This window comes from Gordonia sp. Z-3 (genome assembly GCF_036233855.1).
Classification (GTDB): Bacteria; Actinomycetota; Actinomycetes; order Mycobacteriales; family Mycobacteriaceae; genus Gordonia; species Gordonia tangerina.
Map to the genome: position 1 here is coordinate 1 of NZ_JAZARS010000020.1, position 57,671 is coordinate 57,671.

Below are 57,671 nucleotides of genomic sequence, written 5' to 3' on the forward strand. Positions count from 1 at the left end.
TACTTGTCACGACCTCAGCATGCTTGGCTACCACATTTTCAACGGCTTTTCCGGCTTCAGGAGAGACCGTATAAGCCTTTATAACTAAGTTGACTTGGCTTTTTTGTCGGCTCATCTCGGTCCACCGCTCCAACAAGCGACCGATTTGAACGATCGCCGCTGTTGTCCCTATGAGTATGGCGGCTATTGTGATCGGCTCGCTTGCATAGTGATCCGGGCGGTCGAGTTCACGGCCGACTTCAACTTCATCGAGGACGTCGTCCTCGAGTTCCCCTGTGACGTACGAAATCAGGTCTTCGGTTAGAGATCCAGCGTTGATCTCGATGATGTTGCGATCGCCTGTCATTTCTTCCGTACCTCCAGCTAGTCTTGGTTTCGCATGCGCTCTATCGCGGCTTTCATTCTCTCCGGGAACTTGCATTCGGACCATTGTTGCGGAATACTAACGAAGTTATTGCAGTAGTTGTCAACGTATTCGGGACACTCGGCGTGACAACAAAGCCGGCTGTCGGTGACGAGCGCAGATTCACCTGCCGCCCGACGGACTGCACCCTGGATCATTAGCAGTTCGGACACCAGGAGTGAAGCTCCTCCTCTTCTGCCCACTGGGATCACCCTGTCTCGGTCCTGCCCTGCATGCAGTCTCATGATCGTAATGGGAGAGAAAACCCGCAGGGCTTCCTGAATTTGGTCATCTGACAACCATCCCGGTTGATCGAGAAGCCAGCCGTAGAAGGGCTTCGCTGCCGAGATGTCGCTCCACGCGCGTGCTTCTGACGTGATTATCGGATGAATCCCATCAACTGTTCCTGGCCGGGATAATCGCGCGTTGACCCAGTTGTCAAGGTCCACCCTGTAATAGCTGGTGTCGAATAAGTCGCCCACTTCACCACCGGCGTCGTACTCGAAGGCGTCGAGCATCGACCGAAACAGCGGTCCCCATTGGCATGGTTCGTCCTGAGCAACAAAATCGTCGATCTTCCCGGCGTCCTGCAGGTGAGTCAGATAGCGGCCGAGAGAGCAGAACGTGCGAACGGGATCGGTTGTTTCGAAGCTAGCGTTGATCATGGGAAGCGTGCACCGCAGAGCCAGTTGTCGGTCACCTAAGACTCTCGAGACGTAGTCGTACGCTCCGCGGTAGGTCGGATGTCGCTTGGCCCATCGTCCGAATTTTATTGGGTCGACGCGGGAATCACCGGTACCAAGCACTTGGAACTCAGCCAGCGAAGCAGCGGTCTCCACAAGGTCTAAGGCCGATAGTGTGCAATTCGGGGGACTATCTGGTCCTACGGCCGTTGCCAGTTCCGACAAGATGACATCATCGCCGTCGAACCAGATGTGTTTTTGGCCACCCAATGTCGGCAGCGACGAATCGATGTAACCGGCCCAGCGATGCCAATCAGAGTCGGTGCGGGCAAGCTGAACAAAACACCGCGTCATTTCCATGAACATCAACACGGCGTGTCGATGAAGGTACGGCAGCCGAAGGCCCTGCCAGTAGTGGTAGCCCTCGTGAAACGTGACCGGCAGCTGGTGATTGAGCTGCCTCATGTACATCTCTAGCAACTGCTCCGGTGAAGCGTCGTCGGCTAACAGAACTTGCGACACCGCGTCGTCGATATCATGCTGCTCGACATGCAGGAAGCGCACAAACGCGCTGAGATCCACATACGACCTTATCGCCATCTGACAACTGTAGATTGGCAGCAGGCTGATGCGCGCGACGGCGCGAGAATGTTCCAGCTAGCTGTGAAGCGTTCGCCCCAGAGATTGGATCGCCTCAGGCGGCCCTCCAGGGGGTCTTGGTCTTGCCGTGCTTCACGACGATGGCACAGGCGCAGTTGTAGCCCGCACGTGTGGCGTGTTCCCCGTGATCCGGTCCGGTCTGTTTTAGCTAAGTGTACTTAGTCATGGTTAAACGTAGCTATACGTCTGTTGGTCGCGTCTTGGGCACGTTGCGCGGAGACCATCACGACAACTCCGCACCGCCGCGCCGACCGACTACCGTCGTGAGCAGCCACCGAACCAAGGAGCAGCCATGACCTCCCCGCAGGCCGACGCCGTCGTCTCGACCTTCCTGTCCGCCCTGTCCACCGGCGACCTCGAGGTCATCGACCTGACCACCCCGCTCAGCGCCGAGACTCCCGCGCTGCGGCTGCCGGAGCCGTTCGTCAACCTCATCGACTTCAGCCTCGAGGAGGTCAGTGCCTACAACGAGCCCGGTCCGTTCTGGCGGCACAACAACATCCACACCGGCGAGCACATCGGTACCCACCTCGACGCGCCGGTCCATTGGATCACCGGCCGCGACGGCGACGACGTCTCCCAGATCCCCGCCCAGCGACTCATCGGGCCGGCCGCCGTCATCGACCTCACCGCCAAGGTCGCCGACAACCCCGACTACCTGCTCACCATCGCCGACGTCGAGGAGTGGGAGACCACCTACGGTCAGCTCACCGCCGGCGCATGGCTGCTGCTGCGCACCGGGTGGGAGACGCGCGGCGGATCGCAGGAAGAGTTCCTCAACGCCGACGACACCGGCTCACACACCCCCGGTGTCGCCGTGGACTGCGCCGAATGGCTGGCCACCCAGCGAAACATCACCGGCCTCGGCGTGGAAACCGTCGGCGTGGACGCCGGTATGGCCGGCGGCTTCGACCCCGTCTTCCCGGTGCACTACTACTTCCTCGGCAACGACAAGTACGGGCTGACCTCGCTGCGCAACCTCGGTGCGCTGCCGGCCACCGGCGCGATGCTGGTGGTGAGTCCGCTGCCCATCGTCGGCGGCACCGGCAGCCCGTCGCGGGTGCTGGCCGTGGTGGACAAGGCGGGTGCGTGAACACCTACGGACCCACCGTCGCCGACGTCGTCGGCCGCGTGCTGGCCGACCTCGGCGCCGGCCACTGCTTCGGGGTGGTGGGCAGCGGCAACTTCGTGATGACCAACGCCCTGCGCGCCGGTGGGGTGCGGTTCACCGCGGCCCGCCACGAGGGCGGCGCGGCGACGATGGCCGACGCCTACTCCCGCATGTCGTCGCGCGTGGGAATCGTGTCCCTGCACCAGGGATGCGGGCTCACCAACGCGATGACCGGCATCACCGAGGCCGCCAAGAGCCGCACCCCGATGATCGTGCTCACCGCCGACAGCCCCGCCGCCGCCCTGCGCTCCAACTTCCGCATCGACCAGGAAACGTTGGTACGCAGCGTCGGCGCGGTCAGCGAGCGGGTGTACTCCGCGGACACCGCAGCCGCCGATGTGGTGCGCGCGTACCGGACTGCGGTCACGCAACGGCGAACGGTGGTGCTGAATGTGGCCATCGACATCGCGACGTTGCCCGTGTCGGTGGACGGGCCGGTCTCGCCGAGGTTCGAGCAGCCGCGGGTGCGGCCGAATGTCGGCGTGGTGCGTGACCTGGTGGAACTGATCGCGGCGTCGCAGCGGCCGGTGTTCGTGGCCGGTCGGGGTGGTCGCAACGCGGGTCCGGTGATCGCGGCGCTGGCTGCGACCACCGGTGCGTTGGTGGCGACGTCGGCGGTGGCCAACGGACTGTTCGCGGGTGACCCGTTCGATCTCGGTATCTCCGGCGGCTTTTCGTCGCCGACGACCGCCGAGTTGATCTCCGACGCCGACCTCATCGTTGGCTGGGGATGCGTACTGAATCAGTGGACGATGCGCCACGGCAAGCTGATCGGCGCCGACGCCAGGGTGGTGCAGGTCGACGACGATGTGGACGCGATCGGCGCGCACCGCCCGGTCGCGCTCGGTGTGGTCGGCGACTGCGGGCTGACCGCGGCCGACGTGCTCGACGAGATCCGACGTGTCGGCGCGGGCCCGGCGTCGCGCTACCGCACCGGTGACGTCCGCTCCCGCATCACCGAATCGTCACGCTGGCAGGATGTTCCGGTCGACGACATCTCCACCGGCGACCGCATTGATCCGCGCGCGTTGACCATTGAGCTCGACGAGATCCTGCCGGCCGATCGGGTGCTGTCGATCGACTCCGGCAACTTCATGGGCTACCCGTCCACCCATCTGTCGGTGCCGGATGAGAACGGGTTCTGCTTCACCCAGGCCTACCAATCCATCGGTCTCGGCCTGTACACCGCGATCGGAGCCGCACTCGCCCAACCGAATCGGCTGCCCGTGCTCGGTACCGGTGACGGCGGTTTCCTGATGAGCATCTCCGAACTCGACACCGCTGTCCGCCTCGGCCTGCCGCTGGTGGTCATCGTCTACAACGACTCCGCGTACGGCGCCGAGGTGCACCACTTCACCGACGGCGACCACGACACGGTCACCTTCCCGGACACCGACATCGCCTCGATCGCGCGCGGTTTCGGAGCGGAGGGGGTGACGGTGCGGAGCGTCGACGATCTGGACGCGGTGCGCGCGTGGGTTGACGGCTATCGGGAAGCGGGTACGGCCCGGCCGCTCGTCATCGATGCCAAGATCGCCGATGACGGTGGGTCGTGGTGGTTGGCGGAGGCGTTTGCGGGGCACTGAGCCTCCTGACAGGGCGTCGCGCTTCGTCCCTTGGGTACCCGATAATCAGCCCTCTTGTACCGAGTCACCTTCTTGTGATGGGTTGACGGCTATCGGGAAGCGGGTACGGCCCGGCCGCTCGTCATCGATGCCAAGATCGCCGATGACGGTGGGTCGTGGTGGTTGGCGGAGGCGTTTGCGGGGCACTGAGCCTCCTGACAGGGCGTCGCGCTTCGTCCCTTGGGTACCCGATAATCAGCCCTCTTGTACCGAGTCACCTTCTTGTGACTGGTTCGAGAGCGCTCTGACGGCTGAAGCGAATTCACCTAGTGTCAGCCGTTTGTGACCGCCCTGAAGCGCTTGAGGCGAGACCCCAAGCTGACTAGTGGTGAGAACGACGAGCTCCTTTGGCACCAACCGCGGTCGAGTCTTGTTGACCCACGGCCAACGTTTCCCGATCCAGTCCTCGCCACCGCTGTTCTTGGTCACAAACCCGGGGTCTAGAACGGCTGATTCGGTGATCTCGACAATCGCGTAGCACCCATGTGCTTCTTTTGCATAGATCAGTACAAGGTCACCTGGTTTGAAGCTGGGCCGGCCTTTGTCCGGGCTCGAGAACCAGTAGGGTTCCCGCCACTGATCGGGATGCGCAGTACCGTACTGAGCCTTGATCCAGAGCCCGCGGTTCGGGTCGCGTGCTTCGGCCAGCAGGTGCTCTGTCTGAAGTGTGAGCGCGTCCGGAACCGTCGGGTCGATCTGCACGGGCGTCGCAATCGGTAGCGCCGCTGCAGTTGCTTCAGCGTTTGAGATTGCAGCCTCGTCGACTGCATCGGACGAGTCCCACCAGCGTGCCAGTTCGGATCGTGCTGTCGCCACTTGGCTCTTATCTAAGACGATAGACAGTTCAGCGTTGGAGTTCGTTCCCAGCCCGAGCCCTGCGAACGTAAGGTTTGCGGAGCCGACGAGGCCGAATCGAAGATCGACGAGGTATGACTTTGCGTGAAGGCGGGGCACGCTCCGGACGGTGACCCCCGTGTGCAGCAGTTCGCGTAGGCCGCTGGTGGACAGAAACCCCCCAGCGATTGCGACAGGATTCAGGCAGGTCAGTAGCCGCCATTGGGCGGACGACGTTTTCGCGCAGCTCGCCAACTCGCTAGCGACGTCTTTAGTCAGGTAGGGGCTAGACAAAAAGACATCAAAGGTCGCGCTCCGTAGCGCTTCAAATAGATGTTTACCGGCCAACGCGGTGACAGACTCCGATGACTCACCCATAGCTTGAACGCTATTCCGGCTATGGCAGCGAGGATGAGGAGTTTGCCGGATGTAATCCGTCCGTGATCGATCGCGGGTATCACGTGGGAGCCTGGCGAAACCTCGAATTCGCATCTGTCGACACCCGCTCACGGTGGGTGGCGGATAGATCGCCGACTCGGTGGTCTCCGATGCCGACGACAACAGATCCGCACGCAGACCATTTGGACACTAGACAACGAGCAGATCGATTAGCGGCAGCATCAGATTGACGCAGGTGGGCTGACGACCTCGAGCGGTTCGAACGGATGTCGTACTGGCAGAATCACAGGCAACCGACGAAGGAGGCAGGCGATGGCAGAGCACCGGATCTTCACCACGAGCTTCGCCAGCATCTACCCGCACTATGTGGCCAAGGCCGAACGCAAGGACCACACGAAGGCGGAGGTCGACCAGGTGATCACCTGGCTCACCGGCTACGACGACGCCGGCTTGGAGAAGGTGATCGCCGACGAAACCGACCTGAAGACCTTCTTCGCCGAAGCACCTGACTTCAACCCGAACGCCGAACTCATCACCGGCGTCATCTGCGGGCATCGCGTCGAGGAGATCGATGACCCGCTGATGCAGAAGATCCGGTACATGGACAAACTCGTCGACGAGGTCGCGAAGGGGAAGAAGATGACGTCGATTCTGCGGGGGAGTTGATAGTTCCCGCCCCGCGCATTCACGCGGAGAACTGACATCCACGCTGGTTGCAACCGTTGTGGATGTCAGTTCTCCATGTGTCTTGGGCTGTCATTGAACTGGCTTGACGGCATCGGCGAGGGCGATGAGGTCACGTGCGGCATGCGCATGGCCGTTGTCGTGCGGCCAACCATGCACCGCCTCTCGCCATTCATCGGGCACGGCACCCGCACCCCACCTCGCCCCGAGCAACCCACCCGCGATCGCGGCCACGGTATCGGTGTCGTTGCCGATCCGGATCGCGGCGTACAGCGCGTGTTCGAGGTGCGTCGCGTCGTCGGCCGGGGTCTGGGTGATCGCCGCTGTGGCCGCCTGCAGAGCGGTGACCGTGAACCCGTTGGGTGCGAACACCTTCGGATCGCAGACCAGGGCGTCGTCGAGCCATCGCTGCCACTGCGCCCCGCTGTCCGCGGGCAAAAGGTCGAGACCGGCGAAGACGTCGATGCGTCCGTCGAGCACCGCCACACGGATCGCCTCACACCACAGCACACACGAGTCGCCGGCGAGCGGATCGGCATGGGTTAGCGACGCGACCAGACGCGCAGCATCTGCGAGCCGATCGCGGTCGTCGAGATGCGCCAACGCGACGGGTGCGGTGCGCATCAGGGCGCCGTTGCCCGCGGAGTGCGGGTGGGTGTCGGCGTAGCGCCGGGACTCCTCGCGCATGATGCGGCTGACGCCCCGCTCGCCGGAGTCGAGGCGGCGGCGGGCAGCACTGAGCACCGCGCGGGTCTGCGTGCCGACATCGGGTGGACCGCCGTCGAACCAGCGCAGGAAGTTCTCGCCGACGGCGTCGAGGGCGTCGTCGGAGGTGAGGTCGACGCCCGTCGCGGCGACGAGGGCGATCGCCAGAGCCATCGAGGTGTCGTCGCTCCACTCGCCGGGCGCGAAGTCACCGAGGCCGCCGCCGAGCATCTGCGGGGTCTCGTCCGCGTGCAGGATGCGGGACTCGAATTCGTACGGGACACCGAGGGCGTCGCCGACGGCGGTGCCGAGGAGAACGCCTGTGGCGCAGTCGAGTTGGGTGGGGGAGAGGGGCAAGGAGGGTCTCCTGTTGGGGGATTGCGTGTGAGTACTGGTCTCGATACGCTCGCTCGCCTAGCGGCTCGCGGGCTACTCCTTGGATCGAGTAGCGGCGAACGGAGTGAGTCGAGTATCGAGATCGACCAGCAGTTGGGGTGCTGGTCTCGATACGCTCGCTCGCCCAGGGGCTCGCGGGCTACTCCTTGGATCGAGTAGCGGCGAACGAAGTGAGTCGCGTATCGAGATCGACCAGCAGTTTGGGTGCGGCGGCAGCTGCTGGTCGCGTATCGAGATCAGTCCCGCCGACGGCCGCGCTTGCGGTTGCCGAGGTGGTAGGAGTCGCGGGTGGCTTTGGAGGCATAGATGGCTCCGGTAATGGTCGCCTCGGCGCTGAGCTCTTCGATCATGGTGAGTTCGGCGTCGATTGCCGCGCGATCCTCGGGCATCGCCAACGCGGAGGCGGCCTGCAGGCGGTCGCGGGAGGCGCGCATCGACGCCAATCCGGCGTCGAGGTCGCCGGCCTCGTAGGCCTGCGACGCCTCCAGCTTTGCCGCCTGCCCTTCCTGATACAGCCGCTCGGACTGCACCTTCGGGTCGGGCACGCGGTCACCGAGCTCGTCGCCGGGCACCACGTTGACCGAGATCGGTAGCGACACCGTGTGTTCGGTGAGAGTGGCCGTCTCCACATACCGCAATTCCAGCGATGCGATCTGCGCGAGTCCGAGTGCAGCCAGACCGTCGACCTTCATCCGCAGCAACAGCTTGCGCTCCTCGAGCGCGTAGAGGTCACCGAGTTCGATCATCACCTCGCCGTCGGCGGTCTGGTGCGCGGGTAGGTCGTTGTACACCGAGAGCTCCTGAACCTGCGGCACGAACCGCACGGTCAGCGTCACCGCCTGCGCCGACTTCGCCAGCAGCACCTCGACCTCGCCGGCGATGGCGCCGCCGGCGGCGTCCGGGTCGTCGGCGAACACGTGATTGCCGTTGCCGGAGCGGGCAATCGCCGACAACAGTGTCTCGTCGTAGCCGCGGCCGTACCCCAACGTGGAGGTGACGATGCCTTCGGCGGCCGCTTTCGCGGTGATGCTCGCGAACTCGTCGAGATCCTGAATACCGCGGTTGACGTGTCCGTCGCTGATCACCAGCACCGTGCCGCCGCGAATGCCGGCCGCGGCAGTGGCGCGACGCAGTTCCTGAAGACCACGCAGGTAGCCCGACGACAGGTCGGTGCACCCGCCGGGCGTGATCGCGGTGATCGCGTCGGTGGCGCGTTGCTTGTCGGCCAGTGTTGCGGCGGGGGCCACGACCTGGGCGGAGTCGTCGAAGGTGACCACACCGAACACATCGGACGGATCGAGCTGCGCGACCACCCCGGCCAACGCTGCGCGGGCACCCTCGAGAGGCGGCCCGGACATCGACCCGCTGCGGTCTAGCACCACCTGCAATGCAGTGGGGGCACGGTCGGTGCCCGGCGCGGCAGGTGCCTGCAATTCCAGCAGTACGGTGACCTCGTCGGCGGCCTCGTGAGCCACGACCTCGACGTCGAGAGCGGCGGAGAGTTTCATCGTCATTCCTTCCTCCCACCTGGCATCCGACCGAGGCGGTGACTTTGCGCGATTTTGAGAATACTACTTTGCGCAGACATTCGCATAGGGTTGGGTCGTGAGTGCACGTTCGACTTCTCGCCTCAGCGACTATCCGCGGCCCAATGTCGCCGTCGACATCGCCGTTCTCACGGTGCTCGACGGTTCGTTGTGCGTGGTGATCCAACGAAATCCGGACTCCGCAGGTGCGGCGTTGCCGGGCCGGTTCGTCCGTGAACGGCGGACCGTCGACGAGACGGTGCGTGAGGTTCTCGAACTCAAACTGGGGCTCTCGCCCGACCACGTCCGACCGCATCTGTTGGCGGTCTTCAGTGATCCTGACCGAGATCCTCGCGGGTGGACGATCTCGATCGCGCATGCCGTGGCATTGCCTGCCGCGGACTTGTCCGAGGTCGACGGTGAGCTCGCACCGCTCACCTCGCACGGTCGGTTGGCCTCAGGTGAGCGGTTGCTGTTCGACCACGACGCGATCATTGCAGCCGCCACCGACAACCTTCGTGATCGCTACGAGGACCAGCCCGATCCGGACAACCTGCTGCACCCGCCTTACACGCTTTCGGAGCTGCGTGAGCTGCACGAAGCCATCCTCGGGCGGCGGTTGATGCGTGATTCGTTCAACCGTCGGGTGCAGCCGCTGCTGGCCGCAGAGATCACCCCGGAGGGCACACCGGCGACGCGGGTCGGTGGGGGCCGGCCGGCGCGGCTCTACAGCAAGGATGCACCGCCGACGGCGACGTTCGGGTGGCGGCTGCCGACGGCGGAGAGTGAGGAGTGATCGACCGGCCGCGCGTGAGTTGGCTCGCCGAAACCGCCCCAGGGGCCGCCCACTCCCATCGGCCCACTCACCACTGATCGAAGCCGACGTTCACATTCGGGTAGCGGCTGCTGATGGTGTGGCTCATCCAGTAGTTCTGGGCGTGCGGGCCCCAGATGCCGCTCATCGAGGTGTTGACGTTGCCCTTCATGTTCTCGATCTCGTAGTTCGCGGTCGGTCCGACGTGGCCGATCTTGTACTGCGCGTTGGCCGTCAGATAGTTGCTGAACGGGGCCACGGCAGTGATGGTTTCGCTGGCACCCGGGTACAGCACACGCTGCGGCGCATTCACCCACTGACCGGACTGTCCGGCGGTGGCCCCGATGAGGTACTCGGGCTTGTCGGTGTGGTTCGTGATGGTCATCGCGACGGTGGGTTCGCCGGGACGCGTGACGGGCAGGGTGCCGGCGTTGGCGGCTCCGGCGACGGCGAATCCGATGCCCGCGGTGGCGGCGACAACGGCTGCTCCGGCGGCGATGCGGCGAGTGGTGGTGTTCATGATCGTTCTCCTGGGTTCGGGCCGGGGCGGTGGTCGTTCCGGCGACACCCATGACTCTGCTCCGGTCGGCACCGATGCGGATTCCGCCGACCGGGTGATGTGCCGGTGGACTGCGGGGTCCACCGATTGGGGGACAGTCGTTGCTCAGTCGGCAGTCGGTCCGCCGGTCTGATCCGAGAGTGACTGTGCCAGCAGTGTGTTCGTCGTCTGAGTGAGTGTGGCGCGGGTGGCCGCATCGGCCAGCGCCCGTAGTTGGATCAGGGTGAGGGTCACTTCGGTGAGATGTTGATCCGAGGTGCCGCCGGCCGGTGTGGTAAGCGCGTCGGCGGCTTCGACCAGCGTCTGATGTAGCGCCTCAAAGGCCGGGTAGACGCGCTCGACGACGTCAATCACCGTTGCGGCCGAACGGGTTTCGGTGATCAGCGGCAAGATCGCATTCAGCACGTCCGGCTCGTCGACCGTCACCTCATCGTCGGCGATGATCGTGATGATGTTCAGCTTCGCCAATCGGGTGGCCGCATCGTCGTCGATGCCGGCCTCGGACAACTCGGCCAGCGTGGTGCTCCGCACACCACCGGACTCCTGGATCTCGGTCAGATCGTGTTCGAGGCCCAGGACGTCGGCGATCTGACCGCCGTTCTGCCAGGCGGTCAGCAACTCGTCGATGTGGGCGAGGGCGTAGCCGCGCGACAGCATCGAACTGATCAACGCCAGGCGCGAGACATGCGCGTCGGAGTACAGCGTCACGCGTCCGACGCGGCGCGGTGCGGGTAGCAACCCCCGCTCGCGATACACCCGGATGTTGCGAGTGGTGACCCCGGAGACCCGCGCCAGATCGTCAATCCGGTAGCGCGCCACCTCGGGTTGGCGTGACGCCTGATGGGTGGCGCCGGCGAGGAATCGGGCGACCGCAGTTTCGAGATCACGTGACTGTTTTCCGACGTATCGGGGTGTGGCCGACAGTTGCTCGATCAGCGTCGTCAGCTGAGCCAAGCGCGTCGACGGCACTCGCGCCATCTCCCTGGTACCTCCCGACCTCCGTGGTGCGCCCCACCTTACAAGGCAGGTCCGGCGGGGCCCGGCAGCCAGGCATTACTGATTGTGCCATTGACAGATGGCGCAGTCAGTGTTGCGATCTGGGTGTGACGGAAACCTCATCGGCCTCTCGCCTCGCGAACTGGGTGACCCGGCGGACGCTCCGACCGTTCGCCGAGATACTGCCGGGTGGCGCCCTGCAGATCCGGACCTCGCGCATGATCGTGGCCGCCGGCATGCTGATCGGCTGCCCGCCGCCGCACCACGTTCGCGTTGAGCGTCTGGCCACCGGCACCTTTCGTGGCGAATGGGTGTATCCACCCGACGTGATGCAGTCGCGCCAGATCATCCTCTATGTTCACGGCAGTGGGTATGCCGTGTGCTCGGCGCGCACCCATCGCGGTCTCGTCGCCCGCCTGACGCATCTCACTGGAATGCCGGCGTTCACCGTCGACTACCGCCTCGCCCCGGAGCATCCGTTCCCGGCGGCCGCCGACGACGTAGAAGCCGCCTACGCCTGGCTGCAGGACATCGGCTACCGGCCGGAGAACATCACCGTCGCCGGTGACTCGGCGGGCGGCCACCTCATCCTGGATCTGTTGGCCGAGAACGTTCGTCACGGGCGGCCGCAACCCCGTTCGGTGGTGTTGATGTCGCCGCTGGTCGACCTCACCCTGACTCTCGCCGCACTGCGCGAACGCGAGCACGGCCCCGATCCGCTGATCTCCGCGCGGGCGGCACGCAGACTAGTGCGGCACTACACCCGAGGCCAACCCGACGACCTGCCACGGCTCAAGCTCACCCTCGAACGCGCCGACGATCTGCCACGCAGCCTCATCCATGTCGGCGGCGCCGAGATGCTGGGGACCGACGCCCGGCAGGCGCAGCGGATGCTCATCGACGCCGGCAGCGACTGCGAACTCCGGGAATGGCCGGGCCAAACCCATGTGTTCCAAGCACTTCCGGCGCTCATTCCGGAAGCCACCCCTGCCCTGCGGCAGATCGCCGCGTTCATCCGGCAGCCCTTCGGTCCATCCGCAGACGTCGATGTGACCGTCGCCCAGCAGAAGGATCACGCCACGACATGACCAGTAAACGATCACACCAGGCCCGCGCCGTCGTCACCGGTGCAGGCAGCGGTATCGGACGAGCCTTCGCGCTGGAACTCGCCGCCCGCGGCGGTCGCGTACTGTGCGCCGACATCGACGTCGACCGCGCCCTCGACACCGTCCGGCTCATCGGCGATTCCGGGAGCGGCCAGGCCGAGGCGCTGTTCTGCGACGTCGCCGACCCCGACGACATGCGCACCCTGGCCGCGCGGGCACCCGAACTCCTCGGCGGACCCACCTCGCTGATGATCAACAACGCCGGCGTCGGCATCGGCGGGCGCGCCGTCGGCGACATCGGCATCGACGACTGGGACTGGGCGCTGGGAATCAACCTGCGCGGCATGGTCTTCGGCTCGGAACTCTTCCTGCCGCAACTGCGCGAATCCGGCCGAGGCGGACTGATCAACGTGGCGTCGGCCGCCGCCTTCGCCGCAGGCCCCGGCATGGCGCCCTACAACGTCGGCAAGGCCGGGGTGCTGGCGCTGTCGGAGACCATCTCCGCCGAACTGTCCGGCACCGACCTCGCCGTCACCGTGCTGTGCCCGACCTTCGTCAAGACCAATGTTGCCGCCGACGGCCGGATCACCGGGGAGGCACAGAAACTCGCCGAGACCCTGATGCGCGTCAGCGGCCGGTCACCCGAGCAGGTGGCGCGGCAGACGCTCGACGCCAACGACCGCGGCCACCTGTATGTGGTGCCCCAACTCGAAGCCAAAGCGATCTGGCTGACCAAACGACTGCTGCCGCGCACCTACACCTTCGGCGCCGGCATTCTGCACCGACTCGCACCCACCACCACCCAACCTGCCGATCGCATCACGGAAGGAGCCTGACATGCCCATCGTGCTCGAGGACATGCTGCAGACCATCAAAGACCGTCAATGGGCGCTCGCCGACATCGACTGGGACGCCCCGGGTGCCGAGCTGATCACCGACGAACAGAAACCGAAACTCAAGGCATTCATGGCGGATCTGGTGTGGATCGAGAACGTCGGCGCCCGCGGCTTCGCGGCCCTGGCCAAGAAGGCCCCCGACGACACCCTCGCCGAGATCTACCGATACTTCCACGCCGAAGAACAGAAACACGCCAACGCCGAACTGGCCCTGATGCGGCGGTGGGGCATGCTCGAAGACGACGAGGTGCCCGAACCCAACGTCAACATCCGGCTGGCCATCGAATGGCTCGACACCTTCGCCGACCGGATGTCGTCGCCGGTGCTGGGCACGGTGATCCCCATGCTCGAGGTCGCGCTCGACGGTGCGCTGCTGAAGTTCCTGCTCGAAGAGGTGCACGACCCGGTGTGCCATGAGGCGTTCCGCAAGATCAACGCCGACGAATCACGCCACCTGGCCGTCGACTTCCACGCGCTGGACATGATCGGCAACGCCCGCGCTCGCAAACTCGTCATCGAAGCCGTCGGTACCGTCGCGTCGCCGGGCGTCCTCATCGGCGCCCTGATGTATGTTCCGCTGCTGAACAAGATGCGCGACAACATCGTCGACATGGGCCTCAAGGAAGAACGACTCTACGAAGCGATGAAGCGCTTCAAGAAGAACGGCGAGCGCGGCAACGGCACCCGGCTCATCACCTATCAGGTCCTCAAGTATCACGCCGGCTGGGTCATCAACCGCGACAGCCCCTATCACTACTTCGCCGACACCATGGTGAAGCTGACCGACCACTATCCACGCTTCCTGCTGCGACCTCAACCCAGTTGGTCGAAGGAACTGACCTACGAGCCGGTCGCATGAACGGGGGCACCACGGTGGTCGCCGACACCACCACAGTCATCATCGGCGCCGGATTCGCCGGCATCGGTACCGCCATCCGGTTGTTGCAATCCGGCCACGACGATTTCGTGATTCTGGAACGCGATGTGCGGCCTGGCGGTACCTGGCGCGACAACGACTATCCGGGAGCGGCTTGTGACATCCCGTCGCGGCTCTACTCGTATTCGTTTGCGCCCAATCCGGACTGGTCGCACACCTATTCGGGTAGCCGCGAGATCCTCGCCTACATCGACACGATGATCGCCGACCACGGTCTCGACCGACACATCCGCTACTCCCATCTCGTCACCGGCCTCGAGTTCGACGAGACCGCCGGCACCTGGCGTGTCGACATCGCCGACCGCAAACCGATCGTCGCGCGCACCGCAGTGATCGCATCGGGTCCGCTGTCCACGCCGGGCTACCCCGACATCCCGGGTATCGACGAATTCACCGGCCACCGCATGCATTCGGCGGCGTGGGACCATTCCTACGACTTCGCCGGCAAGAAGGTCGGCGTGATCGGTACCGGCGCGAGCGCGGTGCAGATCATCCCCGAACTGGTCCGCGACGGTGCCGATGTCACCGTGTTCCAACGCACCCCGGGATGGGTGCTGCCGCGGTTGGACCGAGCCATCTCCGGTTCGGCGCGACGGCTCTACGGCGCCATCCCGCTCACGCAGAACCTCGCACGTCAGCTGTGGTTCTGGGGACATGAGTCGGTGGCGGTGGGCGCGGTGTGGGATTCGCCGTTCACCCGGGTCATCGAGGCGGTCGCCAAGGCGAACCTGCGCGCACAGGTGCGCGACCCGTGGATGCGACGACAGTTGACCCCGGATTTCCGGGCCGGCTGCAAGCGGCTGCTGATGACCAGCGACTACTACCCGGCGCTGCAGGCCGACAACTGCACATTGGTGACCTGGCCGATCGCCCGGATCTGCGAACGAGGGGTGCGCAGCGTCGAAGGCATCGAACGTCGCTTTGACTGCCTGGTGTTCGCCACCGGCTTCGAGGTGTCCAAGCAGGGCACCCCCATCCCGATCCGCGGCCGCGACGGCAGGGTGCTCGCCGACGAATGGTCACGCGGCGCATACGCATACCGGAGTTTTGCGGTGTCGGGCTATCCGAACCTGTACTTCACCTTCGGCCCCAACTCGGGACCCGGCCACAACTCGGCGCTGGTGTATATGGAGGCGCAGATCGACGCGATCGTCACCGCGATCGGCTTGGTCCACGACCGCGACCTGACGCTGCTGGACGTCCATCAACCGGCGCAGGACGCCTACAACCGGTCCATTCAGCAGCGACTGCGTCGCACCACATGGAACTCTGGTTGTCGCAGTTGGTATCTCACCGACGACGGCTTCAACGCCACCATGTATCCGGGCTTCGCGTCGCAGTTCATTGCGCAGATGCGGACGGTCGACTTCACCCGGGACTTCCGGGCGGTGGCGGCAGCCGAGAGTCGGGAGCCCAGCGCGGTGTAGGGGTGGAGGCCACGACACGTCCCGATGTCCTCGGGTCTGCCGCGGTTGCCTCGTAGAGTGAGGGCCAGGCGACAACCGAGGATGGGCCGTGCGATGGGCAAGAAGCGTGACGTGGCGAAACGTCTCGAAGCCGACGTGGCCCGGCTGCAGTCGGAGTTCATCCGGGTCGACACCTACCTGCGTACGCGAATTTCGCGCCTGGAGAAGACGGCCGCCGAGGTACAGGCCTTGGTGCGGACGGCGACGGAGACGACTGCGGCGCCCGCTGTGCCGACGACCCCGACACCGGCGCCTGTCCGCCGGCCACCGCCCGCCGTCGTCGTCTCGCCGGCCAAGAAGGCCATCGCGAACTGGCCGGCCGTGACCCGCACCTACCTGGCGCCGACCGCCCCGCCGTAAGGGTCGTCGGATAGTTCCTCCCCCGGGTGTTGCTTTGTCCCCCGACGGCCGCTGGCGGAGGAAGCGATACCCGGGGGACGAACCGCGAGCGACGACGAAGGAGTCGAGCACCTATGACGGACCCGGACCGACCCGCGCCGGCCGACTTCACGTTCGCGTCGCTGAGTCCGGTGTCGTTTCTGTCGCGTGCTGCGGCGGTGTTCGCCGAGCGCACCGCCATCATCGACGGCGACCGCACGTTCAGCTACGCCGAGTTCTACCAACGGGCATCGCAGCTGACGGCGGCACTGGCCGGCCTCGGCGTCGGGCCGGGCGACCGCGTCGCGGCGCTGTGCGCCAACAGTCACGTGATGCTGGAGATGCACAACGCAGTACCGGGCTCCGGAGCGGTGCTGGTGCCGCTCAACATTCGACTGTCCGAAGCCGAGCTGGGCTACATCCTCGATCACAGCGGCGCACGCCTGTTGGTGGCGACGCACGAGTTCGCGGATACGGCGCGGTCGGTCGCCGAGGCGGTCGGCATCCGGGTGGTGATCGCCGGCGGCACCGACGACCAGTACGAGCCGCTGCTCACCACCTCCAGCACCCCGATCTGGCGTGACGTCGACGAACGCGGGCTGCTCGCCATCAACTACACCTCGGGTACCACCGGGCGGCCCAAAGGCGTTATGTACCACCATCGCGGCGCCTACCTGCAGTCGCTTGCGATGGCGTATCACTCCGGTGTTGGTCCGGGCTCGAACTATCTGTGGACGCTTCCGATGTTCCATTGTGACGGTTGGTGTTTCACGTGGGCGCTCACCGCGGCCGGCGCCACCCATGTGTGCCTTCGCGCCATCGACACCTCTCAGATCTGGCGGCATCTCACCGCCGACGGCATCACCCACTTCAGCGCCGCGCCGACGGTGCTCACAATGATCGCCGAGGACCCCGCCGCCGCGCGCCTCGAGCACACCGTGCAGGCCGCGACCGGTGGTGCGCCGCCATCACCGGCGTTGCTGTCGCGGATGGCCGACCTCGGCATCGAGGTCACCCACCTGTACGGGCTGACCGAGACGTTCGGCCCGATCGCCGTCAACCAGTGGCAACCCGAATGGAATGCGACTGATCCGAGCGAACGCGCGATCCTCAAGGCGCGTCAGGGAATCGGCAACATCTCCGCTGGTGTGCTGCGCGTGGTGACCGAGGACGGCGCCGACGTCCCGGCGGACGCTGCCACCGAGGGCGAGTTGGTGGCGCGCGGCAACAACGTGATGCTCGGCTACTACCGCGATCCCGACGCCACCGCCGCAGCCACGATCGACGGTTGGCTGCGTACCGGCGATGTCGCGGTGATGCATCCCGACGGCTACGCCGAGATCCGCGACCGCAGCAAGGATGTGATCATCTCCGGCGGCGAGAACATCGCGTCGGTGGAGGTGGAACGCGTGCTGGACAGTCACCCCGACGTCGTCGAGTCGGCGGTGGTGGCCCGCGCCGACGAGCGGTGGGGTGAAGTGCCGGTCGCCTATGTGACGGTACGTCGGGGCGCGGAGCTGACGGCCGAGGATCTCATCGAGTTCGCTCGAGAACGTCTGGCGCGCTTCAAGGTTCCCAAGCAGATCGTGTTCGCCGATCTGCCGAAGACGTCGACGGGAAAGATTCAGAAGAACGTTCTGCGGGGACGGCAGGGCGGGTAGTTGTCCCCCGGGGTTTTGGCAGACTCTCCCTAAACGTACGGAGAATGTGGCGATACCCGGGGGACGAACCTTCAGCGAGTCTTCTTGAGGGTGTAGTCGGCGACTGGGATGCCACCGAGAACGTAGTTCGTGCCGCGGTAGCCTGATTTGGTCTTCGACCACTCGGTGCGTGCGTACCACTGCATCAAAGGGTGCGTGGTGAGGGTGGACGTAATGCCACCGCGGCGTGTCTGGTCGATTTCGAAAGTCGAGGAATTCGACGGGCCGACGCCGTAGAAATCCTGATACATCCGGTTACCGACGACCTTGACGTTGGTGTCGGGGTAGGGAATGAACCCGTAGACGCGCGACTGCATCTTGTATTGACCCGGGTCGATCTTGGCTTCTGCCGATCCGGCTCCGACGGAAATACCCAAGACCGCGGCCCCACCGATCAATGCGCCCGCGATGATTCGATTGATGTTCACAAGGGGCGGACTCTATCGAATTCGCTACGGGGCAGACGAGGCGATTCCCGCCTTGTCGTTCGTGCGAATGGTGGGGGACGACTCCGCCGTGATCGGAGTCAACCGGCATGCTCGGGACAGCTGCTGGCGGCGTCGAAGTCGTCCCCTGGTGAGGTCCCGACGTGGTATCAACGGCGCATGCAGGGTCGATGGGCGGACGTCCGGCGTGAGCTGACACCGCTGCGCGCCGGCATCGGGCTGGTCGTGACGGTGATTCTCGTCGTCGTCATCTGGCAGGGCTACCTGACGATGCAGGGCCGGCAGGGCAGCGAAGAGGTCGCCACCTCGGCCTGTACCGATGCGTTGCGCTCGGAGGTGCATGCGACGTTCGACGCTGTCGGTGTCGGTACCGCCAATGGCGAGGTTGGTGAGGCCGCCGAGTTCTCCGACGTGTCGACCCGTCCCGTCGGTCTCACCGACGACGACCGCGCGACCGTCGAGAACGCGGGTCACAGCGTGTATACCATCGACGTGGCGTGGGCGATGTCCGGCAGTCTCACCATCCCCGGCTACCGCTTGAGCGGTGCCGTGTATGGACCGACGAACACATTCGCGTGCACCGCGGCCGTGGTGGACGACGTTACGGCGGTCGTGGTGCGCGCGACGATCAACTGATTCCTGTTGGTCACTGCCTCAGGTGAGTCAACCGAATGAATGAATCTTGTCCCGGGAGGCGCTTACCCGGCGCCCCCGATTCGCGGCATTCGCCCCACGCATGTCAGAATCCGAGACGCTACGCCACCGATCCACATTGGTGCATCGGTGGACGTCGCGGCAGAGCTTGTCGGGGGTAAGTGTTGTGATGCTGCTGTCGGGGGAAGGTCGGTGCGTCCTGTGGGGACGGCGCCGACGGTCTACTTCGATGCTGACGTTCTCAGCGACACCGTCCGGCCTGGCGGCCCGATCAGGGTGTCCGTCGACGGGTTGTACGTGCTACCACCAGCGGTAGCCACGCGAACAACCGCAGCACGAAATCGGCACGACCAGGCGCTCGGGGGAGGGTTCTGGATGACAGGGGAGTTGTATCGATGGGTGATCCATCACAGCGCACACAGGGCCGTCGCGAGAACGGTGAACGCCGCACGCCGGTGATGATGGGCTTGACCTCGGCGGCCGTGGCGGCCTCCATCGCGGTCGGCTTCGGCGCCGGAATGGCGCAGGCGGCACCGCATCAGGGCGGCACCAGCCCGAGCGACACCGCGCCGCAGCAGGGCGGGACCACTCCCGAACAGGCTGCGCCGCAGCAGGGTGGCACCACACCGACGCCCGAGGTCGCCCCGGTTGTGGTGCCTGGTCCGGGTGCAATCCCCGCGCCTCCGCAGGAAGCGCCGTACCAGCCGTACGTCCAGCCGAGCACCTACACCGCACCGACCTACGAAGAGTCTTACGACCCGGTGCCCCAGCGTCCGCTGACCGCTCCGAAACCCGTTGCGCCGGTGCGGCCGATCGCGCCGCCGCCGGAGAAGATCCGTGTCGGCAACTTCGTCACCGACATCCCGGAGGGCATGTCGGAGCGGGACGTCAACTCGGTCAACGCGTGGTCGGCTTACGGTGAAGCGAAGATCGCGCAAGGCCTGATCTCGGTGGGTGTGCCCGAGGACGAGGCGTCTCGACAGGCCGCATCGACGATCATCGGTGTGATGACGGGCGGTACGGCAGGTGCTGTGGCACTGGGTATCCCGGCTGCCGCGATGGGCGCTGTGGGTGGCGCGATCATCGGCACCGGTGTCGGTGCGGTTGCCGGCGGCATCTACAACGCGGTGACCTTCGCCGGTGTGAACGTGATCCCAGGTTTCGGCCCGATCGGGTACATGAATGCGATTGGGCTCGGTGCGCTGGCGGGCGCTGGTATCGGCCTTGCCGCGGGCGGCGCCATCGGTGCCGTGGGCGTGGGCGCTGCGGGTGCTGCAGTCGGTGCAGCCCTCGGTGGAACCGCCGGCGGTGCCGTCGCGTATGCCTTGGGTGCCGGTGACCCCGGCGCCAACCCCGACGAGCCATGGCAGCCGGGCGATCCAGAATCCACGCCGCTGCCCAACCCGGATGCCAACCAGTTCGAGCTGACGCTTTCGCGCGAGGACGCGCAGAAGGCACGCCTGCCGCCGATCGACTACGTCGTCAACTCGCGCGGCGATGTCGATGCGTCGATCGCCGGTTTCGACCTCAACTGGTCCGCCGAACAGGCGATGGCCCCGTACAGTGTGCTCGGTGCCGGCGCGGCCAAGTCCGCCCAGCAGGCCACCAAGCAGCGCACCGAGGAAGCGAAGAAGTCGATTCCGAACCTGCATGTCGCGTGGCCGCAGGAGATCGCACCCGTCAACTGACGAATCGGCGCGCCGGTCTCGGCGCCGCACCTATCGTGACCGCATGACGTCCACCGACGACCTCGCGCGCCGACTCGACGACCTCGACCGCATCGAGGCGATCAAACAGCTGAAACACCGCTACTGGCGGGCGTGTGACGGCAAGGACCCGAACGGTTTCCGCCGGTGTTTCATCCGGTCCGGTGCACGCATCGACTACGGACCGCTGGGCGCGTTCGACGACGCGACGCCGATGACGCGGATCTTCGAACAGGTGGCGTTGCATCGGGTCGACGGACAGTACGTCATTCTCGACATGCATCACGGCCTGCACCCCGACATCACGCTCACCTCCGCCACCACGGCGACCGGCCGTTGGACGTTGAAATTCCGACAGGTCAACCTGCTCGACCGCACCGAGCTGCTGATGACCGGGGAGTATGACGACGAGTACCAGATCGAGGACGGCGAGTGGAAGATGTCGGCGAGCACACTCACCCCGCGGTGGTCGTTGCGGCGGCCGCTGGGTGAGGACACTGTCGTGACACCGGTCCCCGCCGACCACCGGCGTGGTGGGTTCGCCTGATCGCCCGAACCGCATGCCTGGGCGGAACGCGGGTCGTCTTCGTTTCCGCAGGTCGGCGCGATTCGCGCGGGCGGTCGACGGCCCGCGTTCTCTGAGCCGACCTGCGCCGTCCGAGGCGACCCGCGCAACCCACCACGTCGGATCTGCCCCATTCGCAATACCGCCCGGTGTGCGGGAAGGTGGATACATCGGCGAACGACTGTTGGGAGGTGCGCGATGAAGGACGTCTTTGCCGACTACCATCGCGAACTCGCCGGCATCGAACGGCGGGTGGCCCGCGAGGTGCGTCCCGGCGGACCGCGCCGGCGCGGACTGTGGACGGCGGTCGTGGTGGCGGCCGCCTCGTCGGCCCTGCCGCTGACCTTCCGCGGTGCCGGGTTCGCCGGCGGGCCCGACGCCTCGCTCCTGATGCGCGCCGACATCATTCTGGTGCTCGCGGTGGCCGGGTTGTCGGCGGCGGCGCTGTGCACCCGGCGCTGGGGTCTGGCGGCGTGCGCGTTCGGCGTCGGCGGTTTCACCTCGGCGTTCGGGCTCTTCGCGCTCTGGTCGCAGAACACTCTGCCCGAGCCTGCGCCGACCGTCTCACCGCTGTACCTGGCCGGATGGATCGCGACGATCGTGGGCACCGTGCTGTGGGCGGCGGTCGTGACCAGTCGCCCGGCCACCGATCGCGACACGACCGACCGGAACGGGCCGGCATCGGCTAACTGATCGCCGCCAGACCGCGCCGCACCTTCTCCTCGACATCCGCAGCGATCTGCCGATGACGTTCGGCCGCAGCATGTTCACCGATCAGGTCGGCGAGCTCGGCCAGCACGACATCGATTGGGCCGAACGAGACGCTGGCGGCGTTGAGGCCCGCGATGGTGCCCGACCAGTCGACCAGCAACCGGTAGAGCCGGGCGGCTTCGTCGACCATGCCGAGCTTGACCAGCGCACGCGCATGGAAGACCTCCATGGACGTCCAGTAGTAGTCGCGGCTGGTGTATGGGTCGGTCTCGGCGATGGCCCGAGCCTCGTCGATGCGACCAGCATCGATGAGCGCATCGACGTACACCCATCCCACGGCGTGCGGGGTACGTTCGAACACCGCGGCGACCTCGTCGACGAGATGGCCGATGGAGCCGCGGAACCAGCCGACGCACAAGTGCCCGATCAGGTCGAACTCCCCGCCGGCCGGCATCCCGGCCGCCCGCAGCTGCGCGCTGAGCGCGGTGTATTTGGCTGCTGCCGAATCGAGTTCGCCGCGCAGGACGTCGGTGACCGCGCTGAACGCCGACAACACCACCACCAGCTCACCCACCCGACCGCTGGTGGCGCATTGCATGCCGGCCTGCATCTGCGCCACCGCACCCGGCAGATCGATCTGCGACATGCGGAGCAGGAACAGATAGAAGCGGGCGGCCGCCTCGTAGCCTCGGTTGCCGGATTCCTGGGTCAGTTCCAGGAATTCGGCGGCCAACGCCGGGTACTGATTGCGGCTGTCGGGGCCCAGCGCGGTGAACACGCGTGCGTTGAGTGCGGCACACAGCAGGTCGACGTCGTCGGCGTCCCGGGCCAGCCGCAGCGCCTCTTCGGCGCACTCGATGGCGAAGGCGTCGTCGGAGCCCTCGAACTCGAACACGGCGCTGATCAGCAGACGCACCCGGTCGATGCCGGTGGCGCCGGTCAGCGCATCGAGCACGGCCGCCGTCATCACCTCGTCGGGAACGCCTTTGGTGCGCGTCGACCAGATCCACGGAGTGCGCCAGCAGGTCAACGCCGCCACCACCAGGGCCGGGTCGTCGACGGTCCGCGCCAGCCGCAACGCGTCCTCGCGTCGAGCGCGCGCGGCCGAGATCTCGCCCCGATGAGCCAGCGCGGTCACCAGATCACACAACGCGTGGACCATCTGCACCCGATCCTCGGTCGATGCAGTGGCGCGGGCGTGACCGGCCAGGTCATGCAGATCCACCGCGTGCTGCCACAGCGGCGCGGAGTCGGCGGCAAACTCTGTCGAAAAACGATGACGTGCTGCCTCTTCCACGATTCTCAACGCATCGTCGGCGGTGCTGCTCGATGCGCCGAGCGCCGCGTGCACGGCCAACTCGTCGGTGACCGTGGGGTTGCGGGCGGCCAGCAACTGCATGGTGCGCCAGTGCAGCCGCCGGCGCCGCAACGTCGGGATGGCGTCGTAGACGGCGTCACGCATCAGAACATGGGTGAACCCCACGCGGTCGGCTTCGGCGCTGAGCAGACCGGCCACCACCGCCGAGTCGATGGCGTCGAGCACGGTGTCCTCGGCATCGTCGTCGGGCCAGAGTCCGATGATGGTGTCGACGTCGCACTCACGGCCGCAGACGGCGGCCAGGCGCAGCATCGTGACCGTCTGTTCGGGGAGTCGCTCCACCCGGCGTAGCAACACCTCCCGCACTCCGCTGGGCACCGCCGTCTGCGCGTCTCGGGTGCCGCGGGAGGCCACGAGTTTCGCCAATTCGCGTACGAACAGTGGGTTCCCGTCGGTGCGCGAACGCAGCAGCGCCAAAGTCGGGTCGTCGACCGGGTCGAGGCCGGCGTCGGCGGCCAGCGCCCGGATTCCGTCATCGGACAGTCCCGCCAGAACGAGATGATCGGCGGTGGCGGAGATCAATGCGGCTGCGGTGGCGAGTAGTTCGATGCTCGCCTCCGACGGCCGGTAGGTTGCGACCACCAGTGCCGGCCGGTCGGCCAGCCAGGTGACGAGTTGTCGAAGTACCTGCAGGGTGGCGCTGTCGGCGCGGTGGGTGTCGTCGATGATCAGGGCCACCCCGTGGCCATCGGCGATGCGGGACTCGCAGGCACCACGCACCTGCCGGGCGATCAGGAACGGGTCGTCGATCTCGTTGTCGCCGTCGAGTTCTGCCACCACCTCACGCCACGCCCAGGCGCTCGGGGCGCCGTCGACCTCCGGGCACTGCCCGAATGCGGTGACCCATCCCGACGCGCGCAGGTGCTGACCGAAGGTTCGTGCCAGGGTGGTCTTCCCGCCACCGGCCTCCGCGGTGACCCACACGATGCGTAGCCCGGTACGCCGCGCCGTCTCGGCATGCTCGGCGAGCTTCTCGAGTTCGGATTCCCGTCCGGCGGACTCCCGGTGTTCCGGACCTGCGGAGCGGTCCACCTCGGGTGGGTCGGCGTAGACGGTCGGCGGGGCCTCGGGAGCCCGTGTCGCGGTGGGTGCATCGAGCGCGGGGTCCTGTTGCAGGATGTCCGATTCGAGAGTGCGGATCTTGACCGACGGGTCCACCCCGAGTTCGTCGGCGAGGTACTCGCGCAGCGTCCGCAGGGTGCGCAGCGCGTCGGCCTGACGGCCCAGCCGGTACTGCGCGAGCGCCAGGAGTCCGAACAACTCCTCGCGGGTGGAATGGGTCTCGCACAGCGCGGGCAGTTCGGCGACGACCTCCGCCGGACGTCCCAGATCCAGGGCGGCGGCTGCGCGCTGTTCTACGGTGTGCAACCACAGCTCGTCGAGGCGTGCCACCTCCGGGCCCGCCCACTCGTCGGCGGCATGCGGACCGAACGGGTCACCGCGCCAGAGCGATTGCGCCTCGCCGAGGCGGGCGTAGCGGCCAGCCGGGTCGGGGCCCGCGGTCCCGGCCAGATCGGCGAAGCGCCACAGGTCCACCGCATCTCGGGGTAGGTGCAGCGCATAGCCGGGAGGTTCGCTCACCAGGATCCGCGCCGGGGTGCGTGGCGCCCGCTGCGGTTCGAGGATGCGGCGCAGGTTGGAGATGTGCACCTGCAATCCGGCGAGAGCCTTCGGTGGCGGCTCGCCGTTCCACAGGTCGTCGATGAGTCGATCGGTGGACACCACCCGGCCGTCGGCGGCGGCGAGGCGCGCCAGAACCGCGCGCCCACGCCGCGACTTGATCTCGGCGGGACGGCCGTCGACGTCGGCGCGGACGGTCCCGGACAGGGTGATAGACACGACGGGACCCGCTTCGACGTCCATCGACATCGTTCACGCTCCTCGCCGCCCGCGGCGCGCCATCCGCCGTCCCCATCGAAGATTATCGCCGTGACGTGGCAATTGCGTGCGGTTCATCCGTCTGGTCGACGACTGTCCGATTCTCTCGGCGACATCGGCGTTGCCGTCGGCAGGGTTCGGGTGCCCCGCCGGCATCGCCGGAGGCGGTAGGGCGCCCAGGGCCTACGCGTACCGGTCGGGCCCGTGATCAGCCGCCGAAACGTTCCTGCGCGCAGCTGCAGATGGCGTCGAGGTGCAGGCCGAAGGTGAGGCCCCCGGTCGCGCCGTATTCGGTCAGGCGCTCGGCGCCGCGGGCGTACAGGCGTCTGGCTCCGGTCGGGTTGCCGCGCTCGTGATGGGTGAGACCCACGCAGAGCTGTGCGAGCCCCTGCCACAGTGGACGCTCATCCACTGGGCAGTCCTTCCAGCGGTTCTCGAAGACCTCGTGGGCGGAAAACGGCCGCCCCTCGGCGAGTAGTCGGCGGGCCAGCTCGATCGTCTGCTGTGGCGGCAACGCCTCCTCGGGAACCGGCTCGACACCCTCCGCGCCGTAGGGCAATGGTCGCCCCAGCCGGTCACGCGGACGCGCCTGGCGGGCGTGACCCTCGCTATCGCGGTCGCGGTGCTGAGTCATGACGCCACCACTCGCATGACTCCGACTCTACGTCGTGGGTCACGTGCCGAGAAACGAGATGACCTCGCTGGTCGGTGACCAGCGGTGTTACCGACCCGGCGAGACGAGATCGACGAAGCGGCGCTCGAACGACTCCATCAGCACAACCTCGGCTGCGGAATCGGCGACCGCTGTGGCATCGACAACCGCGACGACACCGGCCACCTGCAGCCGATCAACCCGAGTTTCGAGAACACCTGGCCGCGTTGGCGAGTGCCTCCTGAAATCGGCTTCGTGGGGGTCGTCCGAGGGGATATCCCCTCGGATGGGCCTGACACGGCTGATTGCGGTCAACGCTCTCGGACTCCAGTCACTTTCATGGGAATCCGGAATAGTTGGTTGGTACTACCTGCGGGGATGCCGTATCGTCCGCACCAGATAGACGGCCACGCCGAGTGCGACCACCCCGCAACCGGCGATCACCGAGCCGACCGGCAAAGTCGCGGCGAGGCTGACACAGCCGACGAGACCCAGGGTGGTGACCACCCGCGCCGGCCGCCGCTCATCGCGGGTCAGGGTGGCCGCCGACGCGTTGGCGATGGCGTAGTAGAGAAGCACACCGAACGACGAGAACCCGATTGCGCCACGCACATCGACGGTGGCGGCCAGCACCGCAACGATGACGCCGATCGCCAGTTCGGCATGATGCGGCACCCGGTGCTGTGGATGGATCGCGGCCAGCCAGCGGGGCAGGTGACCGTCGCGCGCCATGGCGAGGGTGGTACGCGAGACACCCAGCACCATCGCCAGCAGCGAGCCGATCGCCGCGACCGCGGCACCCACTTGAACCACCGGCGCCAATCCGGAAGCACCTGCGGCGCGCACGGTTTCGACGAGTGGTGCCGCTGCGTCGGCCAGCCCGGCAGGTCCGACGACCGCCAACGCGGAGACCGCCACCGCCGCATAGACCACCAGGACGATGCCCAAAGCGGTGGGGATCGCACGACCGATGGTGCGGGCGGGGTCGCGGACCTCCTCGCCGAGCGTGGCGATCCGCGCGTACCCGGCGAAGGCGAAGAACAGGAGTGCGGCAGCCTGCAGAACCCCGTACGCGGACGCATCGTCGCCGATCGCGAGGTGCTCGCCCGTGTCGGCCGGAGTCGACGACACCGCGGCCACCACCACCGCCGCCAGCACTGCCAGCACCACCGCGACGATCGCACGCGTCACGAGCGCCGACTTCCGGATGCCCCGATAGTTGACCGCCGTGACTGCGACAACTGCGGCCACCGCGACGGCGTGCGCGTGGTCGGGCCACAGGTAGACACCGACCGTCAAAGCCATTGCGGCGCACGATGCCGTCTTGCCCACCACAAAACACCACCCGGCGAGGTAGCCCCAGATCTCGCCGAGACGTTCGCGGCCGTAGACGTACGTGCCTCCGGAGACGGGGTACAGCGCGGCGAGCCGGGCCGATGAGGTGGCGTTGCAGTAGGCGATCACCGCGGCAATCGCCAGACCCACGAGCAGGCCCGATCCGGCCGCCCGCGCGGCCGGCGCCAGCACGGCGAACACGCCGGCGCCGATCATCGATCCGAGGCCGATGGTCACCGCGTCGCCGACGCCGAGGCGCCGTGTGAGTGCACCACCCGACGTCGCGTCGTTCGTCACGACGGTCAGTGTAGGTGGGCAACCACCCCGGGAAGATGAACGTTCGGTACCGCGAGCTGGCCGGCGCCAGGTGAACCGATGCGACCGCGTAACACGCCGACCGCTGCTGTCGCAGCCATGGTCACCGACCGGCGCAGCGTCTGCCAGTCGGGATCCGGGAATGTGTGCCGACCGAGAACTGCGACCACGAATCGCCGGTCCGCGCCGACGAACCCGGCACTGTGCAGATATGCGGTGTCTGTTCGCCACCGCATCCAACCTTGTTTGGCTGCGGTGACGTCACGAATCCCGGGCGCCTGCAGACCGAAGTCCTGCGCGAAACCGTCGGCGGCGACGGGCGGTGCCTGTGCGAGAGCGCCGATGATGACGTCGGCGTCGGGTGGCGGCATCTCGGCCACGTAGGCCAGCAGCCGTGTCGCATCGGATGCGGTCGTGGTCATCCAACCCCAGATATCGGGCTCGATCGGGGCCGCGGTGTCGGTCAGCCCGAGTCGAGTAGCCACCCGCCCGACCGCGCCCATCCCGTCGAACCTCGTCCACAAGTCGTTCATCGCGCTGTCATCGCTGGGACCGAGTGCGCGGCGGATGAGTTCGACATCGCTCGCGCTCAGCGGGAGAGCATCAGAACGTCGGCGATCCAACACGTCCACCGCGACGACGACTTTCGCCAACGATGCGCTGAACATCGGCCCCGTGGCCTGGCCGTTCCCGACCACGTCGCCGGTGACGCGGTCCAGGACGGCCACCGCCACGTCGACGTCGGCTATCGCACCCGCAGCGACGTCGGCGGCGCGCATCGCCCGTGACCCGATGCTCGATGAGTGGGCCGTGTCCGCGGTCGCCGTGGTCCGCTCGGCCGGCAACCGTGCTGTCGGAACGCGCAATCCGATCATGGCGGTGATCAGCAAGATCGTGGCGACCCCGGCCCACCGCGTGACCGCACCACCCGTGCGCCTGCCGGTGATGGGTCGTGTGCCGCAACGTCGTCTCGTAGGTCCGATATGTCCGAATCTACGCCGTTGGCCGCTGTGCGGCCGCTCGCGCGCATTGGTGCCGAACGCGTCAGCGAAGGGTCGGGGGTGTCGCGCCCACGGTCGGTCTGGCCTCGGCTGTCGGGTTGCGATTCGCGCGGCGCGCGGTTCGGCCCACCCCGAGCGCGAGGACGGCCATCGACATCACCGCCGCGATCGCGCCGGCCGCGGCGACCTGCGTGATGGTCGGATAGAAGATGGCCACCACCGCGGGCGCCGACACCGTGATGAGCAGCGGAATGGGTAGTGACCACCGCGGCGCCTGTCCACGGACCGTGCCCCGCCACGGGTCGGGCAGCAGCATGCCGACGCCCACGACCAGCAGGGTCGAGATGATGACGTCGCTGGGTCGGTGCCAGCCGGCGGCGACGATGACGAATTCGAGCACCGCGGCCCAGGTACCCACCAGGGTGCCGACGTAAGGGCGCAGGAGGGGTGGACTGGCCAGCACCAGTACCACCACGACCGCCGTCACCGCGGCGGCATGACCACTCGGCGCGGAGTTCGCGGTCTCCGCGATCCAGGAATGCAACTGCGGACGCGTGAGCACGTGATCACGCAGGAACTGCACGACCAGCACCGTCGCCGGCGCGAAGGCCAGCAGTGCGGCGGTGCTCGCGAGGCCACGGCGGGCGTCGGTGCGTGAGGAGAACCGGCGGCACTGCACCAGCACCACCACCGACGCCGCCACCGCGATCCACAAGGCGGGATGGGAGACGACGTCGATGGTGAGCGGGAGAGGGAGGTCATCGACCGCAGGGAGGGCCCGGCACACGTCGAGCAGCCATTGATCGACGCGCTGGCCGGGCCGCGTCCACACGGCCACGGCGAACACCGCGGCCGCAATGAGGAATGCAGCCGTCACCACCGCTGCGCGCGAGAGGGAGGAACGTCGCGCAGCGGTGGATCCGGTCACGAAAGCCAACCTAGAGGCCGAAGCTGGGAGCATTCTGCAGACAACCTGAGGACTCTCAGTGTTGACTGGGTGTCTGCGGTCGACTCGAGCCCACGGTCGTCCGGAAATCGATGGATCGGGCCCCGCCCGCGCGGTTCTGTGTACAGTCGTGCACAAAGGTTCACCGGAGGTGCCACCCATGGATCTGCTCAAGTGGAGCAAACGCCCGGCGGCCGACGTCGAGGCCAGAAAACCAGAGGTCAACATCGTGCGCGGGCTCATCGCCCGCGCCACCACGCCATTGCTGCCCGACGACTACCTGCACCTGCTCAACCCGCTGTGGTCGGCGCGCGAACTGCGCGGCCGCGTGCTGGAGGTGGTGCGCGAGACCGAGGACTCGGCCACGGTCACCATCCGCACCGGGTGGGGGTTCCCGAACTCGTACAAGCCGGGTCAGTACGTCGGGATCGGACTGCAGGTGGGCGGTCGCTGGCATTGGCGGTCGTACTCGCTGACGTCGATCGGCGACACCTCCGACAAGACGATCGCGATCACCGTCAAGGCCAATCCCGACGGATTTCTCTCCACACATCTCGTCGACGGAGTGTCGCCGGGGACCGTGATCCGGCTCGCCGCACCCAAGGGCGATTTTCATCTGCCCGAACCGCTGCCCGACAGCGTGCTGTTCCTCACCGCCGGCAGCGGCATCACTCCGGTCATGTCGATGCTGCGGTCGCTACGGTCGCGGGAGAACGTGCCCGACATCGTGCACGTGCACTCCGCGCCGACCCGCGACGCCGTGATCTTCCTCGAGGAACTCGAGAAGATGGATACCGACGTCCTCTCCTACGACCTGCAGTTGCAGCTGACGCGCGAGCAGGGCAAGTTCGACATCGAGCAACTCGACGCCGAGGTGCCGGACTGGCGGGACCGGCAGTGCTGGGCATGCGGGCCGGTGGCGATGCTCGACACGGTCGAGGAGCGCTTCACCGAGGAGGGGCTGCGCGACCAGCTGCACATCGAACGGTTCGCGATCGCGCGGACCGATGTGGGTGGTGAAGGTGGCACCGTCACCTTCGCCACGTCGGGGAAGACCGCCGAGATCGACGGCGCCACCACACTCCTTGAAGCAGGCGAGGAGTTGGGAATCCAGATGCCGTTCGGCTGCCGAATGGGTATCTGCCAAACCTGCGTGGTACCCCTCGCCGGGGGATATGTGCGCGATCTGCGCAACGGCGAGGAACGCCGCGAGGGTGAACGAATCCAGACATGTATCAGCAGCGTGTCCGGGGAATGCACACTCGACCTCTAGGGGGATCGATGGCCATCACCGACATCGACCAATACGCTCATCTGACCGACGCCGACGTCGAGGCCCTCGGGGCCGAACTCGACGCCATCCGGCGCGACATCGAGGAGTCCCGCGGCGAAACCGACGCCCGCTACATCCGGCGGGCCATCACGATCCAGCGCAGCCTCGCCGCCGGTGGCCGGCTCGTGTTGATGTTCAGCAACCGCAAGTCGGCCTGGGTCGCCGGCACCGCCATGCTTTCGCTGGCCAAGATCATCGAGAACATGGAGCTCGGTCACAACGTGATGCACGGTCAATGGGATTGGATGAACGATCCCGAGGTGCACTCGTCGTCGTGGGAATGGGACACCACCTGCCCCAGCGTGCAGTGGAAGCACTCGCACAACTTCGTGCACCACAAGTACACGAATGTGGTGGGCATGGACGACGACGTGGGCTACGGCATCCTGCGCGTCACCCGCGACCAGCCGTGGGAATGGTGGAATGTCGGCAACCCGATCTACAATCTCACGCTGGGTACCTTCTTCGAATACGGTGTGGCGCTGCACCATCTGGAGACCGAGAAGCTGCGCAACAAGGAGAAGTCGTACCGTCAGGCGTTCAAGGATCTACGGGTCATCGGACGCAAGGTCGGCAAGCAGGCCGCCAAGGACTACCTGATCTTCCCGGCGCTGGCCGGCCCGAACTGGAAGCCGACGATCGCGGCGAACTTCACGGCCAACATCGTGCGCAACTACTGGGCGTACATGGTGATCTTCTGCGGGCACTTCCCCGACGGTGCCGAGAAATTCACCGTCGAGGAGTACGAGAACGAGGATCAGCCGCGCTGGTATCTGCGACAGATGCTGGGCTCGGCCAACTTCCGCGCCGGCCTGCTCATGCGGTTCATGAGTGGCAACCTCAGCCATCAGATCGAGCACCATCTGTTCCCCGACCTGCCCAGCAACCGGTACGAGGAGATCGGGGTCCGGGTGCGGGCGCTGTGCGACAAATACGATCTGCCCTACACGACGGGTTCGTTGGGCCACCAGTACTTTCAGTCGTTCCGGACGATCGCGAAGCTGGCCGTCCCGAACGCCTTGCTGAAGGCGACGTCGGACGACGCGCCGGAGACCGCGTCGGAGTTGCGGTTCGCCATGCGCGAGGGGATGGCCAATCACTTCGGCGTCGATCCGGCGACCGGCAAGCGCCGCGGTCTGCGCACCGCGCTGCGTGAACTGAAGAACGCGCCGGTACAGCCGGCCGCGTAGTCGGGCGAGCCGGCGCCGCCCCCGGCCGGTTCCTCCCCCGGGTATCGCTTTGTCCCCCAGCTGCCTTGGGCGGGGGAACTGATACCCGGGGGAGGAACGGTCGGCGGTCAGAAAGTGGCGGTCAGAAACTGGCGGTGGGGGCGCCCATGCCGGGGTCGATCCTCGTCGGTCCGTCCTTGGACGGGGCGACCGGGAAATCAAAGATCGCGGTCGGGATATACACCGTGGCACACGAGTTGGGGATGTCGACAACCCCGGACAGGCGGCCCTCGATGGGGGCTGACCCGAGGAGTAGGTAAGCCTGTTCGGGGCTGTAACCGAATTTCGTCAGGTAGTCGATGGCGTGCAGGCAGGCCCGCTGATAGGACAGGTCGGAATCGAGGTAGCGCTGCTCGCCGTCGAGGGTGACCGACGTACCCGAGAACGCGATCCACTCCGAGTACTGCGGATCGGTGTTGCCGGGCATGAAGATGGCGTTCTCGGTGACCCCGTAGGTGTCCATGCCGCCCTTGATGAGATCGACGTGCAGATCCATGAAGCCACCCATCTCGATGGCGCCGCAGAAGGTGATCTCACCGTCGCCCTGAGAGAAGTGCAGATCGCCGAACGAGAGCTTCGCGCCGGGCACGAACACCGGGTAGAAGACGCGGGTGCCCTTGGTGAGGTTCTTGATGTCCTGGTTGCCGCCGTTCTCGCGCGGCGGTGCGGTACGGGCGGCTTCACTTGCCACCCGGTCGAATTCGGCTCCAGTGAGCGTGCCCAGGATGGCGTCCTTGGGTTGCGGCGGCAGCGCGAGTGGCGGCACCCGTTCGGGATCGGTGGCGATGAGCGCGGCCTCACGCGCGTTCCACCTTCCCAGCAGTTCGGGTGACGGCGCGGTGCCCATCAGACCGGGATGGACGATGCCGGTGTACTTCACGTGCGGGACATGCCGCGACGTCGCGCTCTGGCCGGAGAAGTCCCAGATGGCCTTGTAGGCGTCGGGGAACTGATCGGTGAGGAAGCCGCCACCGTTCTGCTTGGCGAAGATGCCGGTGTAGCCCCAGCCCTGGCCGGCGAGTGGGCCCGAGTCCTCCTGCGGAATCGGCCCGACGTCGAGGATGTCGACGATGAGCAGATCGCCCGGCTCGGCACCCTCGATGGCGAACGGCCCGGACAGCACGTGCACGCCATCGAGCGGAGCGTTGAGGATGTCCTCGGCCGAGTCGTCGTTGTGGATGGCGCCGTCGAACCATTCGCGACAATGCGCACGGAACGTGTCGCCGGGTTTCACGGTCACTGCGGCCGGAATGTCGGGATGCCACCTGTTGTGGCCGACGATCTGCTGATCGGTGAACGTCTTCGATGAATCGAGCGGGTACAGCAACTCCGGCATGACGCGTCCTCTTCTCATCACGATGCTCTGGTCGCGAGTGCGGTCGAGACCCTGCTTCCGAATGGAAGTAACGGTGATGAGTGTAGTGATCGAGGGCGCGGATGGCAGGCCAACGGCTCACCCGACTCGTCGTCGCGTACTACGGTGGCCGTTATGCCGACCTATGTGTACCGGTGTGGTGTGGGGTGCCCGGACTTCGTCGAACGTCATCCGATGGCATCGATTCCGGACAGGCGGGTGTGCCCGGAGTGCGGCGACGATGCGCGTCGGGTGATCGGTGCGCCGTCATTGGGGGTCGGCGGTTCGGCGGAGATGCGGTTGCAGGATGCGACCCGGGCCAGCGCGGAGACGCCGGCGGTGGTCTCGGGTGTCCCGCGCAGCGGACGCCGCGCAACCCCGATCTCCCGCAACCCCCTCCACCGCAAACTGCCCCGCCCGTGACCGATTTCGTAGTACGAACCGACCGCTTTCCGACGGTTTGTACTACGGATCCGGGGGTTATGGGCTCGGGAGGGCTCGGCGCGGGCGCAGGTGGGTGAGCAGCCAGGCGTAGATGTCGTCGTTGTTCAGCAACGTGAAATGGTGTGCGCCGCCGAGTTCGAAGCCGTCGGAGAACCGCAGCCCGAGGCGGCTGCGGCTGGGTGCGCCACGCCCGCTCGGCGCCAGCACCAGTCCGTCGCCGACTAGGCGGCCGAACGGGTGATGCGGATCGCGCGTGATGGTGGCGGTGACGAACAGGTGTCGCGCGGTGGGCAGCAGCGGAACGTCGGCGCCCGGTGGGTGTTGCCAGGAGTCGCGCTCCTGGTGGGCCCAGTCCGCTGTGGTGAGGTTGCCGTGGAACAGGTCTCGCACACCGGCGCTGCGTCGGCGCAGCAGGTTGCTGATCGGCCGCGTGGCGGTCAGTGAGTGCAGCGCCGACGACATCACATGGACGCCACGTTCGAGCGGGGCGCCCAGGTGGGGCGTGCCGAGGTAGACGGTGTCGGTCACCAGTTGCGGCCACCACTCGCCGCGTTCGGTGGCCTGGTGGCATGCGCTGCGAATCACCAGACCGCCCATGGAATGACCGATCAGGGTGAGTCGGGTGACGGGGACCGGCCAGAGCAAAACCAGCTCGGTCAGCAGACGTGCGAGGTCATGGCCGTTCTCGCTGATGTGGCGGCCGGTGTTGTATCTGATCTGTAGCGTGCTGGCCGAGATGTCCGTGGAGAGGCGGTGACCGTAGCTCGGGCGATCCCCGATGGTCCACGCCTGTTCGGACTCCATCAGACCGTGCAGGAAGACGACGACGTGGCCGCGTGCGTCGGGGAACTCGGCGGCGAGGGGGCCGGGGCGAGCCGGGACAGGCCGGCCCGCGGACCGAATCGACATATGCGCCGCCAGCGGTGAGCGGGTGGCGTCGAGCTCGTCGCCGATGAGACCGTTCAGGACACCGAGCGCGACCGCACCCCGCGGCGTCTGTGACACGGCGAACTCCGACGACGGCATCGCGTCCGCGGCCGACGACGCGGCGTCGAGTAGCGCACCGAGCGAATGATAGGTGCCCTCACTGACCGAGTCGTGGACCATGCGTGACGTGTCGATGGTCGAGCCGAACACGGGTCGGAGTGCGCCGAAGACCGATCCGGCGACGGCGCGGTGCATGGCACCGACCCCGGCCACCGCGGATCGCAACTCTGCGACACCCAGCTGCGCCAGGGCGCCGAGCTCGTCGGCGCGGGTCGTGGCGGTTCCGCTCATGCCCTTCAGTGTACGCGCGTGCACTCAACTCCGGTGGTCGATCGTCAGGTCGACCCGCAACTGGCCGAAGCGCAGTAGTCCCCGATCGCCCACCGCCGCCTCGTAGCGGGCGACGACGTCGGTGGCGAACGGCCGGATGTGCTCGTCGGGTAACCGGCTGGTCCAGGCGGTGGCGCCGACCGCGAACCAGTCAATGAACTCGCCCGTGGTGGCGAACTGCCATTGCAGTTCCTCGACGCGAACATCGTTGACCGTGAAGCCGGCGGCGCGCGCGCTGCGGGTGAGCGCCGCGGGGGTGGGGTGGCAGTAGGGGGCGCTGACATCGCCGAACCACGGACGCCAGTGAGAACCCGTCGCCACCTCCATCGCGACGTCCTCGATGCTGACCCGGTCGGTGGCGCCAACGATCTGGATCACCGCCCTGCCGGCGTCAACGAGGCTACGTCCGATCTCGTGAAGTGCCGCCGTCTGATCCAGCACCCAGTGCAGCGCATTGAACGACACCGCGATGTCGAAATCGCGGTCGAACGGCAAGGCCAGGACGTCGTCGACATGGAACTGCACCCGCAGCAGATCGGGTGGTACCCGGGTCAGGGCCTGAGCGATCATCCGGCGCGACGCGTCGATGCCGACGACGCTGCCGCGCGGCACGCGTTCGGCCAGCAGCATGGTGATGTAGCCGTCGCCACAGCCGACGTCGAGCAGTCGTTCGTCGCCGCGCAGCGTGATGTCGCGGACCGCCCGCTCGGCGACCATGCGCTGCAGGGCGCTGACGTCGGCGTAGCGCGCACCGTCCCAGTCGACCATCGCGGACCTCCGTACGGCGGGTGACGGTGTCCAGCATCCTCCGCCACCGCCGGACTGTGGTCCGAACGGAGAACCGGCCGGCCGGCGCGACGCACTGAGCGCACCGTTTTGTTCCCGGTGTCGATCGACGGTGCCCACTCGGGTCGTTCAGGGGAAGGACATGTGGCACTGGATATTCCGATCCGATGACGAGCCTGTCTACGTTCGGCTCGCTCCATCCACCACACAGAACGGGTCGAGATACATGCGAGTACACACCGGAAAAGTCCCATTGGTCCGCGCATGCCTCATCGTTGTGGCGCTGTTCCTGATCGTCATCCTGCCCTTGGCGCACGCAGAAGCGGCGTCGACCAAGGGGATGGGTGGCGGCCAGACATCGTCGCAATCCGGAGACGGCAAGAGCGGCAGGAACAAGACGTCTCCCTCCGGCGGGAGCGGGATCAACAAGATGACGCCTCGTTCCCAGCCGGGGCCATCGAGTAGCGGCAACACCGGCAACAGCCGGCAGGGGGCCGCACCTCCGGCGGCCAAGCGACCGGATCGGCCCCGCACGAGAACTCCGAAGCCTGATCGGGGTCCGAACAAGTTCTCCCCCAGAACCACAGCGCCACAGACTCAGACCAAGAACTCGTCGGAACGGAACCGTTCATCGCGGAAGAAGCGAGAACGACGCGAAGAGCAGCAGAGGCGGAACGCTCCCGCCGCATACGGTGCCGCACCGAGATATGAGCCGTCGTCGCCGAGACGTGACGACGACGAGGCACCCACGCGACCGCTGAACGGGCCCGGCGCCCATGGCATCGACGGCGAGGACGATGATCACGACGGCATCGTCGACAACGAGCGGTGCGATGTCGTGTGTCCGTTGTCGCCGGTGCCGCCGTTGATTGGCGGAGGCTTTCCAGGTATTCGGCCTCCTGCTGCGCCGCCCAGGCAGGCGCCGACACCCCCGAAGTCGCCGACACCCAGAACAACCCGGCCGACGTCACCTCGGGAGCAACCGAACTCCGACGAATACCGCGACCGCGGTGACGGCCGTGATCCACAAGGCCGCTACTCGAGAGGGAACGACGGTCGCAGCGGCAAGGATGCGGAGAAGCGGGAGTTGGACAAGCTCGAAGACGAGTTCGGCACACCCATCATTCGCGACCAACGCCGAGCTTCTGTCGAGGGTCGGAAGCAGAGCCGCTACTACGACGGGTTGATCCCGAACGGGGATGGCACCTATTCGGGTATCGAGATCAAGAGCGGTGGCGCGGGTAAGACGCCACAGCAGAAGCAGTTCGATGCGCGTGTCAGTCCGGAGACCCCGGCAACGGTGACGCTGCCCGACGGAACCACGGTTAAGATCACCAACGTGATCGACCGTCCATGACCGCAGAGGATGAATTGCGATGAAGCCAACGCACATCTACGAGTTCTCCGACGGCACCACGGTGTCAATGGGTCCAGGGACGCCGCCCCGATTCGTCACCCATCCGCTCACCCGATTGGACGGCGGGACGAACAATCACATCATTCTGTCCCGCCTCACTCGGGAGGAGTGGGTCGACGACCTGAGTGAACAGGAGCGCGATGAATCGCTGTCGTCGTTCCTGCAGGCCGGCGGCAGTGCCGAGGCGATGATGCTGGAACTGCGGCGAAGGGAAGCCGACGGGTCGTATCGCCAGTACGTCCTGGGGAGTGGAGAGACCAAGGTTTCGACCGACCCAGACGTGAACATCAGGGTTGGTGAGCACACCTATCTCGTTGCGCCGAACGAGGTCTTCACTGCCGAAGCGGCCGGCGAAGTGTTCGTGCACTACTTCCATCACGACGAGGCGCCGCGGGGTTTGTCTCTGAGAGAGCTGGTTCGGTGAGGTAGTCGTTCGGAGCGGCCGACAATGAGGAGCGTATCGAGGCCTCGGGGGTCTCGATACGCTCCTCACTTCGTTCGTCGCTACTCGACCAGCGGGTGGAGTGGCGCTGTTGCTACTCGACCAGCGGGTGGAGTGGCGTTGTCGCTACTCGTCCGGCGGGTGGAGTGGCGTTGTTGCTACTCGCCCGGCGGGTGGAGTGGCGTTGTTGCTACTCGTCCGGCGGGTGGAGTGGCGTTGTTGCTACTCGACCATCTGGTGGAGTAGTTGGATCACTCTGCCGGCGGCGTGAGGACCGTGTCGATCAGGTAGACGGTGGCGTTGGCGGTCTGGACCCCACCGCACACGACGCCCGCGTCATTGACCATCCAGTCCTCGCCTTCACCGGTCACCTCGACGGACTGACCCTCCAGGGTCACGTGCTCACCGGCGATCGCATCGGGACCGGCCTGTCCCTCGACCACGTGATAGGTGAGGATGTCGGTCAGCATCGTGGAGTCGGTCTGCAGGGCCTCGATGGTTTCCGGAGGCAGCTTCGCGAACGCATCATCGGTCGGCGCGAAGACGGTGTACTCGCCGTTGTTGAGCGTATCCACAAGATTCACTTCGGGATTGAGCTCTCCGGACACCGCCTGGGTCAAGGTGGTGAGCATCGGATTGTTGGATGCGGCGGTCGCCACCGGTTCGGCTGCCATGCCGTCGACCGATGCCGGACCCGTCGGATTCGCCTCGGCGTATGCCGCGCAGCCGGGTCCGACGAGGCCGGACGCGGCAGTGGCCGAATCACTTTCGGATGCCATGCTGGTCATGGGGGCGCTGGTCGCGGCGGTCGTCTCCGAGGACGAGTCATCGTCGGACGAGCAGCCGGCAACGAGCCCGACGGCGAGCGTCACACCTGCCGCAGCCGTCAGAACACGATGAGTTCGCTTGAGAGCCATGATCGATCCAATCTGTGGTTGACACCCCGCCGCGTGGCGGGTTGTAGGTGATTCGGCGCACGTGTGCCGCCGGATGGGTCGGATTTGCGAGATTCCGGATTCGGGTTGATCGCAGCAGGTCATCGCGGTTCACCAATCCGGTGAACGCTCTCGGACGAATGGCTGCCGAGACGAGAAGTCGCGGTGAGGAGGGCTCATGCGGGTCGAGACATATGTGCGTGGCGCGGTGGCCGGTGTCTGCTCGGTGGCAGCGGGGGTGGCGACCGGCGAACTGGTGGCCGCGTTGGTGTCACCGTACGCATCGCCGTATCAGGCGGTGGCCGCGTTCCTGGTGGATCAAGCGCCGGCCTTCGCGCGTGAGTGGGCGATCGACACCTTCGGGACCGCGGACAAACCAGCGCTGATGGTGGGCGTGGGCGTCGCACTACTCCTGCTGGCCGTCGTCGCCGGTGTCATCCAGGTGCGACGGCCGCCGTGGGGTGTCGTGGTGGTCGGGTTGTTCGCCGGGTTCGGGATCGTGGCGGCACTGACGCGACCGACGTCCGAGCCGTCGTTCCTGCTGCCCCCGCTGGCCGCCGGCATCGTCGCCGCACTCGTGCTGGTGGTGTTGTGTGCCGGGTCGCGGTCACCGGCATCCAACGGTGGGTGGAACCGCCGGCAGTTCCTGACCGCGGCTGCACTGCTCGGCGCAGCATCAGCCGGGTCGGCGCTGCTCGCACGACAACTGTCCCGTGCCGGCGATGTGCTCGCCGAACGCAGACGATTGGTGTTGCCGGCGCCCGCCTCGGCCGCCGAGCCGATCCCCGCGGGCGCGAACCTGCAGATCGAGGGCGCCACCGCGTTCGTCACCGACAACGCCGACTTCTACCGCATCGACACCGCTCTACAGGTCCCGCAGCTCAGCCCCCGGGACTGGCGGCTGCGGGTGCACGGCATGGTCGACGACGAGCTCACCCTCGACTGGGACGACCTGCTCGCGATGACCTTGACCGAACGAGTCATCACGCTGACCTGTGTGTCCAACGAGGTCGGTGGTGATCTGGCCGGCAACGCCCGCTGGCTCGGCGTGCCGATGCGCGACATCCTGGACCGCGTCGGCGTCGCCGATGACGCCGACATGCTCTTGTCGACGAGTGTGGACGGATGGACCTCGGGCACCCCACTCGACGCCGTTACCGACGGGCGTGATGCGCTGCTCGTCATCGGGATGAACGGGGAGCCACTCCCGCTGGAACACGGCTACCCGGTGCGGCAGGTGATTCCCGGTCTGTACGGCTACGTCTCGGCCTGCAAGTGGGTCACGGACTGGGAGATCACCCGCTTCGACCGCGCGCAGGCCTACTGGACCGAACGCGGTTGGGGGGTACGCGCACCGATCAAGACCGCCTCACGCATCGACCGGCCCGCGCCGTTGTCGACGCAGCCGGCCGGCCCTGTCACGGTGGCCGGTACCGCGTGGGCGCAGCACCGCGGGGTCAGCGCCGTCGAGGTCCGCGTCGACGACGGTCCGTGGCAGCCGGCGCAACTCGCACCGCAGTACTCCATCGACACCTGGCGGCAATGGACTTTCGGCTGGGACGCCACTCCCGGTCAGCACACCCTGTACTGCCGGGCCACCGACGGTGCCGGCCGAGTACAGCCCGAACAGCGCGTCGCCCCGATCCCCGACGGCGCGACCGGTTGGCACAGCCGAGTCATCCGCGTCGCGGACGCCAGGTCAGGCTGATGGGGCAGCGGCCGGTGCCCGGCCGAACACCATCGACTTCTCGATGTCGTCGGTGTGGTGGTCGATGGCGTCGCGGTAGTAGTTGTGGCGCACCTTCCAGTAGCCGTGGGTGCCCGACTTCGGCAACGCCTCGGGCGCGCGAAGTACATAGCCGGCCTTGAGATCCCAGAGCGGCTGAGCCGGCATGGACACCTCACCGAGGTGTGGATAGGCGTGGGTGTATCCGTGCGTACGCATGTAGCGCAACAACTTTGCGACCGCACGGGCGGTCATGTCGGCCCGCAACGTCCAGGATGCGTTGGTGTACCCGACCGACCACGCCAGGTTCGGGACGTCCTCGAGCAGATGCGACTTGAAGACGAATCGGTCGTGTGGCTTGATCTCGGCGCCATCCACCCGGATGCGAACACCGCCGAAGGCCTGCAGATTGAGTCCGGTGGCGGTGACGATGACGTCGGCGTCGAGATGGCGCCCGGACTTCAGCGAGACGCCGGTGGCATCGATCCGGTCGATGTGATCGGTCACCATCTCGACCGAACCCGCCGAGATCTGCTCGAACAGATCGGCGTCGGGCACCATGCACATGCGTTGGTCCCACGGGTCATAGGTCGGATTGAAGTGCACATCCACCGGGTAACCGTCCGGAAGTTCCTTGCGTACACCACTGGTCAGGAGTTTGCGGCCTACCTTGGGGAACCGGTGCAGGCCGTGCACCATCAGCGCGGTCTGCGCGGCGTACCGCGTCCGGATGACTTGATGCGCAGCCTTGGCGGGCAACACCTTTCGGATCATCGGATTGAGCCGCTGAGTCTGTGACATGGACACGATGTAGGACGGGGATCGCTGCAACATCGTCACATGGGCGGCGTCCTCGGCCAGCGACGGGATCAGGCTGACCGCGGTGGCGCCGCTGCCGATCACGACGATGCGTTTGCCGGCGTGGTCGAGATCGGTCGGCCAGTGCTGCGGGTGCACCACGGTGCCGGTGAAGTCGTCGAGGCCGGCGAACGGGGGTGTGTAGGGCTCGTCGTAGTTGTAGTAGCCGGTGGCGAAGTAGATGAAACGGGTGCGATGGTTGCGGACCGCGTCGCCCTCGGTGGCCGAGATCGTCCAGGTGTCGCTACCGGAGTCCCAATCGGCGGTGGTGACCTGCTGGCCGAAGCGGATGTGGCGGGCGATGCCGTACTTCTCGGCGGTCTCGGCGACGTAGTTGCGGATGTCGGCGCCCTGCGCCAGCGCCTCGGGCCGATGCCACGGCTCGAACGGGAAGCTGAGGGTGTAGATGTCGCTGTCGGAGCGGATGCCGGGGTAGCGGAAGAGGTCCCAGGTGCCGCCCACGCGCTCGCGGCGCTCCAGGATGAGATAGCGCAGGCCCGGGTTCTCCTGCGTGAGGCGGTAGGCGGCGTCGATGCCGGACAGGCCTGCACCGAGGATGATCACGTCGTACAGCTCGTCTGGGTCGCCGGGCGCCGGCCAACCTCCGGTGTCGATCTCGGTCATCGCAACCTCCTCCTCGAGAGATGCCGGCTCGCGGTGGAACGAGGACGTACGTACGCCCGGCCACCACACCGATGAGGGTCACGGTAGTTCGTCGGCCCGACCAATGTCGCGGATTCGACAAGTGTCCAGACGTGAATCGTGCACTGCTGCAACGAAGACCCGATGGTGCGCCGTGCTGCCTGGCGTGCGGCCCCGACCGCTGCACGCCAGCGCACCGGCGGTCACCGGCGTCGTCGAAATGCGACACCGATGTTGCATGTACGCTATTCCGGCGACGCACGCCACGCAAGTCCGCGCCGACGTCGAACGCAACCGCGCAGCCATCATCGCGGGTGCGATCGGGCTGCTCGGCGCCGCGCCGAATGCGTCGATGCAACAGATCGCCGAGGCCGCAGGCGTCAATCGGGCGACCCTTTACCGGCACTTCACCAATCGGGACCAGCTGCTGGGCGCACTACATGCCAAGGCTCTCGACGACTCGGCTGCAATCGCGCGACGTTTGCCGACCGACGGACCGGTGCTGCCGGCGCTACGGACATTCCTCGACGACGCGATCACCATCGGTGAGCGATACCGCTTCATCCTGATGTATCACCGCACCGATCCCGCCCTCTTCGATGTGGAGGCGCGCGCCACCGCACCGGTCATCAAAGCGATCCGGCGTGGTCAGAGCGGCGGCGAGATCGACCGTCGACTCGATCCGGTGTTCGCGGCCGGCCAGGTCACGATGCTGGTGATCGGAGTGATCGGTCTGGTGGAACGTGGCGCGATGACCCTCGACCACGCCCGTCGGCAGGCGCAGCTCAGCTTCGCCAACACGATAGCCGGTTCGGTCGAGATGGAACCGTTCGACGCCATCCGGCCCTGAGGGCATCGACATCGTGCAACACTTGTTGTCAGATCGGAACGCCATCAGCCCAGGGGAGTCCCCATGCGTGAGGAAAAGGTCACCTACTGCCGGATCTGCGAGCCGCTCTGCGGGATGATCGCGACCGTCGACAACGACGAACTCATCGCGCTGCGGCCGGACAAGCAGCATCCACTGTCGAAAGGCTTCGCCTGCCCGAAGGGCATCGCCTTCACCGAGATCGTCAACGACCCCGATCGGGTGTTGCATCCGCTGCGCCGTACCGCCGACGGAGAGTTCGAACAGGTCTCCTGGGACACTGCGCTCGCCGACATCGGCGAACGGCTGCAACAGGTACATCGGCGCCACGGGAGTTCGGGGATCGGGTGGTACTTCGGCAACCCGGCGACCTTCTCCACCGGGCACACCCTGTGGACCGCGACATTCACCAATCTGCTGGGGACGCCCCACGTCTATTCGGCGGGTTCGCAGGACGTCAACAACCGATTCGTGGCCAGCCACTTTCTCTACGGCAACCCGGTGGCGGCGCCCATCCCGGACATTAATCGGGTGGACCTGCTCGTCATCATGGGAGCCAACCCGGTGGTCTCGCACGGCAGCGTGATGAGTTCACCGCGCATCCGGGAGGGACTCAACGCGATCACCGCGCGCGGTGGCCGGGTGCTGGTGATCGATCCGCGACACACCGAGACCGCCCGTGAACACGAGTGGCTACCCATCGTGCCGGACACCGATGCGCTGCTGCTCTTGTCGCTGCTGCATGTGATGTTCGACGAGGAGCTCGCCGACGAGTCACGACTGCGGCAACAAGTCACAGGACTTGACACGCTCAAGGGCATCGTCGCCGGGTATCCGCCCGAGACGACGGCGACGCGCACCGACATCGACGCCGGCACCGTCCGGGCTCTCGCGCGCTCCCTGGTCAGCACCGAACGTGCCGCTGTGTACGGGCGCATCGGTACCTCATTGGGCCGTGCCGGCACCCTGACCACCGCGCTGCTGGACATGGTGAACTTGGTCGCCGGCAATCTCGACGTCGTCGGCGGCGCCATGTTCGGCGATCTGGGTATACCCGGCCAACGAGCCGGAGTCACGGCGCTGCAGCACTTCTCACGTTTCGCATGGGCTGGTCGGCGTAGCCGTGTCGGCAATCTGCCGCAGGTGCTGGGGACCGCACCGGCATCGGTGATGGCCAAGGAGATCACCACACCCGGGCGAGGGCGACTACGGGCCTTGTTCGTCAGCGCGGGCAATCCGGTGCTGTCGGTGCCCAATGGAGCCGAGTTGAGCAGTGCACTCGACGATCTCGAGTTGATGGTGTCGTTGGACATCTACCGCAACGAGACCAATGCGCACGCCGACTACATCCTGCCCGCCACCACCATGTACGAGCGTGGCGATTTCCTGTTGCCGTTTCAGGCGTTGTTCACCACCCCGTTCAAGCAGGCCACCGACCCGGTGATCTCTCCGCGCGGCGAGGCGCGTGAGGAGTGGACGGTCATCAACGAACTGGTGGCCGCCCTGTCCCACCGGGTGCCGGCGCTGGGGGCGTTGCATGCCATGATCACGGTGTCGGCGCTCGTCGGTCGGATGTGGAATCCGGAGAGGTTGTCCGATGTGGTGGTGCGGATGGGATTGGGTGGCAACCGTTTCGGTCTGCGCCGTGGCGGTTTGACCTATCGCAGGCTGGTTCGTGACGAGCCGCACGGCGTCGTCGTCGCCGACGGTCTGACACCCGGACGTCTGCCGGACACCATCATCCACCGCGACCACAAGATTCACTTCGACGCCCCCGAGCTGCTGGCCGAGTTCGACCGACTCGCCGACGCCGCCGACCCGCGACTTCCGCTGCGCCTCATCGGTATGCGTGAGATCCGGTCGGAGAACAGCTGGCAGCACAACGCCCCGATGCTGCTGCGGGGTGGTCGGGAGCAGGCGGCGCGGATGCATCCCGACGACGCGGAGCATCGCGGGATCGCCGAGGGCGACCTCGTGGCCGTGCGGTCGGCACACGGGCAGGTGGAGCTGCCGGCGACGATCACCGACGACATCAAACCGGGTGTGGTCGCGATCCCGCACGGCTGGGGCCACAACGGTTCCGGTGGGTGGACTCGTGCCAACAGTGCCGCCACCAACGACCTCGGCAGCGGCGGGGTCAACGTGAATGCGCTGATCTCGTCGGCTCCGGACGACCTCGAACGGCTCGCCGGGATGGCCAACATGACCGGGGTGCCGATCGAGGTGTCACTTCTCGACACCGCAGCCCGTGGGGCCGAGGCGTCCGCGACACTCGGCGCGCAGACGTAGCGGGAATCGCCGCCCGGCGACGGTTCCCGCCACGTCTGATCAACTGATCTCAGGTCCGTCGTAGAGTGCGGCCATCGTGCTCTGACCGTCGAGGGCCTCGCGGATGATGTCGGCGTGCCCGGCGTGGTGGGCCGTCTCGCGGAGCTTGTGCAGCATCATCTTGCGAATCGTCCACCACTCCCGTTCCGGCTGCCACGGGGCGGTCATCTGTGGGATGAGTTCATCGAGACTGTCGACGCCGGCCACATGGGCGTCGAGCGCCGCGGACGCCCGGTCGTACTCCTCGACCCACCCGGCGAATGTCTCGTCGTCGGTCAGCTCGTATGCGTGCGCGGCTTTCGCCATGTCGAACTCGGCGGTGTCGTCGCGCTCGACGAGCTCCTCCAGGGTGCCCTGCTCGCCCGTGGCGAGGTGCTTGACGAGCCCGCCGAGGGTCAACGTGCTGACCGTGGTGCGCTGTCGGGCCTGCGCTTCGGTGATGCCGCGCAGCGTCACCTTGAACAGTTCACGCTGATCGGCGAGCAGGGTGAGCAGGTCCGCCTTTTCACCGCTGACGGTGAACGGAAGTGTGACGGGGGTATAGGTGCCGGCCATGATCATCCTCTCGTTGTCCTTGCTCGTGAGGGCAACGCTAGGGGCCATTGCGGACACATTCGGTCCTCGTTTCCGCGGCCCGTCGTTGAGAAGCGCCCGGTCGACGTTGAGAAGCGCCCGGTCGACGTTGAGGGGCGCCCGGTCGACGGGGGGTCAGTCTTGTTTGCGCAGGATGAACCGCTGGATCTTTCCGCTCGGGGTCTTGGGCAGCGCATCGACGAAGTGGACCGTGCGCGGGTAGGCGTGCGCAGCGAAACCGGTCTTGACCAGTTGCTGCAACTCGGTCTCCAGCGCGTCGGTGCCGTCGACTCCCTCGGCGAGCACCACGAACGCTTCGAGCACCTCACCGCGAAGGTCGTCGGGGCGGCCGACCACCGCGACGTCGACCACCGACGGGTGGGTGATCAGGACGCTCTCCACGTCGAACGGTCCGATGCGGTATCCGGCCATGATGATCACGTCGTCGTCGCGGGCGGTGAAGTAGTAGCGCCCGTCGTCGTCCTTGCGGCCGGTGTCCCCGGTCAGATACCACGCGCCGTCGGGGGTGAAGCGCGCCGCGGTCTTGTCCGGGGCGTCGAGATAACCGGTGAAGAACAACAGTGGGCTCTGCGCGACCTCGATGGCGATCTGCCCGTCGACGATGCCGGTGGCGAAACCGGGCATGGGGCTACCCATCGACCCGGGCACGAGCGGCCGTGCGACGTCGGGATGCCAATGATTGTTGATGAACATGCCGTGCTCGGTCTGCCCGTAGTGGTCGCGCACCTCGGTCTGCAGCGCCTCGCGAGCCCAGTCGATCACATCCGGGGTCAGCGGTTCGCCCGCCGACGACGCACGACGCAGCGTGAAACCGGTGAACGACGGGTCTTTCGACAGCGAGCGATACACGGTCGGAGCTGCAGCGAAGTTCGTGACACTCAGCTCCCGCAGGACCTGCGCGGTGACCGCCGGCGAGAAGCCGGCGTGCAGCAACAGGTTGCGCCGGCCGACCGCCATCGGTCCGAGAATCCCGTAGTACAGGCCATACGCCCAGCCCGGGTCGGCCGCGTTCCAGAACACATCGTCGGCGGCCACGTCGAGGCCGTAGTGCATGTAGCAGCTGAACGCCGCCAGCGCTCGTACCGGCACCGGCACGCCCTTGGGAGCGCCGGTGGTGCCGCTGGTGAACAGCAGGATCAGCATGCCGTCACCGCCCACCGCGACGGACTCGGTGACCGGATCATGTGCGGCGACCAGCCCGTCGAACTCGTCGCCGGCCACGATCGTCGTGATGCCGTCGATCCCGTCGAGTTTGTCGGCCTGACCGGGTTCGGTGATCACCACCCGCGCATCTCCGGCAGTCAGCCGCATCTCGATGGCTGGTGCTGCGAATGCGGTGAACAGCGGGACATAGACGGCGCCGAGCCGGGCGATCGCCAGCAGCGACACCACCAGTTCGGCACGTTTGCCCATCAGCACACCGACCCGGTCGCCACGGCCGACCCCCAAGTCGGCCAGGGCCGCGGCAAACCGCTTGGACGCGTCGGCCAGTTCGCCGTAGGTGAGATCGACGGTCACGAGTTCGTCGCCGTCGACGTCGATGGTGGTGAACGCGACCGCGGTTGGATCATGCCGGTCGGCCAGCAGATATGCCGCGTCAGCGGAGTCGGCGCCGAACGTGGTGATCCACGTGTAGAGCATCTCGTCGACGGAGGGATCATGGGAGGGATCATGGGTGGGTGCGGTCTGGGTCATCGTCGAACCTCACGTTGCAGCGGTGGTGATGGCCGCGGTACCTCGGGGAATCCGCGGGTAATGTGGGTCACATTCTGCGCGTCCTGCGGCGCCCGAACCACCCCCCGAAGAGGGGGAGAGCACGCGAGAGCGAGGTGACATGAGCGAGACCGCGTGGGTTGTCGATGCCCTGCGCCGTATCCGCCGCTCCAGCGGTGTCCCGCTCGCGTTCGCCGGCATGGTTTCCGCACCGAGTGCCCGACAGCGGCAAGTGGTGCGGCTCGAGCACTTCGTGGGCACCACTCGCGGTGCGCTCAACGGGGTCGCCGTGGACATCGGCCACGGACTCGGCGGGAAGGTCATCTCGGTGCGTCGGCCCGTGGCGGTCGACGATTATCTGCGCACTCCCCACATCACCCACCGGTACAACCCGATCATCGCCACCGAAGGGCTCGGCGCGATGGCGGCCGTGCCGGTCATCGTGGACCGCAGCCCGATCGCGGTGCTCTACGGGGCTGTGCACACCGACAACCCGCTCGCCGGGCGTGCCTTCGACATCCTGGCCGACGAAGCCCGGGCGCTCGAACAGCGCATCGTCGTCGAGCGGGTCACACCGACGACCTCCATGGCGTCGCCCGAGCTGCGCGACCGGGTGACCGACGCCTGCAGCCGTCTTCGACGGTTGCAGAGGACCGTCGACGATGACGAACTGGCCGCGGAGATCGGACGGATCGGTGACGGCCTGCTCGACGACGTGCCCGGCGTGAACCCCGCGGTCCGGCTCACCCAACGTGAACAGGACGTGGTGGCGCTGGCCGCACTCGGCCACGGCAACGCCCGGATCGCCGAGGAACTCGCCATCGGCGTGCAGACGGCCAAGGGCTACATGAAGGATGCGATGGCGAAACTCGGTGCGACAAACCGCCTGGAAGCGGTCGTCCTCGCCCGGCGGTCAGGCGTGCTGCCGCGGTAACGCGATCGGCGCCGTCGGCGACGCCCGACCGCGCAGGGTCACACGCGCCGGCCTAATGGTTGCGCAGCTTCTCGATCAACTCGTCCTTCCTCATATCCGAGTAACCGGTGATGTCGAGTTCCTTTGCCCGGTCCTGTAACTCGTCAACCGTCCAGTCCTCGTACGCCGGCGAACTGCCGCCCTTCTCGCCGACCGACGAACGGGATTCGTTGGCGGCGGCGTTGGCGATACGCGCCGACTTCTCCTTCGAATTGCCTTCGTCACGCAGCTTTTCGTACAGCTCGTCGTCCTTGACCGAAGGCCCTGGGTCGCGTTCTGGCATTCGACACCTCCTGGGTGAGTGGATCTGACGGTCCGTGGGTACCCACTCTGATCCGACGTTATGCCGACCCGTGACCGAAGACGGGCGCTCGTGCTCGATCCGCCGGTTAGGGTTTGGTGACAGTTGGCAAACGACGCAACGGCAACATCCCGACGGGAACCACGTAGAGGAGACCTCCATGGGAAAGAAGAAGAAGCTCATCAGCCGCCTCGAAAAGGAGGTCGGCCGGTTGCAGAGTGAACTCGAACGCGCCGAGAAGGATGCGAAGAAGCGACTCCGGAAGGTGGAGAAGGACGCCGCCGCGCTCCAGGACAAGGTGTTGGCCCTGGTTGGACAGAAGAGCTCGAAGGAGGCTCCCCAGGAATCCGACGAGCAGAAGCCCGCCGAAAAGAAGCCCGTCGCAAAGAAGCCCGGCCAGAAACTGGCGGGGTCGTCGGAGGGCGCCGAGACCTCCACGACGTCCGAATCATCCTCGGGGACAACGGCCAAGGTTCCTACGTCGCCGCAATCGGCCCCGCGCAAACGAGCGCCGGCACAGAAGGCTTCGGCGCGATCGACAACCTCCGGGCAGCCCACCGTCGCCCAGTTGCGGTCCGAGGCCAAGACCAAGGGCATCAAGGGCTACTCGACGATGACCAAGGCGCAGCTGCTCGACGCACTCGGCTGACCCCGCGCCGTCGGTTCGGACGGGGTGCGGGCCTCGTTAGGCTTGATCTGTGAGTATGCGCGAAACGGTGGATGTCGCCTGTTCCGGGGACGCCGCGGACGCGGGCGCCGCCGGCAGGCTCGCAGAGTTGCGTGCGGTGATCGACGGTCCGCTGCCACAGATCGCTGCACGATTCTCTCGCTTCCTGAGTGCCGGCTGGCCGCACCATGCGCTGATCATCTTCACCCGGGAGTGCACCGGTCGGCCGCGAAAGGTTGCCGGGGACCGGGAGATCGTCGACCGTGTCACCATCGACGAACTCGATGCGCTGAAGGACGCGACCGGTTCCGGGACCGTGTCGGTCAGCACGGCGATCGTCGGCGGAGTCACCAGGACCGTACGCACCGTGCTCGACGACACCGACACCCTGCTCGTGATGATCCCGAGGTCCGCGCAGGCCCCCACCGCGGCATCCTGCGATCAGCTGCGGGGTTGGTTCGCGATCGTGGCGACGTCGATCAGGCAACAGGTCGCGCAGGCCAGCCCCGACTATCTCGCGGAGTCTCGGGCGGCGTCGAGTGAACGCGCACGGACGATCGCCCAACTGACCCAGGCACATGAGGAGGCCCTGGTATCGGTACTGGGTACGCTGCGCTCACGTGACCTCGACGATCGGACAGCACGCTCGGCGGCGGCGGAGACGGCGTCGGCAGCGCTGATCGCGCTGCGGGCGGTGAGCGACTCCGACCGCAAGCTGGCCACCGAGGACCTCGAGGCCGCGTTCGGACGCCTTCGGGTCGAATTCGGACCCGTGGTCGAGCAGCTGCACGTCGACGTGGAGTACGTGGGCCCGACCGTGCGAGGACGTACCCTGCCGGGCGAGATCGCGCACGCCGCCCGCGCCATCGTGCGGGTGGTGGCAGTGGCCTTCGGGACGCAGCGAGACGTGCCCCGCCTACGGATCGCGTGGGATTGTGCCGGCGACGAGCTCGTCGTCGACGTTCGCGACCAGGGTGCGGGTGACCTCGACGCCGACGCGCTGACCAGGCAGTTGACCGGTAGGTTGCAGACCCTCGGCGGGGTGCTCGAGGTGGAGACGCTGCCCGGGTGGGGTAGTCGGGTGTCGGCGCGGATACCCCTGGATACCGCGACGGAACGTCCCGACCAGAATGTGTTGTCGACGCTGAACCCACGCGAACTCGAGGTTCTCGGGCACCTCGCGCTGGGACGTCGGAACAAGACGATCGCCGCCGAACTGGGTGTCAGCGAGAGCACGGTCAAGTTCCACGTGACGGCGATCCTGCAGAAACTGCAGGTGTCCAACCGGGGCGAGGCCGGCCTATTGGCGGCCCGCGCGGGGATCAGCGCGGAGTGAGCCCGGCCAGGGTCGCTGTACTTTCGTCTAGGTAGAACCATCCATTCGGATGGATGCATGTATCCGGCGCGGACACGAGACTGGGACGAGTAGCGGACCGTCCGGTGGCAGTCCACCCACATCGAGAGGATCGAGAAAACCGATATGTCGCAGACAGTCAAGGGAGTCATCTCACGGAGCAAGGGCGCGCCGACCGAGGTGGTCGACGTGGTGATTCCCGACCCCGGACCCCGGGATGCGGTGGTGTCGATCAAGGCGTGCGGCGTCTGCCACACCGACCTCGCCTACAAGCAGGGCGGCATCAACGACGAGTACCCGTTCCTGCTCGGTCACGAGGCCGCCGGCACCGTCGAGTCGGTGGGGTCCGATGTGACCCACGTCGAGGTGGGCGACTTCGTGGTCCTCAACTGGCGTGCCGTCTGCGGCCAGTGTCGCGCCTGTAAGCGGGGCCGTCCCTGGTACTGCTTCGACACCTTCAACGCGAGCGTGCCGATGACGTTGACCGACGGTACCGAGTTGACGCCCGCCCTGGGCATCGGCGCCTTCGCGGAGAAGACGCTTATCCACGAATTGCAGTGCACCAAGGTCAATCCGGAGACCGATCCGGCCGTCGCCGGCTTGCTGGGCTGCGGTGTGATGGCCGGCATCGGTGCGTCGATGAACACCGGCAACGTGGGCCGTGGTGATTCGGTTGCCGTGATCGGTTGCGGCGGTGTCGGAGACGCGGCGATCGCCGGCGCGAAGGTGGCCGGCGCGACCACGATCATCGCGATCGACCGGGACCCGGCCAAGCTGGACTGGGCCAAGGACCTGGGCGCCACCCACACGATCAACGGCGCCGAGGTCGACGATGTGGTGACCGCGGTGCAGGACTTGACCGACGGCAATGGTGTCGACGTGGTGGTGGATGCCGTGGGTCGCCCGGAGACCTACAAACAGGCGTTCTACGCTCGCGATCTCGCCGGTGTGGTGGTTCTGGTCGGTGTGCCGACTCCGGACATGACCCTGGAGATGCCGTTGATCGACTTCTTCTCGCGCGGCGGTGCCCTCAAATCCTCCTGGTACGGCGACTGCCTGCCCGAACGCGACTTCCCGATGCTGATCGATCTGTACGAGCAGGGTCGGTTGCCGTTGGAGAAGTTCGTCACCGAACGGGTGGGCCTGACCGACGTCGAGGCGGCCTTCGAATCGATGGAAGCCGGCAAGGTGCTGCGATCGGTGGTGGAGCTCTGATGGCATTGCGGATCGAGAATGTCGTCACGTCCGGGAAGTTCGAACTCGACGGCGGTTCCTGGGATGTCGACAACAACATCTGGATCGTCGGCGACGACTCCGAGGTCGTCATCATCGACGCCGCGCACTCCGCCAAGCCGATCCTCGATGTCGTCGGTGATCGAACGGTGAAGGCGATCCTGCTCACCCACGGACACAACGACCACATCACCGTGGCACCGGAGCTGTCGGATGCCACCGGCGCGCCGATCCTGCTGCACCCGGGTGATGACATGCTGTGGAACGAGACCCACCCCGATGTCACCCACCAGGATCTGGCCGACGGGCACGAGGTCGCGGTGGCGGGCACATCGCTGAAGGTCATCAATACGCCCGGACATTCGCCGGGCTCGTCGGTGATCCATGCGCCGGAGGCGGGGGTCCTGTTCTCCGGTGACACCTTGTTCCAGGGCGGACCGGGAGCGACCGGGCGGTCGTACTCCGACTTCCCGACGATCATCGCGTCGATCCAGGAGAAGATCTTCACGCTGGACCCGGAGACGAAGGTGTACACCGGGCACGGCGACGGCACCACCGTCGGGACCGAGTCGCCGCACCTCGAGGAGTGGATCAAGCGCGGCAGCTGACGTGTGGGATGGCCCACAGCGCATGCGAGAGTATGGACCTGCCCGGCAGGACCTGCTTCAGTTAGGTAATGCTTACCTATGTAGATCGTTTCGCGCCGTGGGCCGTCGCCGCATTTCGTATCGTCGTGGGCTTCGTCTTCTTCTGTCACGGAACCTCGACCTTGTTCGGGTGGCCGGTGGCACCCTACGGCGGCGACACCGCAGCCGTCGGGGCGTGGCCGTCGTGGTGGGCCGGAGCGATCCAACTCGTCGGCGGCCTGCTGGTGATGGTCGGCTTCCAGACGCGCGTGGCCGCACTGATCGGCTCGGGGTCGATGGCGGTCGCATACTTCTGGAAGCATCAGGGCGATGGGTTGTTGCCGATTCAGAACGAGGGCGACTCCGCGGCTTTGTTCTGCTGGGCGCTGTTCCTGCTGGTGTTCATCGGACCCGGAAAGCTCGCCCTGGACAACCTCTTCCGCCGATCGCGCGGCGGCATCCAGCCGGCCGCGGATATCCGGGTGGCCGAACCGGTTTCGTAGCCGGCGACCCCGACGCGCGCAGGTGGCCCGCAGCTCTGCGCGCCACCGGGCAGTAACCGACGATCCGGTGCGTGCGGTCGGCTGATCCGCGGTGCCGGGGCTCGGACGAGTAGTCTCAGCGCAATGACCGCCCTCGGCGCTCTGGTGCCTCCGTCGCTCCGCGGCTACCGCATCGGCTGGCTGCGGACCGACCTCCTGGCCGGCGTCACGCTGGCGGCGGTGGCGATCCCGGAGTGCATGGGCTACAGCTCCATTGCCCAGGTCCCGGTCACCGCGGGTCTGTACACGATCATCCTGCCGGCCGCCGCCTTCGCGTTGCTCGGAGCCTCACGGTTGCTCGTCGTCGGCGCCGATTCCGCGACGGCGGCGCTGCTGGCGTCGGGCATCGCCGGGATCGGTGTCGCCGGGCTGCAACCCGGCACCAACGAGTGGCTCGCCTGGACGGGCATCATCGCTCTGGTGACCGGTGCGATGCTGGCCGTCGCCCGCCTGCTCCGGCTCGGATTCCTGGGTGACTTCCTCTCCAGTGCCGTGCTGACCGGGTTCCTGGCCGGCACCGGAATCAGCGTGCTGACCGGTCAGATCCCCGGCATGCTGGGCGTATCGGGCGCGAATGGCTATGTGTGGCAGCGCTGGTCGGCGATCGCGCAGGAGATCGGCAACGTCGAACCGACGTCGGCCCTCTTCGCGGCGCTGACACTGGGCGCGTTGCTGGCCACCAGACGATTCGCCCCGCGAGTGCCCATGGCGATCATCGTGGTCATCGGGTCGATCGTGACGGTTGCCGTGTTCGGTTGGGCCGACGACCTCGACGTCGTCGGCGACCTGCAGAGCGGGCTGCCGCAGTTGGGACTTCCGGCCGGACTGAGCATCGACGACATCCCCAAGGCGGCGACGGTCGCGTTCGGGTGTGCCATCGTGATCCTCGCGCAGAGCGCCGCCACCGCACGCAGTTACGCCCAGCGGCACGGTGATACCGCAGACGTCAATCGCGACATCGTCGGGTTGTCGGTCGCCAACATCGTGGCGGGCCTGAGTTCCACCTTCGTCGTCAACGGCAGCCCGACCAAGACCCAGTTGCTCGACGAGCAACGCGGTCGCACGCAGGTCGCGACGCTGACGATGGCCGGGGTCACACTGCTGGTGGCGACCTTTCTCGGCGCGGCGCTGGCCGATCTCCCGCATGCGGTGCTCTCGGCGATCGTGTTCCTGATCGCCGTCGGACTCATCGACGTCCACGCCTTTCGGCGGCTGTGGCAGGTGCGTCGTATCGAGTTCGGTATCGCGCTCTTCACCGCGGTCGTCGTCCTCGTGTTCGGTGTCCAGAACGGTATCCTGACGGCGATGGTCGTGTCTCTGCTCGAGATCGTCCGACGCCAGTACCGCCCGGAGCGGTTCGTGGTCGGTGTCGCCGACCACGGGCGACGTCGGCGATATCAGCCGGCCACACCGGGACGGGAGTCCCTGCCCGGACTCATCGTGTTCCGCTACGACGCGGATCTCTTCTACGCCAATGTGAGTCGATTCGCCGATGACGTGATGTCGCTGATCGACTCCGCACCGGACCCGGTGCGCTGGCTGGTGCTCGACTGCACAGCCATCGCCGACGTCGACTACTCGGCCTCCGCGGTGCTCGACGACCTCATCGCCTTTGTGCATTCCCGGCATGCCCATTTCGTCCTCGCCGGGGTCGATCCGGAGCTGCAGGGAACGCTGCTGAATGAAGGGGTCCTGGGCGATCTGGACCCCGACCACGTCTTCGGTACCGTCGGTGCTGCGGTGCGGGCCTACGAATCCGCCTTTCCAGAAGCAGTGCAGGTCGATTCCGACGACGACACGACCGGCAGCGGGGAGGCACCCAGATGATGCTGGTGCGGGTGGTCGAGACGTCGGCCGCTGTCGCCGCGACGAGATCGCGCAAGGCGAAGATCGTCGAACTCGGTGCGCTGCTCGACGACGCAACCGCCGCCGAGATCCCCACCGTGGTCGCCTGGCTGTCCGGGGTCATCGGACAGGGCCGTCTCGGGGTGGGCTGGCGGTCGCTGACGTCGCTGGTCGGCGAACCCGCGATGCGGCCGACACTGACCGTCGATACCGTCGACGAGGTCTTCGACCGATTGGCCGGCGCCCACGGACCGGGGTCGGCGACGTTGCGGCGGCAACTCTTGACCGACCTGTTCGCCGCCGCGACCGAAAGCGAGCAGGGATTTCTGCGTCGACTGATGACCGGTGAACTGCGTCAGGGTGCGCTGGCCGGGGTGATGGTCGACGCGATCGCTGCGGCATCCGGGCAGCCGCTCGACCTGGTGCGTCGCGCACACATGCTGACCGGGTCGCTGTCGGAGACCGCGTCGATCGCGGTGCACGGCGGTGCGGACGAGCTCGCCGCCGTGGGGTTGCAGGTGGGGCGAGCGGTGGCGCCGATGCTGGCGACGCCCGCCGAATCGCTGGCCGACGCGGTCACCGCGCTGGGCCCGGATCTGGTGGTGGACTTCAAACTCGACGGTGCGCGAGTGCAGGTGCACCGTCGGGGTGGCGATGTGTCGGTCTATACCCGCAGTCTGCGCGACATCACTGCCGCGGTCCCCGACATCGTGGACGTCGCACGCGAACTCCGCTGTGAGACCGTCATCCTCGACGGGGAGACGCTCACCCTCGACGCAGATGGTCGGCCGCGGCCGTTCCAGGACACCATGAGTCGGTTCGGTTCGGCCGGTGTGCTCGACGACGATCCGTCGGCGCTGTTGCGCCCCTTCTTCTTCGACTGTCTGCATCTCGACGGGGTCGATCTCATCGACCGACCGTTGGCCGATCGACTCGACGCCTTGGCTTCGCTCGCACCGGAGATGCGCATCCCGTCGGTCGTCAACCCGACGGTGGAGGAGGCGCAGCGTCACCTCGACGCCGCACTCGCCGCCGGTCATGAAGGTGTGATGGTGAAGTCAATGGCCGGACCCTACGCGGCCGGTCGACGTGGAAAGGCCTGGCAGAAGGTGAAACCGGTGCACACCTTCGACCTCGTGGTGCTCGGTGCGGAGTGGGGGTCGGGGCGCCGCACCGGCCTCCTGTCGAATCTGCACCTCGGTGCTCGCGACCCGGACGGCGGCCCGCCGGTCATGGTCGGCAAGACTTTCAAGGGGCTCACGGACACGGTGCTGCAGTGGCAGACGGACGAATTCCCCCGGCACGAGAGCCATCGGGACTCCTACACCGTCTACCTGCGACCCGAGATCGTGGTGGAGATCGAACTCGATGGTGTGCAGCGCAGTTCACGCTACCCCGGGGGTGTCGCGCTGCGGTTCGCCCGAGTCGTTCGCTATCGCCCGGACAAGACCGCTACCGACGCCGACACCATCGATTCGATCCGCGCACTGCTGCCGGAATCGTAGGTCGGGCGGGTGGGGTCTCGATACGCGGGCTCGCCTGGCGGCTCGCCCGCTACTCGACCAGCGGTGAGGTGCCGTCTCGGTGGTGGATTGAGCAGCGGTGAGGTGGGGTCTCGATACGCGGGCTCGCCTGGCGGCTCGCCCGCTACTCGACCAGCGGGTGAGGTGGTGGATTGAGCAGCGGTGAGGTGGTATTTCCGTGGTGAATCGATCGCCGGTGGGGTCAGCCCAGCGGCAGTTCGGCCACGAACGGTCCGGTGGGTTGGGTCGACCCGCCCGGCGGTTCGACGGTGAACGCGAGTGCGGTCGCGTCACCGAGTCCCTCGATCACCGCAGTGGTGGACGGGGCGACGTCCTGATCGGTCATCGTGCCTGCCGACGTCTCACCGGTCGGCCCGACCAACCACATCTGATAGACGGTGCCCGGTTGAGGCGGTGGCACGTCGTTCATCACCAGCACTCCCGCGTCGGCCGTCGGGGAGAAGGTGACCGTCGCGCGGCCGGTCGCGACAGCACCTGACGAGGTGCGTACGTCCGTGGCCGCGAACACCTGCTCCGCGGTCTGCGGCGATGTGCCCTCGGAGGTCGTGGCGACACCGATCACCCAACCGATGGCCCCGACCGCGACCGCCACCACGGCTGCGGCTGCGGCGTACATCAGTCGACGTCGACGATGCAGTGGGATGACCGTCGCGGTGGGTTCTGCTCGGTCGGTGGTGCTTGCGCCGCGCTCGGCCTCGGTGCGCGCAGCGGCGAGGACCCGGTCGCGCAACGTCTCCGGCGGAGCCGTCGCGGTCACGTGGCTGATACTGGCCATCGCCTCTCGAGTGGCGGCCACTTGCCGGCCGAACGCCTCGCGCACCTCGGCGGACTCGGCGTCGAGACGGCGCTGCAGATCGTCGAGTTCGGCGTCGTCGACGGCGTCGAGACCGACGGCGGGCGCGAGATCGAGGAGTTCGTCGTCAGGCATCACGATCCCCCAGACACTGCCGCAGCCGCTTGAGGCCGTCGCGGATCCGCGACTTGATGGTCGGCAACGCGACAGAGAGTTTTTCGGAGACCTCCCGATAGGACAGGCCGTGATAGTAGGCGAGGTCCACGGATTGACGCTGCACTT

General features: G+C 66.7%; 53 protein-coding genes (1 of these 53 running past the window's edge). 30 read left to right on the top strand and 23 right to left on the bottom strand.

The annotated features are described in order from the left end of the window. Both VX037_RS20230 and VX037_RS20235 read right to left on the bottom strand, forming a co-directional pair. Positions 1-346 (bottom strand): hypothetical protein (locus VX037_RS20230; RefSeq protein ID WP_328715606.1); only part of this gene is annotated, 346 nt, incomplete at its 3' end. 17 nt (positions 347-363) lie between these two features. Next, the gene (locus VX037_RS20235) at positions 364-1,668 is read right to left on the bottom strand and encodes a hypothetical protein (RefSeq protein WP_328715607.1); all 1,305 of its coding nucleotides are present in this window, start codon (positions 1,666-1,668) and stop codon (positions 364-366) included. Positions 1,669-2,038: 370 nt separating this feature from the next. Between VX037_RS20235 and VX037_RS20240 the strand changes: the two genes are divergently transcribed. Continuing rightward, complete coding sequence (locus VX037_RS20240) at positions 2,039-2,839, top strand: cyclase family protein (RefSeq protein WP_328715608.1); 801 nt, start codon at positions 2,039-2,041, stop codon at positions 2,837-2,839. After that, complete coding sequence (locus VX037_RS20245) at positions 2,836-4,503, top strand: thiamine pyrophosphate-binding protein (RefSeq protein WP_328715609.1); 1,668 nt, start codon at positions 2,836-2,838, stop codon at positions 4,501-4,503. The genes VX037_RS20240 and VX037_RS20245 overlap by 4 nt, the downstream gene beginning before the upstream one ends. 234 nt (positions 4,504-4,737) lie before the next feature. Here VX037_RS20245 and VX037_RS20250 read toward each other — a convergent pair whose 3' ends face one another. Further along, a complete protein-coding gene (locus tag VX037_RS20250; protein WP_328715611.1) occupies positions 4,738-5,754 on the bottom strand; it encodes a phospholipase D-like domain-containing protein in 1,017 nt (338 codons plus the stop codon). A gap of 333 nt (positions 5,755-6,087) precedes the next feature. On the opposite strand from VX037_RS20250, the gene VX037_RS20255 reads away from it, so the two are divergent. Next, on the top strand, positions 6,088-6,441 hold the full coding sequence (locus VX037_RS20255) for a DUF2200 domain-containing protein (RefSeq protein WP_328715612.1): 354 nt from the start codon (positions 6,088-6,090) through the stop codon (positions 6,439-6,441). Positions 6,442-6,531: 90 nt separating this feature from the next. Here VX037_RS20255 and VX037_RS20260 read toward each other — a convergent pair whose 3' ends face one another. Further along, complete coding sequence (locus VX037_RS20260) at positions 6,532-7,521, bottom strand: ADP-ribosylglycohydrolase family protein (RefSeq protein WP_328715614.1); 990 nt, start codon at positions 7,519-7,521, stop codon at positions 6,532-6,534. A 275-nt stretch (positions 7,522-7,796) separates the two neighbouring features. Further along, positions 7,797-9,068 carry a vWA domain-containing protein gene (locus tag VX037_RS20265; protein ID WP_328715617.1) on the bottom strand — a complete coding sequence of 424 codons (1,272 nt, stop codon included), beginning with the start codon at positions 9,066-9,068 and terminating at the stop codon, positions 7,797-7,799. A gap of 97 nt (positions 9,069-9,165) precedes the next feature. Between VX037_RS20265 and VX037_RS20270 the strand changes: the two genes are divergently transcribed. Next, positions 9,166-9,882: an NUDIX hydrolase gene (locus VX037_RS20270; protein WP_328715618.1), complete on the top strand. Its 717-nt coding sequence runs from the start codon at positions 9,166-9,168 to the stop codon at positions 9,880-9,882. A gap of 67 nt (positions 9,883-9,949) precedes the next feature. On the opposite strand, the gene VX037_RS20275 is transcribed toward VX037_RS20270, so the two are convergent. Both VX037_RS20275 and VX037_RS20280 read right to left on the bottom strand, forming a co-directional pair. Continuing rightward, the gene (locus VX037_RS20275; protein ID WP_328715619.1) at positions 9,950-10,420 is read right to left on the bottom strand and encodes a hypothetical protein; all 471 of its coding nucleotides are present in this window, start codon (positions 10,418-10,420) and stop codon (positions 9,950-9,952) included. Between the two features lie 144 nt (positions 10,421-10,564). Further along, on the bottom strand, positions 10,565-11,437 hold the full coding sequence (locus VX037_RS20280) for a MerR family transcriptional regulator (protein WP_328715620.1): 873 nt from the start codon (positions 11,435-11,437) through the stop codon (positions 10,565-10,567). Between the two features lie 125 nt (positions 11,438-11,562). Between VX037_RS20280 and VX037_RS20285 the strand changes: the two genes are divergently transcribed. The 6 genes from VX037_RS20285 to VX037_RS20310 all read left to right on the top strand — a co-directional run bounded on the left by VX037_RS20285 (position 11,563) and on the right by VX037_RS20310 (position 17,899). Next, positions 11,563-12,543 (top strand): alpha/beta hydrolase, encoded by a 981-nt coding sequence (locus tag VX037_RS20285; protein ID WP_328715622.1) that lies wholly within the window; start codon positions 11,563-11,565, stop codon positions 12,541-12,543. Continuing rightward, entirely contained in the window at positions 12,540-13,397 is an 858-nt protein-coding gene (locus tag VX037_RS20290; protein ID WP_328715624.1) for an SDR family NAD(P)-dependent oxidoreductase, read from the top strand. Before VX037_RS20285 ends, VX037_RS20290 begins: the two co-directional genes overlap by 4 nt. Position 13,398: 1 nt before the next feature. Further along, positions 13,399-14,316 carry a ferritin-like domain-containing protein gene (locus VX037_RS20295; protein ID WP_328715626.1) on the top strand — a complete coding sequence of 306 codons (918 nt, stop codon included), beginning with the start codon at positions 13,399-13,401 and terminating at the stop codon, positions 14,314-14,316. Continuing rightward, positions 14,313-15,821, top strand: a complete 1,509-nt coding sequence (locus tag VX037_RS20300; RefSeq protein ID WP_328715628.1) for a flavin-containing monooxygenase — start codon at positions 14,313-14,315, stop codon at positions 15,819-15,821. The genes VX037_RS20295 and VX037_RS20300 overlap by 4 nt, the downstream gene beginning before the upstream one ends. Positions 15,822-15,914: 93 nt before the next feature. Next, entirely contained in the window at positions 15,915-16,220 is a 306-nt protein-coding gene (locus VX037_RS20305; RefSeq protein WP_266063273.1) for a hypothetical protein, read from the top strand. A gap of 113 nt (positions 16,221-16,333) precedes the next feature. Next, entirely contained in the window at positions 16,334-17,899 is a 1,566-nt protein-coding gene (locus tag VX037_RS20310; protein ID WP_235721630.1) for an acyl--CoA ligase family protein, read from the top strand. 71 nt (positions 17,900-17,970) lie between these two features. On the opposite strand, the gene VX037_RS20315 is transcribed toward VX037_RS20310, so the two are convergent. After that, positions 17,971-18,366, bottom strand: a complete 396-nt coding sequence (locus VX037_RS20315; RefSeq protein ID WP_235721631.1) for a hypothetical protein — start codon at positions 18,364-18,366, stop codon at positions 17,971-17,973. 177 nt (positions 18,367-18,543) lie between these two features. Between VX037_RS20315 and VX037_RS20320 the strand changes: the two genes are divergently transcribed. From VX037_RS20320 to VX037_RS20335, 4 genes are all read left to right on the top strand, one after another. Continuing rightward, entirely contained in the window at positions 18,544-19,020 is a 477-nt protein-coding gene (locus VX037_RS20320; RefSeq protein WP_328715630.1) for a hypothetical protein, read from the top strand. 413 nt (positions 19,021-19,433) lie between these two features. Beyond that, a complete protein-coding gene (locus tag VX037_RS20325; RefSeq protein WP_328715631.1) occupies positions 19,434-20,726 on the top strand; it encodes a hypothetical protein in 1,293 nt (430 codons plus the stop codon). 43 nt (positions 20,727-20,769) lie between these two features. After that, on the top strand, positions 20,770-21,291 hold the full coding sequence (locus tag VX037_RS20330) for a nuclear transport factor 2 family protein (RefSeq protein ID WP_235721634.1): 522 nt from the start codon (positions 20,770-20,772) through the stop codon (positions 21,289-21,291). 216 nt (positions 21,292-21,507) lie between these two features. Continuing rightward, entirely contained in the window at positions 21,508-22,002 is a 495-nt protein-coding gene (locus VX037_RS20335) for an Rv2732c family membrane protein (protein WP_235721635.1), read from the top strand. Here VX037_RS20335 and VX037_RS20340 read toward each other — a convergent pair. The 5 genes from VX037_RS20340 to VX037_RS20360 form a co-directional block, all read right to left on the bottom strand. After that, the gene (locus VX037_RS20340) at positions 21,995-25,267 is read right to left on the bottom strand and encodes a BTAD domain-containing putative transcriptional regulator (RefSeq protein WP_328715633.1); all 3,273 of its coding nucleotides are present in this window, start codon (positions 25,265-25,267) and stop codon (positions 21,995-21,997) included. The two genes, VX037_RS20335 and VX037_RS20340, sit on opposite strands and share 8 nt — an antisense overlap. A 217-nt stretch (positions 25,268-25,484) precedes the next feature. Further along, positions 25,485-25,910: a DUF309 domain-containing protein gene (locus VX037_RS20345; RefSeq protein WP_235721637.1), complete on the bottom strand. Its 426-nt coding sequence runs from the start codon at positions 25,908-25,910 to the stop codon at positions 25,485-25,487. 384 nt (positions 25,911-26,294) lie between these two features. Beyond that, positions 26,295-27,560, bottom strand: coding sequence for an APC family permease (locus tag VX037_RS20350; protein ID WP_328715635.1), 1,266 nt, complete (start codon positions 27,558-27,560; stop codon positions 26,295-26,297). Positions 27,561-27,565: 5 nt separating this feature from the next. Continuing rightward, on the bottom strand, positions 27,566-28,468 hold the full coding sequence (locus VX037_RS20355; RefSeq protein ID WP_328715637.1) for a serine hydrolase: 903 nt from the start codon (positions 28,466-28,468) through the stop codon (positions 27,566-27,568). Positions 28,469-28,622: 154 nt separating this feature from the next. Continuing rightward, complete coding sequence (locus VX037_RS20360; protein ID WP_328715638.1) at positions 28,623-29,507, bottom strand: phosphatase PAP2 family protein; 885 nt, start codon at positions 29,505-29,507, stop codon at positions 28,623-28,625. Positions 29,508-29,685: 178 nt separating this feature from the next. Here VX037_RS20360 and VX037_RS20365 point away from each other — a divergent pair, with 178 nt between their 5' ends. Together VX037_RS20365 and VX037_RS20370 are read left to right on the top strand one after the other, a co-directional pair. Next, positions 29,686-30,798: a ferredoxin reductase gene (locus VX037_RS20365; protein ID WP_328715639.1), complete on the top strand. Its 1,113-nt coding sequence runs from the start codon at positions 29,686-29,688 to the stop codon at positions 30,796-30,798. 8 nt (positions 30,799-30,806) lie between these two features. Next, positions 30,807-32,048: a fatty acid desaturase family protein gene (locus VX037_RS20370; RefSeq protein ID WP_328715640.1), complete on the top strand. Its 1,242-nt coding sequence runs from the start codon at positions 30,807-30,809 to the stop codon at positions 32,046-32,048. Between the two features lie 121 nt (positions 32,049-32,169). Here VX037_RS20370 and fmdA read toward each other — a convergent pair whose 3' ends face one another. Then, a complete protein-coding gene (gene fmdA, locus VX037_RS20375) occupies positions 32,170-33,423 on the bottom strand; it encodes a formamidase (RefSeq protein ID WP_328715641.1) in 1,254 nt (417 codons plus the stop codon). A 153-nt stretch (positions 33,424-33,576) separates the two neighbouring features. Here fmdA and VX037_RS20380 point away from each other — a divergent pair, with 153 nt between their 5' ends. Beyond that, entirely contained in the window at positions 33,577-33,864 is a 288-nt protein-coding gene (locus VX037_RS20380; RefSeq protein WP_328715643.1) for an FmdB family zinc ribbon protein, read from the top strand. A gap of 57 nt (positions 33,865-33,921) precedes the next feature. On the opposite strand, the gene VX037_RS20385 is transcribed toward VX037_RS20380, so the two are convergent. Then, on the bottom strand, positions 33,922-35,163 hold the full coding sequence (locus VX037_RS20385; protein ID WP_328715644.1) for an esterase/lipase family protein: 1,242 nt from the start codon (positions 35,161-35,163) through the stop codon (positions 33,922-33,924). Positions 35,164-35,187: 24 nt separating this feature from the next. Continuing rightward, positions 35,188-35,970, bottom strand: coding sequence for a class I SAM-dependent methyltransferase (locus VX037_RS20390; RefSeq protein ID WP_328715645.1), 783 nt, complete (start codon positions 35,968-35,970; stop codon positions 35,188-35,190). Between the two features lie 1,105 nt (positions 35,971-37,075). Between VX037_RS20390 and VX037_RS20395 the strand changes: the two genes are divergently transcribed. Together VX037_RS20395 and VX037_RS20400 are read left to right on the top strand one after the other, a co-directional pair. Next, entirely contained in the window at positions 37,076-37,345 is a 270-nt protein-coding gene (locus VX037_RS20395) for a hypothetical protein (protein ID WP_328715646.1), read from the top strand. Positions 37,346-37,364: 19 nt separating this feature from the next. Next, entirely contained in the window at positions 37,365-37,829 is a 465-nt protein-coding gene (locus VX037_RS20400) for a hypothetical protein (RefSeq protein ID WP_328715647.1), read from the top strand. A 269-nt stretch (positions 37,830-38,098) separates the two neighbouring features. On the opposite strand, the gene VX037_RS20405 is transcribed toward VX037_RS20400, so the two are convergent. Beyond that, positions 38,099-38,764: a fasciclin domain-containing protein gene (locus VX037_RS20405; RefSeq protein ID WP_328715649.1), complete on the bottom strand. Its 666-nt coding sequence runs from the start codon at positions 38,762-38,764 to the stop codon at positions 38,099-38,101. 196 nt (positions 38,765-38,960) lie between these two features. Here VX037_RS20405 and VX037_RS20410 point away from each other — a divergent pair, with 196 nt between their 5' ends. Next, positions 38,961-40,490 (top strand): molybdopterin-dependent oxidoreductase, encoded by a 1,530-nt coding sequence (locus VX037_RS20410; RefSeq protein WP_328715650.1) that lies wholly within the window; start codon positions 38,961-38,963, stop codon positions 40,488-40,490. Here VX037_RS20410 and VX037_RS20415 read toward each other — a convergent pair. Further along, positions 40,482-41,990, bottom strand: coding sequence for a flavin-containing monooxygenase (locus tag VX037_RS20415; protein ID WP_328715651.1), 1,509 nt, complete (start codon positions 41,988-41,990; stop codon positions 40,482-40,484). The two genes, VX037_RS20410 and VX037_RS20415, sit on opposite strands and share 9 nt — an antisense overlap. A gap of 256 nt (positions 41,991-42,246) precedes the next feature. On the opposite strand from VX037_RS20415, the gene VX037_RS20420 reads away from it, so the two are divergent. Together VX037_RS20420 and VX037_RS20425 are read left to right on the top strand one after the other, a co-directional pair. Beyond that, a complete protein-coding gene (locus tag VX037_RS20420) occupies positions 42,247-42,858 on the top strand; it encodes a TetR/AcrR family transcriptional regulator (protein WP_328715653.1) in 612 nt (203 codons plus the stop codon). A gap of 63 nt (positions 42,859-42,921) precedes the next feature. After that, complete coding sequence (locus VX037_RS20425; RefSeq protein ID WP_328715655.1) at positions 42,922-45,165, top strand: molybdopterin-containing oxidoreductase family protein; 2,244 nt, start codon at positions 42,922-42,924, stop codon at positions 45,163-45,165. Between the two features lie 39 nt (positions 45,166-45,204). Here VX037_RS20425 and VX037_RS20430 read toward each other — a convergent pair whose 3' ends face one another. Beyond that, a complete protein-coding gene (locus VX037_RS20430; protein ID WP_328715750.1) occupies positions 45,205-45,759 on the bottom strand; it encodes a DinB family protein in 555 nt (184 codons plus the stop codon). A gap of 153 nt (positions 45,760-45,912) precedes the next feature. Further along, complete coding sequence (locus VX037_RS20435; RefSeq protein WP_328715657.1) at positions 45,913-47,493, bottom strand: AMP-binding protein; 1,581 nt, start codon at positions 47,491-47,493, stop codon at positions 45,913-45,915. Between the two features lie 139 nt (positions 47,494-47,632). On the opposite strand from VX037_RS20435, the gene VX037_RS20440 reads away from it, so the two are divergent. Continuing rightward, a complete protein-coding gene (locus tag VX037_RS20440) occupies positions 47,633-48,445 on the top strand; it encodes a helix-turn-helix transcriptional regulator (protein WP_328715659.1) in 813 nt (270 codons plus the stop codon). A 52-nt stretch (positions 48,446-48,497) separates the two neighbouring features. Here the strand turns inward: VX037_RS20440 and VX037_RS20445 are convergent, their stop codons facing one another. Then, positions 48,498-48,767, bottom strand: a complete 270-nt coding sequence (locus VX037_RS20445; RefSeq protein WP_328715660.1) for a DUF7218 family protein — start codon at positions 48,765-48,767, stop codon at positions 48,498-48,500. 178 nt (positions 48,768-48,945) lie between these two features. On the opposite strand from VX037_RS20445, the gene VX037_RS20450 reads away from it, so the two are divergent. The 7 genes from VX037_RS20450 (at position 48,946) to VX037_RS20480 (ending at position 56,557) form a co-directional block, all read left to right on the top strand. Continuing rightward, the gene (locus VX037_RS20450) at positions 48,946-49,434 is read left to right on the top strand and encodes a hypothetical protein (RefSeq protein WP_328715661.1); all 489 of its coding nucleotides are present in this window, start codon (positions 48,946-48,948) and stop codon (positions 49,432-49,434) included. Between the two features lie 55 nt (positions 49,435-49,489). Beyond that, entirely contained in the window at positions 49,490-50,788 is a 1,299-nt protein-coding gene (locus tag VX037_RS20455) for a LuxR C-terminal-related transcriptional regulator (RefSeq protein WP_442903723.1), read from the top strand. A 144-nt stretch (positions 50,789-50,932) separates the two neighbouring features. Next, positions 50,933-52,021: an S-(hydroxymethyl)mycothiol dehydrogenase gene (locus VX037_RS20460; protein ID WP_328715665.1), complete on the top strand. Its 1,089-nt coding sequence runs from the start codon at positions 50,933-50,935 to the stop codon at positions 52,019-52,021. Then, entirely contained in the window at positions 52,021-52,647 is a 627-nt protein-coding gene (locus VX037_RS20465; protein WP_328715667.1) for an MBL fold metallo-hydrolase, read from the top strand. Before VX037_RS20460 ends, VX037_RS20465 begins: the two co-directional genes overlap by 1 nt. A gap of 68 nt (positions 52,648-52,715) precedes the next feature. Next, a complete protein-coding gene (locus VX037_RS20470; RefSeq protein WP_328715669.1) occupies positions 52,716-53,168 on the top strand; it encodes a DoxX family protein in 453 nt (150 codons plus the stop codon). Positions 53,169-53,291: 123 nt separating this feature from the next. Continuing rightward, the gene (locus VX037_RS20475; protein WP_328715671.1) at positions 53,292-55,034 is read left to right on the top strand and encodes a SulP family inorganic anion transporter; all 1,743 of its coding nucleotides are present in this window, start codon (positions 53,292-53,294) and stop codon (positions 55,032-55,034) included. Next, entirely contained in the window at positions 55,031-56,557 is a 1,527-nt protein-coding gene (locus VX037_RS20480) for an ATP-dependent DNA ligase (RefSeq protein ID WP_328715673.1), read from the top strand. The genes VX037_RS20475 and VX037_RS20480 overlap by 4 nt, the downstream gene beginning before the upstream one ends. Before the next feature lie 220 nt (positions 56,558-56,777). Here the strand turns inward: VX037_RS20480 and VX037_RS20485 are convergent, their stop codons facing one another. Both VX037_RS20485 and sigK read right to left on the bottom strand, forming a co-directional pair. Beyond that, complete coding sequence (locus VX037_RS20485; protein ID WP_328715674.1) at positions 56,778-57,524, bottom strand: anti-sigma factor; 747 nt, start codon at positions 57,522-57,524, stop codon at positions 56,778-56,780. Continuing rightward, positions 57,517-57,671 carry the final stretch of an ECF RNA polymerase sigma factor SigK gene (gene sigK / locus VX037_RS20490; protein WP_442903721.1) on the bottom strand. The gene runs 532 nt beyond the window's last position, so the window shows 155 of its 687 coding nt (coding positions 533-687); the start codon falls outside the window, past its right edge; its stop codon occupies positions 57,517-57,519. Before sigK ends, VX037_RS20485 begins: the two co-directional genes overlap by 8 nt.

Excerpts from the sequence above, each read along its gene's own strand:
- VX037_RS20240 (WP_328715608.1), top strand. The coding sequence starts at position 2,039 with ATGACCTCCCCGCAGGCCGACGCCGTCGTCTCGACCTTCCTGTCCGCC.
- VX037_RS20250 (WP_328715611.1), bottom strand. The coding sequence starts at position 5,754 with ATGGGTGAGTCATCGGAGTCTGTCACCGCGTTGGCCGGTAAACATCTA.
- VX037_RS20255 (WP_328715612.1), top strand. The coding sequence starts at position 6,088 with ATGGCAGAGCACCGGATCTTCACCACGAGCTTCGCCAGCATCTACCCG.
- VX037_RS20265 (WP_328715617.1), bottom strand. The coding sequence starts at position 9,068 with ATGAAACTCTCCGCCGCTCTCGACGTCGAGGTCGTGGCTCACGAGGCC.
- VX037_RS20275 (WP_328715619.1), bottom strand. The coding sequence starts at position 10,420 with ATGAACACCACCACTCGCCGCATCGCCGCCGGAGCAGCCGTTGTCGCC.
- VX037_RS20280 (WP_328715620.1), bottom strand. The coding sequence starts at position 11,437 with ATGGCGCGAGTGCCGTCGACGCGCTTGGCTCAGCTGACGACGCTGATC.
- VX037_RS20290 (WP_328715624.1), top strand. The coding sequence starts at position 12,540 with ATGACCAGTAAACGATCACACCAGGCCCGCGCCGTCGTCACCGGTGCA.
- VX037_RS20295 (WP_328715626.1), top strand. The coding sequence starts at position 13,399 with ATGCCCATCGTGCTCGAGGACATGCTGCAGACCATCAAAGACCGTCAA.
- VX037_RS20300 (WP_328715628.1), top strand. The coding sequence starts at position 14,313 with ATGAACGGGGGCACCACGGTGGTCGCCGACACCACCACAGTCATCATC.
- VX037_RS20305 (WP_266063273.1), top strand. The coding sequence starts at position 15,915 with ATGGGCAAGAAGCGTGACGTGGCGAAACGTCTCGAAGCCGACGTGGCC.
- VX037_RS20310 (WP_235721630.1), top strand. The coding sequence starts at position 16,334 with ATGACGGACCCGGACCGACCCGCGCCGGCCGACTTCACGTTCGCGTCG.
- VX037_RS20320 (WP_328715630.1), top strand. The coding sequence starts at position 18,544 with ATGCAGGGTCGATGGGCGGACGTCCGGCGTGAGCTGACACCGCTGCGC.
- VX037_RS20325 (WP_328715631.1), top strand. The coding sequence starts at position 19,434 with ATGGGTGATCCATCACAGCGCACACAGGGCCGTCGCGAGAACGGTGAA.
- VX037_RS20330 (WP_235721634.1), top strand. The coding sequence starts at position 20,770 with ATGACGTCCACCGACGACCTCGCGCGCCGACTCGACGACCTCGACCGC.
- VX037_RS20335 (WP_235721635.1), top strand. The coding sequence starts at position 21,508 with ATGAAGGACGTCTTTGCCGACTACCATCGCGAACTCGCCGGCATCGAA.
- VX037_RS20340 (WP_328715633.1), bottom strand. The coding sequence starts at position 25,267 with ATGTCGATGGACGTCGAAGCGGGTCCCGTCGTGTCTATCACCCTGTCC.
- VX037_RS20345 (WP_235721637.1), bottom strand. The coding sequence starts at position 25,910 with ATGACTCAGCACCGCGACCGCGATAGCGAGGGTCACGCCCGCCAGGCG.
- VX037_RS20365 (WP_328715639.1), top strand. The coding sequence starts at position 29,686 with ATGGATCTGCTCAAGTGGAGCAAACGCCCGGCGGCCGACGTCGAGGCC.
- VX037_RS20370 (WP_328715640.1), top strand. The coding sequence starts at position 30,807 with ATGGCCATCACCGACATCGACCAATACGCTCATCTGACCGACGCCGAC.
- fmdA (WP_328715641.1), bottom strand. The coding sequence starts at position 33,423 with ATGCCGGAGTTGCTGTACCCGCTCGATTCATCGAAGACGTTCACCGAT.
- VX037_RS20380 (WP_328715643.1), top strand. The coding sequence starts at position 33,577 with ATGCCGACCTATGTGTACCGGTGTGGTGTGGGGTGCCCGGACTTCGTC.
- VX037_RS20385 (WP_328715644.1), bottom strand. The coding sequence starts at position 35,163 with ATGAGCGGAACCGCCACGACCCGCGCCGACGAGCTCGGCGCCCTGGCG.
- VX037_RS20390 (WP_328715645.1), bottom strand. The coding sequence starts at position 35,970 with ATGGTCGACTGGGACGGTGCGCGCTACGCCGACGTCAGCGCCCTGCAG.
- VX037_RS20400 (WP_328715647.1), top strand. The coding sequence starts at position 37,365 with ATGAAGCCAACGCACATCTACGAGTTCTCCGACGGCACCACGGTGTCA.
- VX037_RS20405 (WP_328715649.1), bottom strand. The coding sequence starts at position 38,764 with ATGGCTCTCAAGCGAACTCATCGTGTTCTGACGGCTGCGGCAGGTGTG.
- VX037_RS20410 (WP_328715650.1), top strand. The coding sequence starts at position 38,961 with ATGCGGGTCGAGACATATGTGCGTGGCGCGGTGGCCGGTGTCTGCTCG.
- VX037_RS20415 (WP_328715651.1), bottom strand. The coding sequence starts at position 41,990 with ATGACCGAGATCGACACCGGAGGTTGGCCGGCGCCCGGCGACCCAGAC.
- VX037_RS20420 (WP_328715653.1), top strand. The coding sequence starts at position 42,247 with ATGTACGCTATTCCGGCGACGCACGCCACGCAAGTCCGCGCCGACGTC.
- VX037_RS20425 (WP_328715655.1), top strand. The coding sequence starts at position 42,922 with ATGCGTGAGGAAAAGGTCACCTACTGCCGGATCTGCGAGCCGCTCTGC.
- VX037_RS20430 (WP_328715750.1), bottom strand. The coding sequence starts at position 45,759 with ATGGCCGGCACCTATACCCCCGTCACACTTCCGTTCACCGTCAGCGGT.
- VX037_RS20435 (WP_328715657.1), bottom strand. The coding sequence starts at position 47,493 with ATGACCCAGACCGCACCCACCCATGATCCCTCCCATGATCCCTCCGTC.
- VX037_RS20440 (WP_328715659.1), top strand. The coding sequence starts at position 47,633 with ATGAGCGAGACCGCGTGGGTTGTCGATGCCCTGCGCCGTATCCGCCGC.
- VX037_RS20445 (WP_328715660.1), bottom strand. The coding sequence starts at position 48,767 with ATGCCAGAACGCGACCCAGGGCCTTCGGTCAAGGACGACGAGCTGTAC.
- VX037_RS20450 (WP_328715661.1), top strand. The coding sequence starts at position 48,946 with ATGGGAAAGAAGAAGAAGCTCATCAGCCGCCTCGAAAAGGAGGTCGGC.
- VX037_RS20455 (WP_442903723.1), top strand. The coding sequence starts at position 49,490 with ATGCGCGAAACGGTGGATGTCGCCTGTTCCGGGGACGCCGCGGACGCG.
- VX037_RS20460 (WP_328715665.1), top strand. The coding sequence starts at position 50,933 with ATGTCGCAGACAGTCAAGGGAGTCATCTCACGGAGCAAGGGCGCGCCG.
- VX037_RS20465 (WP_328715667.1), top strand. The coding sequence starts at position 52,021 with ATGGCATTGCGGATCGAGAATGTCGTCACGTCCGGGAAGTTCGAACTC.
- VX037_RS20470 (WP_328715669.1), top strand. The coding sequence starts at position 52,716 with ATGCTTACCTATGTAGATCGTTTCGCGCCGTGGGCCGTCGCCGCATTT.
- VX037_RS20475 (WP_328715671.1), top strand. The coding sequence starts at position 53,292 with ATGACCGCCCTCGGCGCTCTGGTGCCTCCGTCGCTCCGCGGCTACCGC.
- VX037_RS20480 (WP_328715673.1), top strand. The coding sequence starts at position 55,031 with ATGATGCTGGTGCGGGTGGTCGAGACGTCGGCCGCTGTCGCCGCGACG.
- VX037_RS20485 (WP_328715674.1), bottom strand. The coding sequence starts at position 57,524 with ATGCCTGACGACGAACTCCTCGATCTCGCGCCCGCCGTCGGTCTCGAC.